Below are 56,723 nucleotides of genomic sequence, written 5' to 3'. Positions count from 1 at the left end.
GGCGCGACGGTTACCCTCAAGTAATCCCGCTGCTCTCAGCTCCGAAGGCCCCCGGCACTGCGCCGGGGGCCTTCGTCATTTCTGCGCGCAATGCCCCTCCGAGAGCGACCATGCTGCGCAATTTGCCGGTTGTCTGAACATTTCTTATGTTTAAGTGAAGGATCCTCCGTGAGAAAATTCTCATGGAGCGTTTACCTGCGCGTCACACAACTGTCGCCCCCATCAACATTCCGTCTCTTAGCCTCACAGGGTTGCTCTCAGCCCTGAACTAGGAGACTCATGTCTATTTCCCAGCCACGCAGGAGAGCGCTCGCCGTCATCGCGGGCGCATCTCTCCTCATCGGCATCGCAGCGCCCGGCACGGCGCTCGCGGCCTCGGCGGCAGAACCCGCCCCGGCCGACGTCATCATCAATGAGGCCTACCTCAAGGGAGGCAGCGCCGGCGCCCCCTTCACCAACAAGTTCATCGAGCTCTACAACGCCGGGGGGACCGCGCAGGACCTGACCGGTTGGTCGCTCCAGTACCGGTCCGCGTCCGGCACCGGCGCGGCGACGACGGTCACCCTCTCGGGCACGATCAACCCGGGTTCGTACTTCCTCGTGCAGGCCGCCTCGAACGGCGCCAACGGCGTCGCGCTGCCCACGCCCGATCAGGTGACGAGCTTCAACCCCGGTGGACAGAACGGCGTGCTCTGGCTCTCCGACCAGTCCTCCCCCCTCACCCTCACCCCGGGCTCGGTGGTCGGCACCCCGGGCGTCGTGGACCTCCTCGGCTACGGCAGCGGCAACACGTTCGAGACCAAGGCCGCCCCCGACGCCGGCGGCAACACCACGCCCAACGCCTTGACGCGCACGGGCTTCGTCGACACCGACGACAACTCCACGGACTTCACGGTCACCACGACCGTCACCCCCCAGAACTCCGGCTCGGGAAGCACACCGAACCCGACCGACTCTCCCAGCGCCTCGCCCTCGCCGACCGCATCGAGCGCGCCGACGCCCACCACGTCGCCCACCACGGCGCCGGGTGAGATCACGCCGATCTCCGCGATCCAGGGCACCGGCGACACCTCACCGCTCTCCGGTCAGACCGTCACCACCCGCGGAGTCGTGACCGCGGCCTACCCGACCGGCGGCTTCAACGGGTTCTACATCCAGACCCCCGGCACCGGCGGCGCCATCGACTTGGGCACCCACACCGCATCCGATGCGGTCTTCGTCTTCGGCTCGGCCGCGACCGCGAAGGTCTCCGTAGGCCAGTACGTCGAGGTCACCGGAAGCGTGACCGAGTACCAGGGGCTCACCGAGATCAACGGCACCGCCAATGGCACGACGGTCTTGTCCGAGACGGCGCCGGCGCCCGTCGCGGCTGCGACTGTCGCCTTCCCCGCGACCGACCAGCAGCGCGAGTCGCTCGAGGGCATGCTGATCCTTCCCCAGGGCGACTACACCGTCACCAACACCTACTCGACGAACCAGTACGCCGAGATCGGTCTGGCAACCGGCACCACCCCGCTGATCACGCCGACGGAGATCGCCCGACCCGGCACCGCCGCGTACGCGCAGGCCGTGGCGGACAACGCCGCCCGCGGTGTGACGCTCGACGACGGGGCATCCATCAACTTCCTCAGCTCCGCGAACAAGAGCATCGCGCTCCCGTACCTGAGCGATCGCGACATCACCGTCGGCGCTCCGGTCACGTTTGCGAAGCCTGTCGTGCTCGACTATCGCAACAGCACCTGGAAGTTCCAGCCCACCGCGCAGCTCCTGGCGGGGGGAGACACCTCGTTCGTGGCCATCGCGGACGGGCGCCCCACGAGCGCACCGAACGTCGGCGGCGACATCCAGCTCGCCAGCTTCAACGTGCTCAACTACTTCACCACCACGGGCGCCGACTATGTCGCCGCCGGCAACACCTGCTCGTTCTACACCGATCGCGCGGGCAACAACGTGACGGTGAACACCTGCTCGGGATCGGGCCCGCGCGGCGCCGCCGACGCAGCGAACCTGAAGCGTCAGCAGGACAAGATCGTCGCGGCGATCAACGGGCTGGGTGCCGACGTGGTCTCGCTCGAGGAGATCGAGAACTCGTCCAAGTTCGGTAAGGACCGGGATTCCGCGCTCTCGACGCTCGTGAACGCGTTGAACAGCGCCCTCGGATCCGAGCAGTGGTCGTTCGTGCCGTCGCCGGCAGCCGATGCGCTCCTGCCGCTCGACCAGCAGGATGTCATCCGCACGGCGTTCATCTACAAGGCATCGCTGGTCAAGCCGGTCGGCGCCTCCGTCGTGCTCAACGACAGCGCCTTCTCGAACGCGCGCCAACCGCTCGCCCAGGCCTTCACGGCGGCCGACGGCACCTCTGCGCAGTTCATCGCCATCGTGAACCACTTCAAGTCGAAGGGGTCGGGAACGGGCGCGGACGCGGACCAGGGCGACGGCCAGGGTGCGAGCAACGCATCGCGTGTGGCTCAGGCGCACGCGCTCGTGGCGTTCGCCGATGGGCTGAAGACGTCCGTCGGCACCGACAAGGTCTTCCTGCTGGGCGATTTCAACTCCTACAGCCAGGAAGACCCGATCAAGGTCATCACCGACGCGGGTTACATCCAGCAGGGCGCCGAGGAGTACACCTACTCGTTCAGCGGCCAGTCGGGTTCGCTCGACCACATCTTCGCGTCGCCGTCGGCTCAGGCCGCGGTCACGGGTGCGCACGTGTGGAACATCAACGCAGGTGAGTCCGTGGCGCTGGAGTACAGCCGCTACAACTACAACGCGACCGACTTCTACCGTGCCGACGCATTCCGATCGAGCGACCACGACCCGCTCGTGGTGGGTGTGACGCTGTCGCACAAGATCGAGCTCAACCTCCTCAACATCAACGACTTCCACGGGCGCATCGACGGCAACACCGTCGCGTTCGCGGGAACCGTCGAGGAGCAGCGCGCCGCCTACGGCGAAGGCAACACCCTCCTGCTGTCGGCCGGTGACAACATCGGTGCCTCGCTGTTCGCCTCCGCGGTCGCCGAGGACAAGCCGACCCTCGACGTGCTCAACGCGCTCGACCTGGCGGCGTCGGCTGTGGGCAACCACGAGTTCGACCGCGGCTACGCCGACCTCTCCGGTCGCGTGCAGGATGCGGCGGACTTCCCGTATCTCGGCGCCAACGTCTACAAGGCGGGCACCAGCGAGCCGGCGCTTCCCGAGTACACCATCGTCGACGCGGGTGGCCTGAAGGTCGCGGTCATCGGCGTCATCACGCAGGAGACCCCGAGCCTGGTCGCTCCCGGCGGCATCACCGGACTCACCTTCGGTGACCCGGTCGCGGCCGTGAACCGCGTCGCGGCGGAACTCGCCGGCACGGTCGACGTGATCGTCGCCGAGTACCACGAGGGAGCGGGGGCGGGAACCCCGGAGAAGGCGACGCTTGACCAGGAGGTCGCGGCCGGCGGTGCGTTCGCGGACATCGTGACGAAGACCTCGTCCAGCGTCGACGTCATCTTCACCGGCCACACCCACAAGCAGTACGTGTGGGATGCCCCGGTCCCGGGTGTCGAAGGCAAGACCCGCCCCATCGTTCAGACCGGCAACTACGGCGAGAACCTCGGACAGGTCGTGCTCTCGATCGACGGCGCGTCCCATGACGTGCTCGGCTACACGGCACGCAACATCGCCCGCTCGACCACCCCGGCGGCCACGCTGATCTCGACCTACCCCCGGGTGGCCGAGGTCAACGCGATCACGAACGCTGCACTCGCGAGCGCGGCGGCCATCGGCAACCAGCCGAAGGGATCGGTCACGGCGGACATCACGACGTCGTACACCGGTGGCAGCTACGTCGACGGGAAGTACGCAGGCGCCACCGCCCGCGACAACCGTGCCGGCCAGTCCACGATCGGAAACCTCGTGGCCGACTCTCTCGTCGCCTCGCTCGGCTCGGCCGATCGCGGCGGCGCCGAGATCGGTGTGGTCAACCCCGGCGGTCTGCGCGCCGAGCTCTTCTACGCTCCGGATGGCACGATCACCTACGCCGAGGCGAATGCGGTGCTCCCCTTCGTGAACAACCTCTGGACGACGAGCCTCACCGGCGCGCAGTTCAAGGCCGTGCTCGAGGAGCAGTGGCAGACCAACGCCGACGGCACGATCCCGTCGCGTTCCTACCTCCAGCTCGGGCTGTCGAAGAACGTCTCGTACACGTTCGACGCGACCGCGGCGCGGGGCAGCCACATCACGGGAATCTGGATCGACGGCAAGCCGATCGACCTCGCGGCCTCGTACCGCATCGGTTCGTTCAACTTCCTGCTGCAGGGCGGCGACAACTTCCGCACCTTCGCTCAGGGCACGAACACGCGCGACTCGGGTCTGATCGACCGTGACGCGTGGATCAGCTACCTCGAGACGCATCAGCCGGTCTCGCCGGACTTCGCCAGCCGTTCGGCGCAGGTTCTCGGTGCGCCGACCACTGCGGTCTCGGCAGGCGACCAGGTGTCGTTCACGGTGTCCGCGATCGACATGACGTCGCTCGGCTCGCCGCTGAACACCACGCTGGAGTACGCGGTCGCCGGCAGCGCGGCGACGTTCACGCCGGTCGCGTTCGTCAACGGGACCGCCACGGTGTCGTTCACGGTTCCGCTCGATGCTCCGGCGTCGACGTCCGTGGTGCTCACCTCACCGGCATCGGGAACCAAGGTCACCGTGCCGCTCACGGTGTCGAACGGCACGGGCCTGCCCGGCACGGGACCCGGAACGGAGGTCCCCGGCACCACTCCGCCGTCGATCATCCCGCTCCCCGTCCCGGATGCCGCGCTGACCGCCGCGCTCGAGGGCAAGATCTCCGCGAGCGACACCACTCCCTCCGTCGGGGATGCGGTGAAGATCTACGTCGGCGTCGAGCACGCCGGCGAGTGGGTCACGGTGTGGGTGCACTCCACCCCGGTGCGCATCGGCACGTGGTTCCTCGTCGATGCGAGCGGTTACGTCACCGTCACCATCCCCGCGGGGGTCTCCGGCGCCCACAGTCTGGTCGTCCAGGACGCTGACGGGAACGTCATCGGCTGGCAGGCCGTGACGATCGCCGACCCGTCGCTCGCGGCTCTGCCGCGCACCGGCGGTCAGGATCTGCAGTGGCTGCTGTGGGCAGGCGTCTTGCTCCTCGGGGCCGGTGCCGCCGCACGGATGACGGTGCGCAACCGTCGCAGCTGAGGCATCCGCCATCGCGCTGCCCGTCCCCGGTTCGCCGGGGGCGGGCAGCGTCGTCTGCGCTCAGGCGCCGGAGGTCGCGGGCGCCGTCGTCGAGGATCGCACCACGAGCCGCGTCGGCAGTTGCAGCCGGTCGGGCACGTCCGTGTCGCCGTCGATGAGCGAGAGCAGGGTGCGCGCGGCGAGCTCGCCGAGCTCCTCGGGGTGCTGCACGATCGTGGTGAGTCCGAACATCTCGGCGTAGTCGTGGCCGTCGACGCCGACGACGCTCAGCTGGCCCGGCACGGGCACGCCCAGTCGGCGCGCCGCGATGATCGCACCGATCGCGATCTCGTCGCACGCCGCGACGATCGCCGTGGGGCGCGACTCCATGTCGGCCAGCAGCGGCACGGCGGCCGCGTAGCCGTCCGTCACGGTGAGGGTCGAGGGCGTCGAGCGCATGGATGCCTCGAGCCCGGCCTGTCTCATCGCCTGCTCGTAGCCGATGCACCGGTCCGCGACATCGCGTGCGCGGGGGGAGTCGTAGGGCGTCACCCCGAGGAAGGCGATCTCGCGGTGGCCGAGCGTGATCAGGTGCTGCGTGATCATCCGCCCGATCGCGATGTTGTCGATGCCGATCGTCGGAATTCCGTTGAGCCCGTTGCCCACGCACAGGGTCGGCTTGCCGATGCCGATCAGCTTCTCGATGTCGTCGTCGTCGGGTTCGAGTGCCACCGCGAGCACGCCGTCGAATCGCTTCCGGGCCAGGAAGAAGCGGTACATGCTCTCGCGATCCTGAGACGCGGGCTCAGCGACGTAGAGCGTCAGGTCGTATCCGGCCGGGATGAGCGCGCGGGTGATGCCCTCGATCATCGAGCCGAAATACCACCGGTTGACCCTCGGCACGATGACGGCGATCGTGCGCGTGCGACCCGTTGCGAGGCCGGCGGCGTTGGCGGATGCCACGTAGCCCAGAGTGGTGGCGGCATCCGTCACCTTCTTGCGCGTCTCCTCGGAGACATAGCCGCCCCCGCTGAGCGCGCGGCTCGCAGTGGACTTGGAGACCCCGGCCAGGCGGGCGACGTCGGCGATGCCGCTCACTCTCGATCCCTTCATCGTCGACGGGTTCGTGCGACCGGTGGTCGCGGGACTTTCCGTCGCAGTCTAGATGATCACAGAAACTTTAGGGAACCGGTTCCACATGGGACGGCGATTCACAAAGGGGAAATCGGCGCGATATGAGCACCAGAACCTGGAATCACCGCACGAATAGTGGGGTTTATGGATTCGTGACCGGCGCTGGTTGTGGATCGCGTGAACTTCGAATACGGTGCTGTGGAACCGGTTCCGGGGGAATCGGTATGTGAGACGGAAGAATTCCGTGCACTCAAGGAGGAGGAATCACATGGCAACACTGCAGCGGCGCCACGTCCTAGCGCCGGTCGCACTGATCGGAGCCCTCGGGCTCGGTCTGGTCGGGTGCGCCGAGGGCAGCCCCAGCAGCAGCTCCAGCGATCTGTCGGGTCAGACCGTCAAGATCTCGGGCGGGATCACCGGGTCGGAGGCCGACCTGCTGAACCAGTCCTTCACGCAGTTCACCGCCGACACCGGCATCAAGGTCGAGTACACCGGCGACAAGAGCTTCGAGGGAAACATCGTCACCAAGGTGACCGGTGGCTCGGCGCCCGACATCGCCATTGTGCCCCAGCCGGGTCTGCTGAAGACCCTGGTCGGCACGGGCGACGTCAAGAAGGCGTCGGACACCGTCTCGGCCAACGTCGACAAGTACTGGTCGAAGGACTGGAAGACGTATGGCACGGTCGACGGCACGTTCTACGCCGCGCCCATGCTCGCCAACGTCAAGGGCTACGTCTGGTACTCGCCGGCGAAGTTCAAGGAGTGGGGCGTCTCCGTCCCCAAGACCTGGGACGACCTGCTCACCCTGACCAAGACCATCCAGCAGAAGACCGGCCAGGCTCCCTGGTGCGCCGGCTTCGCCTCGGGTGACGCGTCGGGCTGGCCCGGCACCGACTGGATCGAGGACCTCGTCCTGCGTCAGTCCGGCCCCGACGTCTACGACCAGTGGGTCGCCGGCACGGTGAAGTTCACGGATGCCCCGATCAAGAGCGCGTTCGACGCGGTGGGTCAGATCCTCCTGAACCCCCAGTACGTCAACGCCGGCTTCGGAGATGTGAAGAGCATCAACTCGACCGCGTTCGCCGACGTCGCCGCCAAGGTCGCCGACGGCAGCTGCGCGATGACGCACCAGGCGTCGTTCCTCTCGTCGAACTTCCTCGACGTGAAGACCGCCTCGGGTCAGACCCCGAAGGTCGCCCCCGACGGTGACGTCTACGCGTTCATCCTCCCCGGCATCACGGAGGGTGCGCAGTCGGTCGAGGCCGGCGGCGAGTTCGTCGCGTCGTTCAGCGACTCGGCGGCCGTGCAGAAGGTTCTCGAGTACATGTCGAGCCCCGACTTCGCGAACGCCCGCGTCAAGCTCGGCGGCGTGATCTCGGCCAACAAGGGCGCCGACCCGAGCCTCGCCTCGAGCGCGTTCCTCACCGACGCCATGAAGACGCTGCAGGACCAGAACACGGTCGTGCGTTTCGACGCGTCGGACCTGATGCCCGCCACGGTGGGTTCGGGCTCCTTCTGGAAGGGCATGGTCAGCTGGATCGACGGCAAGCCGACCGACCAGGTGCTCAGCGACATCCAGGCCGGCTACAACAACTGATCGCCTGACGGCGGCAGGCCGCCCGTGAGGGGGTCGCTCTTCGGAGCGGTCCCCTCACGGCGCGGTTTCCGCCCTGAATCGAGGGAGAGACGATGTCGTCGCATCCGATGACCGCGAACACGCAGACGCCCCGCGCGGGCAGTACGCGTCGCGTCGCCACCATCATCGCGATCATCGCCGCCGTGGCGGTGGTCGCGTTTTTCGTCCTGCTGGTGACAGGACCCCACGTCGAGAACGCCCGACCGACGACGCTCGGCTTCTCGCTCAACAGCTTCTTCCAGTGGATCGGCAACCTGAATCCGCTGCTGCAGATCCCGATCATGCTCGCCGTCGCGCTCGCGGTGGTCGGCGTCATCCTGCTGCTCATCGAGTACGCCCCCCGTGCGGGGCGCGGATACTTCTGGCTGCGACTGGCCGCGTGCTTCGTTCTGCCGGTGATCGCCTTCATGCTGCTGCGTCCGTACCAGAACGCCGTGCTCTGGGTCGTGGGTATCGCCCTCGGCCTCGGCGCCCTCCTGTTCTTCGCGGACTACCGGGCTCGCGAAGGCGCGGGCTACCTGTTCCAGCTGATCATCTTCCTCACGCCGGCAGCGCTTCTGCTTCTGCTCGGCCTGATCTACCCGGCGATCAGCACGATCTACCAGTCGTTCTTCGACAAGACGGGCAAGTCGTTCGTCGGGCTCGACAACTACATCTGGACCTTCACGAACCCGGAAGGCTTCTGGTCGGTCATCAACACCCTCATCTGGGCTCTCGTCACACCGGTCGTCTCGACGGCGCTCGGCCTCGCGTACGCCGCCTTCATCGACCGTGCACGCGGCGAGAAGATCCTCAAGGTGCTCGTGTTCATGCCGATGGCGATCTCGTTCGTGGGTGCCGGCATCATCTGGAAGTTCATCTACGACTATCGGCAGGGCGACCAGATCGGCCTGCTGAACGCGATCATCACCGGGCTCGGGGGTCAGCCGGTGCCCTGGCTCGACACGGCGCCACTGGTCAACACGATCTGCCTGCTCATCGTGTTCATCTGGACGCAGACCGGGTTCGCCATGGTCGTGCTCTCCGCCGCGATCAAGGCCGTGCCGACCGAGCAGCTCGAGGCTGCGCAGCTCGACGGCACGAACGCGTGGCAGCGGTTCATCAACGTGACGGTGCCCGGAATCCGCTCGTCGCTGGTCGTCGTGCTCACGACCCTGACGATCGCCGCACTGAAGGTGTACGACATCGTGGCGGTGATGACCGGCGGTCGATCGGACTCGACGGTGCTCGGTTTCGAGATGGTGAACCAGCAGCAGCGGTTCCAGAGCTACGGGCACTCGTCGGCGCTCGCCGTCGTGCTGTTCCTCATCGTGCTGCCGCTGATCATCTACAACGCGCGACAGCTGCGCAAGCAGAAGGAGGTGCGCTGATGGCCGTCATCGACGCCCAGCCCGCATTCGACGCCCGTGCGGCCCGCCGCACGGCGCGAGAGACCCGCCGCAACGAGAACCTGGCGCAGAAGAAGCTGACCTCGAAGCGAGCCACTCTCATCGCGATCCTCATCGCGATCCTGTGGACGATCCCGACGTTCGGCCTGTTCGTCACCTCGTTCCGCCCCGGGGCCGACAGCCAGTCGACAGGGTGGTGGACGGTCTTCGTCAACCCGAGCTTCACCCTCGACAACTACTTCGAGGCGCTCACCTCGGGCGGTACGGCGCTGACCCTCGGGCAGTCGTTCATCAACTCGCTCGCGATCACGATCCCCGCCACGGTCATTCCGATCGCAGTCGCCTCGCTCGCCGCGTACGCGTTCGCCTGGATCGACTTCAAGGGCCGCAACATCCTGTTCGTGTTCGTCTTCGCGCTGCAGATCGTGCCGATCCAGATGGCGCTCGTGCCGCTGCTGAGCCTGTTCTCACGGGGTCTCGAGATCGGGGGAGTGGCGGTGTTCCCCGGTTTCGAGCTGAGGGATGTCGACCACAGCTTCGCGACGGTGTGGATCGCGCACGCGATCTTCGGCCTGCCGCTGGCGATCTTCCTGCTGCACAACTTCATCGCGGAGATCCCGGCGGAGCTCATCGAGGCGGCGCGCGTCGATGGCGCCGGGCACGGCCAGATCTTCTTCCGGATGATCCTGCCCCTCGCGATGCCGGCGATCGCCTCGTTCGCGATCTTCCAGTTCCTCTGGGTCTGGAACGACCTGCTCGTCGCGACGATCTTCGCTCCATCGAGTTCGCTGCCATTGACACAGACATTGAACTCGCTATCCGGCTCGTGGGGCTCGAAGTGGTTCCTGCAGTCCGCCGGTGCGTTCATCTCGATCATCGTTCCGCTGATCGTGTTCTTCGCGCTGCAGCGCTTCTTCGTGCGCGGCCTTCTCGCCGGATCCACGAAGGGCTGACTCGACCGCACGGAACGACGGGCCGGTGGAGGGGTTCCCTCCACCGGCCCGTCGTTCGCGCGTCGACGGTCGCCGACTGTGGATAACCCCTGGTCATGCCGGTGTACTCGTCTACCTTGGGGCGCATGTCGCAGGCTCCCCGTCGCACCGCTATCGCGTTGATCGCCGCGCTCACCGCGGTCGTGATGAGCGGATGCGGCGCCCCCGCGCCCACCCCGACGCCGACGGCGTTGAGTGAGGCGGAGGCCTATGCCGCGGCGGAGGCGACGTATCGGGCGTATGTCGACGCGTTGAACCGTGTGGACCTCTCCGATCCCACGACATTCGAGCCCGTGTTCGCGTTGACGACCGGTGAAGCGCTTGCCGCGGACCGAAAGACCTTTTCCGACATGCACGCCCGCGCCTACTCGGTATCCGGTAACACTCGCGTTCAGTCGATAGTCGACCGTCGGTTTGATAGTTCGACCGGAGTTGTCGAGCTTGCCGTGTGTCAGGACGTCTCACAAGTGCACGTCGTGGACGAGTCGGGGAACAGTGTCGTAAGTCCGGACCGCCCGGACATCCAGCAGATGCGCTTAAGAGCTGCGCCCCTCTCCTCCGGAGCTACTCGAGCTCTGATCACTTCCTTCGGACCCGACGAATCAGGCGTGAAGTGCTAGCTCTGACACTCGCGATCTCAGTCGTCGTTGCTGCCGGTCTCACAGCTTCTGGCGTTCAAGGGCAGAACTGCGGAGCGGGCGCCTGGACAGGGCCGTGTGTCGCGAACTCCGGCACCAAGGTCGACCTCGTCGAGCAGCGCGCGCCGTCGGGCGATGCGGGGTCGACGTGGGTGCCTCGCCACTCGCAGTCTGATGATCGGTCGGGCCTGGGCCCGGTGAACTACACGAACGCGACGCCGGTGCAGAGGGTGGGCGACCTCTCGAACCAGGTGGACTGCGGGCTGGCGATGTGTCTGGACCCTGCTCAGCCGGTCGATCCGGGCGTGCCGGCGGTGACCGCCGCGGATATCGCGTCGTTCCGGCCCGACCCGAGCGAGCTGGCGAGTGAGCCGACCGGGGTGGGGATCGTCGGGCTCCCCGCGAACATTCTGACCGGCACGCGTGCCCATGTCGTCGCGGGCACCCTTTTCGACGTGCCGGCGCAGGTGCGTTTCACACCGGCCCGGCACCTGTTCACGTACGGCGACGGTTCTTCCCGCACCACCGTGTCGGCCGGCTCGACGTGGGCGGCCCTCGGCGTTCCGCAGTTCACGCCGACGGCCACGAGCCACGTCTACGGCGCCCGCGGCGAGTACACGATCACCCTCGAGACGTCTTACGCGGCCGAGGCAACCTTCGACGGCGTCACCTGGATCCCGGTCGACGGTCTCGTGACTCCGGAGGCAACGACCGCGCCGATCCAGGTGCTCGAGGCGCGCACCGCGCTGGTCGGCCAGACCTGCGTCGAGAATCCCCGCGCAGCCGGCTGCTGACTCGAAGCTCACCTCCTTCTCCACCGGCCCGTCGTTCTTCCGTGATCCGGCGTGGATTGTGGATAACCCCTGGTCGCGGGGGTGAACTCGTCTACTTTGGGCCGCATGTCGAAGGCTTCTCGTCGCATCGTTCTCGCGCTGGTCGCCGTCGTGACGGCGACCGTGATGAGTGGATGCGGCGCCCCCGCGCCGTCCCCCACCCCGACGCCGACGGCGTTGAGCGAGGCGGAGGCGTACGCCGCCGCGGAGGCGACGTACCGGGCGTATGTGGACGCGTTGAACCGGGTGGATCTCGCTGACCCTGCGACGTTCGAGCCCGTGTTCGCACTGACGACCGGGGAGCTCAACGAGATAGACCGACGCGACTTCAGCCAGCTCCACGCGGACGGGATCACTTTCATTGGTGCGAACGTCGTTCGCAGCGTGACGCCGGTCGACCACTCGAACGGTCGTGTTGATCTCGGAGTCTGTTACGACGTATCAGCCACTGACCTTGTGACGTCAACCGGCGATTCGATCGTTGATGCGGATCGGATCGGGGTTCAAGCGCTCCAAGTCTCGCTCCAGCCGTCATCGTCATCGTCAACGTTTTACGTGAGCCGCGTCGGTGCGTGGACGAGCGAACAGTCGTGCTGAGACTCGCCGCAGTCATGGTGGCAGCAGCGATCCTCAGCGGGGCTGCTGCAGACGGCGACAGTGCTGGGGTGGGCTCGTTCGGTGCCAACCGGTCCACGGTCAAGAACTCGGGCACGCAGGTGGATCTCGTGGAGCAGCGTGGCGAGTCGGGCGATGCTGGCTCGACGTGGGTTCCGAGTCGTGCGCAGTCGGATGATCGATCGGCGCTGGGTCCGGTGAACTACGCGAATGAGACTCCGATTCGCCGGGTCGGTGATCTGTCGAATCAGGTGGACTGCGGTCTGGCGATGTGTCTCGACCCCGTAGCGCCCGCGGACCCGGGCTTGCCGACTGTGACGGCGGCGGATATCGCGTCGTTCCGGCCCGACCCGAGCGAGCTGGCGAGTGAGCCGACCGGGGTGGGGATCGTCGGGCTCCCCGCGAACATTCTGACCGGCACGCGTCCCCATGTCGTCGCGGGCACACTTTTCGACGTGCCGGCGCAGGTGCGTTTCACACCGGCCCGGCACCTGTTCACGTACGGCGACGGTTCTTCCCGCACCACCGTGTCGGCCGGCTCGACGTGGGCGGCCCTCGGCGTTCCGCAGTTCACGCCGACGGCCACGAGTCACGTCTACGGCGCCCGCGGCGAGTACACGATCACCCTCGAGACGTCTTACGCGGCCGAGGCATCCTTCGACGGCGTCACCTGGATCCCGGTCGACGGTCTCGTGACTCCGGAGGCAACGACCGCGCCGATCCAGGTGCTCGAGGCGCGCACCGCGCTGGTCGGCCAGACCTGCGTCGAGAATCCCCGCGCAGCCGGCTGCTGACCGGTCACGACCGACCCAGAACCGCGCAAGGTCGCCCGAAAAGGGGCGTCGCGCGCGCGTGAGCGCTTCGTGCGTCGTGTCAGCCGAACATCCGCCCTGACGCCCGAAACCGGGCACGTACCGTCATCGCAGACGCACCGGGGAGATCCTCCGGGCGACGCGAATCGAACGGAACCCGCACGTGAACGAGCTGCAGAACCTCATCCCCCTCGCTGTCGGCATGATGATCTCGCCGCTGCCTATCGTGGCGATCGTCGCCATCGTGCTGGCGCCCCGCGGCCGGGCCGCCGCGCCGATCTACACGACGACGTTCACGATCGTCTCGCTCGTGTTCCTCGCTCTCGGCGCCGTCTTCTCCGCGAACAGCTCCTCGTCCTCCACGTCGGGAAGCAGCTCGACCGTCTCGTTCGTCTTCGCGATCATCATCACCATCGGCTTCGCGCTCTTCGCGGTGCTCAGCTGGATCGGGCGCCCGAAGCCCGGCCAGACCGCGAAGGCGCCCTCATGGCTGGCCGCCATCGACAACGTCACTCCCCTCAGCGCCGCGGGACTCGGGTTCGTGATGGCCATCACCAACACCAAGAACATCCCGCTCGCGCTCAAGGGCGGCGCGCTCATCGGCGATGCGCACAGCTCGCTGCCGATCACGATCCTGCTGTGCGTCGTCGTCGCGATCATCGGCTCGCTCGCGCTGATCGTCCCCGCCCTGATCGCCCTCAGCACCTCCGACCGCGTCATCGGCGCCCTGCAGCGCGTCAAGGCGGAGATGATCGCGCACAACGCCGTCATGATGACCGTTCTGTTCGCGATCCTGGCCGCGAACGAAGCAGCCCAGGTCGTCCACCACCTCGTCTCCTGACACCGACCCGCGACATCCGTTCGTCGACCATCGAAAGGCACATCATGTCCGAAGCCTGCTGCGCAGCCCCGCCGACCACCCGCGCCCACCTCGCTCCCGCCATCGCGACCGCTGGTCAGACCCTCACCCCCGCCGGCTACGGCGACGCCCGCCGCGCCGGCTCCGTCGCCGACCTGCTCATCGTCGGCGAGATCGCCACGGGTGACCCCGCAGCCCCCCGCGCCGAGGCCATCGCCGTCTCGGGCGGGCGCATCATCGGCATCGGCAGCCGCTCCGAGGTCGACGGCCTCACCGGCCCCGATACCCGCACGATCGCCCCCGAGGGAGTCGTCATCCCCGGCCTGATCGAGCCCCACGCGCACATCTGGGCCTCGCTCATGACGCTCGACTGGACCGACGTCTCGCACGTCGCGTGCCCCGAGTTCGACGACGTCGTCGCGACGCTGAAGGATGCCGCGGCCCGCACCGCGCCCGGCGAGTACCTGCTCGCGAAGCTCTTCGACCCGAGCCTCTACCCCGGAGAGCCGGTGCTGACCAGGGACATCCTCGACCGCGTGGCATCCGACCGGCCCGTCGTGGTGCTCAACGCGTCGATGCACTTCGCGTACGCCAACAGCGCTGCGTTCGCCGCGGCCGGAATCACCGATCAGACCCCGGAGCCCGTCGGCGGCACGCTGCAGCGCATCGACGGGCGCCTCACCGGCGTCGTCGGCGAGTCTCCGGCGGTCGCGCTGCTGCTCGGCAACCTGCCGCGCCCGGATGCGGCGGGCATCGAACGCGGCATCCGCCAGATCCTCACCGAGTTCGCCTCCCAGGGCGTGACCTCGATGCGCGAGGCCATGACCGGCACGATCGCCGGTGTCAGCGAGATCGCGCTGCTGCATCAGATCAACGGCGCGGGTCGACTGCCGACCCGCGTCTCGACCGCGCAGTTCTCCATCCTGGCCGGATACGACACCCCCGCAGCCGTCGCGGCCGCGTGGCGCGAGGCCGGAGTGACACCGTTCAGCGGCGACGACATGGTGCGCGCCGACGCCTGGAAGCTCGTCGCGGACGGGTCGAACCAGGGCCGTTCCGGCTACTTCCTGCAGCCGTACCTCGGCGAGAACAACGGTGGCCACGCCAACTGGACCCCCGAAAGCCTTCGCGATGTCATGAGGGCGGGTCTCGACGACGGGTGGCAGCTGATGATCCACACCAACGGGGACGCCGCCGTGGAGTTCGCGCTCACCGCCGCCGAGCAGCTGTTCCCCGGCACCGACCGCACGCTCCGCCACCGGTTCGAGCACGCGTCGGTGACGACGAACGACCAGCTCGCCCGCATGGCCGCGGCCGGCATCTCGCCGAGCTTCCTGATGGACCACGTCTACTACTGGGGAGCCGCGTTCCGCGACACGATCCTCGGCCCCGAGCGCGCCGAGCGTCTGGATCGGCTCGCCTCCGCCTATCGCTTCGGACTGCGTCCGAGCCTGCACTCCGACTACAACGTGACCCGGGTCCAGCCGCTGCATGCCGCGCGCACCGCGGTGCTGCGCCAGCTCGAGGCGGACGGCACGGTGCTCGCGCCGCAGGAATGCGCGACGCCCGAGCAGGCGCTCGCCGCAATCACGACCCACGCGGCCTGGCAGATCCATGCCGACGACCGCGGCTCGCTCGCCGTCGGCAACCGCGCCGACTTCGCCGTGGTCGACCGCAATCCGTGGACCAGCGACCCGGGCGGCTGGGCCGATATCGCCGTGCACGAGACCTACCTCGACGGCACGCCCGCCTTCCCGTCCTGACCCCGCACCTCCCCTCCACAGAAAGAGCCCGCCCATGACCACCTCGACCGTACCCACGGCCGCCCGCACCGCCTCGCGCCTCGCGATCCCCTTCCTCGGCGTCCTCGCCGCCGTACAGGGATCCGCCCCGAACATCGCCAGCACCGCGCTCGTCGGAGCGAGCCGTGGGCTCGACATGGTCGGCGGCGATCAGGCCCTCGCCGCCTCTGTGCAGACCCTGGCGATCGCGGCATCCGTGATCACCACCGGACTGCTCGCCGACCGCATCGGCCGTCGCCGCATGCTCGTCATCGCGCTCGTGACCGGCATCATCGGCCAGCTCGTCGTCGCCGCGGCGCCGACGGCCCTCGTTTACATCCTCGGCCAGGCCATCACCGGCATCGGACTGGGCGCGGTCTATGCCGCCGCGTTCGCATTCATCCAGGTGCTCGCCGCGCCCGGAAAACTTCCTGCCGCCGTCGCGACGTTCGCGGCGGTCTCGGGCGCCTCGGCCGTGCTGTTCACCTTCAGCGGCGGCATCCTCGCCGGCATCGACTGGCGCCTCGCGTTCGTGCTCGTGCCGGTGCTCTCGGCGCTGAGCATCATCGCCGCGTTCGCGCTGCTGCCGAACACGCCCCCGTCGGTCACCGAGTCGCGCGACGTATGGGGTCAGGTGCTGATCGTGGCAGGCATGGTCGTCTTCCTCTACGGCGTCTCGCAGCTCGCGACCTCGCTGACCAGTCCGCTCACCTGGGCGATCATGGCGCTCGGCGTGCTGCTGCTGCTGTCGTTCGTCTTCCAGCAGTCGCGGGTGCGCAACCCGTTCTTCCCGGTCTCGCTCTTCCGTCGGCCCCTGTTCCTCGCCGCCCTGTGCGCGGGCTTCATCTTCAACTTCGGCGTCGCCGCATCGTTCCTGCAGCTGACGAACTTCTGGCAGTACGTGCTCGGAATGGCCCCCAGCGAGGTGGCGATCTGGCAGCTGCCGATCACGCTCACCTCGATCGTGGGTGCGATCGTGCTGGGCCGCCTGATGACCCGCGGGATGAGCAGCCAGCTGTCGATCCTCCTCGGCGGCATCTTCGCGGCCGCCGGATTCATCGCCGCCGCGCTCGTGCGCGACGCGACGAGCCCGCTCGCCTTCGTGCCCGCCGGCATCCTCATCGCGCTGGGAGCCACCGCGGCGGCGCTGCCTTACGGAACGCTGATCCTCGGCGAGGCGCCGGCGGAGTTCTACGGACCGGTCACGAGCTCGCGCACCGCCTTCGGGCAGCTGTTCTACTCGCTCGGCACGGCGATCTCGACGGTCGCCGTCACGCAGCTCACGATCGGCGGCATCGTCTCGCGGCTGGGGGCGAGCGGTCAGTCCAGCTCGCAGATCACCGACGCGCTGACGGCTGTCGGCACCTACGCCAAGGGTGGGGCGAAGCCGGATGCCGCGGTGTTCCAGGCCGCGGTGAGCGCCTATCAGGACGGCTTCGGCATCCTGATGCTCGGCATCGCCGTGCTAGCGCTGATCGTCGGCATCACGGGATACGCGCTCGTCGTGCGCGGACAGCGGGCGAAGGACCTCGCCGCCTGAGGCAGATACGCAGTGAACGGGGGCGATCCGAGCGGATCGCCCCCGTTCTGCCGTTGCGGGACGCGCGGGAGTTGCTATCCTTGAACTCTCAGCCGAATCGATTCGATCATGGTTTCCCCACCTGACGAACGCGACGCGTGACGTCCCGGCCGAGCAGGCCCTCGCCGTCGGCCCCGGCCTTCCGCCCGCGAACACGAAGATCCCCACGTGCTCAACACCGCCCCGAACCCCGTCGTCCCCACCACCGGGTCCACGCCCCGCGTACCCTCGTCCACCGGCGCCATCCGAACGCTCGGCGCCAACCCCGCGACCGCGCCGATCATGCTGCATCCCGGCGATGCCATCCCGGTGCGTCGACGCGCGCTCTACGTCATCATCCTCGGCGCTCTCACCGCGCTCGGCCCGTTCACGATCGACCTCTACCTGCCGGCGTTCCCGGTGCTCGAGGCCGACTTCCAGACGACGGCGGCAGCCATCCAGCTCACGCTCACCGGCACCATGCTGGGCTTCGGGCTGGGCCAGCTTCTGGTCGGCCCGCTGAGCGACAGGTTCGGCCGCCGCATCCCCCTGATCGTGGTGACGGCCCTGCACGTGCTCGCGAGCATCGCCGCGGCGATCGCCCCCGATCTGGTCCTGCTCGGCATCTCGCGGGTGTTCATGGGCATGGGCGCTGCCGCCGGTGGCGTCGTCGCGATGGCGGTCGTCCGTGACCTTTTCGGCGGCAAGCGGCTCGTCATGATGTTGAGCCGACTTGCGCTGGTGTCGGGCACCGCGCCCGTGCTCGCCCCGCTCGTGGGATCGGCGCTGTTGACCGTGATGCCGTGGCGCGGCATCTTCGTCGTGCTGGCCGCCTACGGGCTCGTGATGCTCGTGTGCACGGTGCTGATCATCCCCGAGACGCTCCCGGCCGCGCGCCGCAACGTGCCCGGTGGGCGGGCCGTCATCGCCCGCTACCGTCGCGTGCTCGGAGACCGCGTCGTCATCGGTGTGCTCATCATCGGGGCGATGGCGTTCTCGGGTCTGTTCTCCTACCTGTCGTCGTCGCCGTTCCTGTTCCAGCAGGGGTTCGGTCTGAACGCCCAGGAGTACGGACTCGTCTTCGCGTCGAACTCGATCGGTGTGGTCGTCGGGGTGCAGGTGTCGTCGCGTCTGGCGGCTCGATTCGGTCCGCAGTGGGTGCTCGCGTTCTCCACCGCGGCTCTGGTGCTGTCGGGCATCGCGATCATCGTCGCCGACCAGCTGCAGCTGGGTCTGTGGGGCGTGCTGATCCCGTTGTTCTTCTTCATGACGTCTGCCGGATTCACCTTCCCGAGCACGCAGGTGCTCGCGCTCGATCGCCACGGTGCCGCCGCCGGCACGGCGGCATCGCTGTTGGGCGCCGCGAACTTCGGCGTCGCCGGTCTCATCTCGCCGCTCGCGGGACTCGTCGAGCATGGTGCGCCGATCACGGCGACGACGATGGCCGGCGTGATGGTCGTGTGCGGCGTCATCGGTGTGGCGGCGCTCTGGTTCGTCGTGCGCCCGCGTACGGTCGGTCAGCTCACGCCCTGACCGCGTCGCGCAAGCCCCCACCTCCGGTGGCACGGCCGGCGTAGCGTCGGCGTATGACGACTTCCCGATCGTCCGCCGCCCCCGACGACGGTGCTCCTCGCGTGCCCGATCCCCGTGCAGTCCCGACCGGGCGTGAACCGCTGCTGCGGGCCGAGTCCCGTCCGGACGGCACGGCGCCGCGCGCGCTCGTGCTGGGGGCATCCGGGTACATCGGCGGGCGCCTCGTGCCGCGGCTGCTCGCGGCCGGCTATCGGGTGCGGGTGCTCGCGCGCGACCCCGCCCGCATCGCGGCACTCCCGTGGGGAGGCCAGGTCGAGGTCGTTCCGGGCTCCGCCGAAGACGCGGATGCCGCGGCCGCCGCGACCGGCGATGTCGACGTGCTCTTCTACCTCATCCACTCCATGAGCGCCGGGACCCACTTCGAGGACCTCGACCGGCGGGCCGCCGCGACGATCGCCGCGGCGGGGGCGGCGGCATCCGTGGGTCGCATCGTCTATCTCGGGGGACTGCACCCCTACGGCCGGCTGTCGCGGCACCTGCGCTCACGCACCGAGGTCGGGGAGATCCTCGCGGACAGTGGGGTGCCGACGTTCACGCTGCAGGCGGGCGTCGTGATCGGGTCGGGCTCGGCGTCGTTCGAGATGGTGCGCCACCTCACCGACGTGCTGCCGTACATGCCCGCGCCGCGGTGGGTGCGCAATCAGATCCAGCCGATCGCGGTGCGCGACGTGCTGCACTACCTCATGGGTGCCGCGCGGGCGGATGCCGCGGCCGCCGGCGCGTACGACATCGGCGGACCCGACGTGCTGCGCTATGGCCAGATGATGAACGGGTACGCGGTGGAGGCGGGGCTTCCGCAGCGGGCGATCGCCGCGCTTCCCGTGCTGACCCCCGGCCTCGCCTCGCACTGGGTGAATCTCGTCACCCCGATCCCGCGGTCGATCGCGCGGCCACTCGTGGAGTCGCTGCAGCACGACTGCGTCATGAAGGACCACCGGGTCGATGCGGTGATCCCTCGTCCCGACGGCGGACTGACGCCGTACCGCCGGGCCGTGCGGCTCGCCCTCGGACGGGTCGCCGCCGACGACGTCGAGACGAGCTGGCAGGACGCCGAGGTGCTGGGTGCGCCGAGCGATCCGCTGCCGAGCGACCCGGAATGGGCCGGTCGCACCGTCTACACCGATCGTCGCGAGGCCCGGACACGGGCGCGACCGGAGGCGCTGTGGTCGGTGATCGAGGGCATCGGCGGCGCGAACGGCTGGTATTCGTCGCCGCTGCTGTGGGCGGCGCGCGGCTGGATGGACAAGCTCGCCGGCGGTGTCGGCCTCGCGCGGGGCCGCCGCAGCACCTCCCGGGTCGTCGAGGGCGACGTCGTCGACTTCTGGCGCGTCGAGAAGGTCGAGCCCGGGCGGATGCTGCGCCTGCGCGCCGAGATGCGGGTGCCGGGGCTCGCCTGGCTCGAGCTCGGCTGCGCTCCCGATGGCGACGGCGCGCGGTACACGCAGCGGGCGGTGTTCTTCCCGCAGGGCCTGTCGGGCCGCCTCTACTGGCTGTCGGTGCTGCCGTTCCACGGCGCCATCTTCCGGGGCATGGCGAATCGCATCACTGCCGCCGCCGAGGCCGAGACCACTCGATGATGCGGCGGTACCCTGGGTCCATGAGCTTCCGGGCGGCCGTGCTGACGGTGTCGGACCGTTCCGCCTCAGGTGAGCGACCCGACACCTCCGGTCCCATCGCGGTGCAGGCGCTCCGAGGCACCGGGTGGGCGTGCGAAGAGGCGATGATCGTCGCCGACGGCAAGGACTCCGTCGCTCGCGCGCTCGTCACCCTGGTCGGCAGCGGCGTGCGGCTCATCATCACCAACGGCGGCACGGGCATCGGTCCGCGCGACCAGACCCCCGAGGGGACGCGGTTCATCCTCGAGACCGAGATTCCCGGCATCGCCGAGGAGATCCGCAGGCGGTCGGCGATCGACAAGCCGTCGGCTGCGCTGTCGCGGGGTGTCGCGGGACTGGCGGGCGGTGCGCTCATCGTGAACCTGCCGGGGTCTCCGAACGCCGTCTCGGCCGGTGTCGCCTTCGTGCTCGAGATCGCCCGTCATGTGATCGACCAGGTCGATGGGCGCGACCATTGAGCGCCGCATCGGCGTCCGCGCCCGCGTGCGTGCTCGCGCGCATCAGCGCCGCGTCCCTCGACCTGTCCCAGCACATCGACGCCGTCGACGACCCGGCGTGTGGCGCCGTGACGACCTTCATCGGTCGGGTGCGCGACCATGATCCGGATGCCGCGGCATCCGTCGTCGCCCTGGAGTACACCGCCCACCCCGACGCCGAGACGGTACTCGCCGCGATCGCCGAGCGGGCGGCGGCGGGAACCGTCGCGCGGGTCGCGGTCAGCCACCGGATCGGTCGGCTCGCGGTCGGCGAGGATGCCGTCATCATCGCGGTCTCGGCGCCGCACCGGGCGGCGGCGTTCGACGTCTGCCGCGAGGTGATCGAGCAGATCAAGCTCGAGCTGCCGGTATGGAAGAAGCAGCTCACCAGCGACGGGGAGTCGCTGTGGAAGGGGCTCGGGGGCTGACGCCGGCCCGCGGCGCAGCCTCCCGCTCAGCCGCCCGCGAACGGCGGCAGCACGTCGATGGTCTCGGAGCCCGTCAACAGGTGCTCGTCATCGACGCGTGCGCCGTCGACGAGCAGCGCGCACCGCGGGAGGACGCCGTCGAAGCCCGGGTGGGCGGCCAGCAGCTGCGCGCGCAGCTCACCGACGGTCGCGGCGCCGCGCTGCTCGGCCGGAGTCCCGGCGATCTCTTCGGCGGCGGCGAAGTAGCGCACGGTGACGCTCACGCGCGGGGGCTCCCCGCGGCATCCGCGTCCAGCTCACCGGGACGCACCCACGCGCCCGACCGGCCGCCCTCCTTCGCGACGATGCGCACGTTCTCGATCGACGTCGCCCTGTCGAGCCCCTTCACCATGTCGACGATCGCGAGGGCGGCGACCGAGACGGCGGTGAGGGCCTCCATCTCGACGCCGGTGCGATCAGCGGTGCGCACCGTGGCGACGATCTCGACCCCGCCGTCGACGATGTCGAGGTCGACGACCGCGCCGTGCACACCGATGACGTGGGCGAGGGGGAGCAGCTCCGGGGTGCGCTTCGCGCCCTGGATGCCCGCGATGCGGGCGACGGCGAGCACGTCGCCCTTGGGTACGGCGCCGTCGCGCAGGGCGGCGACCACCTCGGGGGCGCAGCGCACGAAGCCGCGGGCGGTCGCCGCGCGCACGGTGGGCGACTTGGCGGTCACGTCGACCATGCGCGCGTGGCCGGCGTCGTCGAGGTGCGTGAAGCTCATGTCACCAGCATGGCACCGCCACGTGGGCGGCCGGCGTCGGCGAGGTCGAGCGCTCAGCCGAGCAGCATGACATCGAGCAGGTCGCCGGCGGAGACCTCGTCCATGTCGGCCGGCACGATCGCGTACGCCTCGGCGCGTGCGAGGCCTCCCGCCAGGTGCGATCCCGACCCGCCCGCCGTCGCCGGAGCGACGGTCCACGCGGCCGGGTCGCTGCGGTCGATCACGGCCGGCAGGTACTGGCGGCGTCCCGGTGGGGTTCGCCACCCGGACGCCGCCGCGAGCCTCAGCAGCGGCCGTGCGAGGTCTCGCGCCCCGGCCATCGCCCGGATCGCGGGCCGAACGAACACCTCGAACGAGAGAGCGGATGACACGGGGTTGCCCGGCAGCCCGAACAGCAGCGGTCCCGCGGCCAGACGCCCGAAGGCCTGCGGCTTCCCCGGCTGCATGCGCACCCGCACGAACTCGATGCCGCTGTCGGGCGCCGCGAGCGCCGTCTTCACGACTTCGAACGCCCCCGCGCTGATGCCGCCGCTCGTGACGATCAGGTCGGCGCGCGCCGACACCGCGCCGGCTATCGCCGCGAGGAAGGCGGCGTCGTCATCGGGAACGACGGCGCGGAAGGCGACCTCGGCGCCGGCCTCGAGCGCGAGTGCGGCGAGCTGCACCCCGTTCGAGTCGGGGAGCCGTCCCGGCCCCGGCGTCTGACCCGCCATGACCAGTTCGTCGCCGGTCGAGACGATCGCCACCCGCGGGCGTCGCGCGACCACGAGGTCCGTTACTCCCGCCGCGGTCGCGGCGCCCAGCTGCAGGGGGCCGAGCACGGCTCCCGAGGGAACGACCTCGTCACCCACCCGCACGTCGACACCGCGGCGCCGCACGAATGCGCCCTGTCGCGCCGGGGCCGTCACGGTGATCTCCCCGAACGAGTCGGCGAGCCCGCCTACGGTGTCCTCGAACGGCACGATCGCATCGGCCGCCGTCGGCACCGGCGCGCCGGTCATGATGCGCACGGCCTCGCCGGCACCGAACGACGGATCGAGCGCCGAACCGGCGGGCAGGTCGGCGATGACGCGCAGCGTGACCGGAGGGGACGCGACATCGTCGGCTCGCACGGCGAACCCGTCCATCGCCGAGTTGTCGAACGCGGGGATGTCGAGTCGCGCGACGACCGCCGCGCGCAGCACCCGGCCCTGCGCGTCGGCGGGAGTGACACGCTCGTCTCCGGTGGGGGTCACGGCCGCGAGGATCGCCGCGAGATGCTCCTCGACCTCACGCATGCCGCTCATGCGCTCACCCGTGCGGGTCGCAGCGGCACCTCGCGCTGGGTGCCGCGCAGCGCGTCGACGAGCAGCACCCGGCCGAGGAGCGGCTCGCCGACGCCGGTGACGAGCTTCACGGTCTCGGTGGCCAGCACGGCGCCGATCTGCAGGCAGAGCGGGCCGAAGACGCCCACTTCCGCGCACGACGGGAGTGTGCCGACGGATGCCGCGGGGTACAGGTCGTCGAGCACGATCGGCGTGCCTGCGCTCGGCCTCGACCAGAACACGGTGGCCTGGCCGGCGAATTCCTGCACGGTGCCCCACACGAGGGGGAGGCCCGCGGACTCGGATGCCGCGGCCACCGCGCGTCGCGTGTCGAACGTGTCGCTGCCGTCGACGATCACGTGCGCGCCGGCGAGCAGATCGGCGGCGTTGCGCGTGTCGAGACGTGCGCGCCGGGCGATCACCCGGGTCGCGGACAGGTCGGCGGCGGCACGCACCGCGCTGTCGACCTTGGGCGCACCGACATCTCCGCGACGGTGCAGCACCTGGCGCTGCAGGTTGGAGAGGTCGACGTCGTCGTCATCGATGACGGTGAGCGTGCCGACGCCGGCCGCGGCCAGCGCGAGGATCACCGCCGACCCCAGCCCGCCGGCACCCACCACGGCGACGTGCGCGGCCGCGAGCCGGCGCTGGGCGGCATCCCCGAAGTCGAACATGACCCGGTGGCGGGCTGTGCGCACCCGTTCGTCGGCGGGAAGGTCCTCGACGGGGTCGACGAGGGGCGCGAAGGGCATGTCCACAGGCTAGCCCCGCGGAGACAGAGGAGATCTGGAATCCGCAGGTGCGATCACCTCGTCCGGATCGCGCCGCAGATGCGGATACGATCGCTCTCGTGCCCTCCTACAAGATCGCCCAGGCCGCGCGCCTGCTCGGCGTGAGCGACGACACGGTTCGCCGCTGGATCGACCACGGGCTTCTCGCAGCCACCGACGCCACGCCCATCGAGATCGACGGCGCCGCGCTCGCGGAGTTCGTCGTCGAGCGCCGGCGACAGCCCGCCGATCCTGCGGAGGGGCTCTCGAGCGCCCGCAACCGCTTCTCGGGGCTCGTCACGCGCGTCGAGATCGACGGCATCATGGCGCAGGTCGACATTCAGGCGGGACCGCACCGCGTGGTCTCCCTCATGTCAGCCGAAGCCGCACGCGACCTCGCACTCGAACCGGGCTCGCTCGCCGTCGCGATCGTGAAAGCCACGACCGTCATCGTCGAGACCCCGAAGCCCTGAGACCCCACTCGCACCCGAGGAGCAGCTGCCCATGAACGCCCGTCGCCTCATCCTTGCCGCGGTCGCCGCGGCATCCGTCCTGCTCGGCGCCACGGCGTGCGCGAGCGACGCATCGAGCTCGGCGACCCCGTCGGCGAGCTCGTCGGTCGCCGCCGCCCCCAGCGGTGACCTCACGATCTACGCGGCCGCATCACTGCGCAACGCCTTCCAGGCTGTCGCGACGGCGTTCGAGGCCGAGTATCCGCAGGTCACGGTCAAGCCGATCGTCTACGACGGCTCGTCGACGCTCGCCACCCAGATCGTCGAGGGCGCGCCCGTCGACGTGTTCGCGTCGGCGGACACCAAGAACATGACGAAGGTCACGGACGCGAAACTCGCCTCCTCCCCGCAGAACTTCGCGACCAACACGCTCGTGATCGCGGTTCCCTCGGCGAATCCCGCGCGCATCGCGACCCTCGCCGACCTCGCGCGCCCGGGGGTGCCGGTCGTGCTGTGCGCGCCGGCCGTGCCGTGCGGCTCGGCGTCCCAGACCCTGCTGAAGAACCAGGGCGTCTCCGTGACCCCTGTCAGCCAGGAGCAGAACGTCACCGCCGTGCTCACGAAGGTGTCATCCGGTGCGGCCGACGCCGGCCTCGTCTACGCGACCGACGTGCGCGGGGCGAGCGGTGTGACCGCCATCGTCCCCGCCGGAGCCGACCAGGTCGTCAACGAGTACCCGATCGCCGCCCTCGCCGGCGCCCCGAATCCGACCGCGGCGGCCGCCTTCACGGCGTTCGTGACGAGCGCGGCGGGTGAGCAGATCCTGCAGAGCTACGGCTTCGGAGCCCCGTGATCCGACGCCGCGCCGGCGCGCACGGCACCCGCACACTTCCGCGGGTGCTCGTGGTGCCGGCCGTGCTCGGGCTGGCGCTTCTCGTCGTGCCGCTCGCCGCGCTGGTCGCTCGGGTGGACTGGGCGACGCTCCCGGCGGACATCACGTCGCCCGACGCGCTGTCGGCGCTGGGGCTCTCGCTGTCGACAGCGGTCGTCGCGACCCTCGGATGCCTCGTGCTCGGTGCTCCGCTCGCACTGCTCATCGCCCGGTCGGGCCCGCGCCTCGCCGCGGTGCTGCGTGCGGCCGTGACCGTGCCGCTCGTGCTGCCGCCGATGGTGGGCGGCGTGGCGCTGCTGTATCTGTTCGGACGGAACGGATGGGGCGGCATCCTGCTCGCGGGCATCGGCGTGCGACTTCCGTTCACGACGACCGCTGTCGTGATCGCGCAGGTGTTCGTCGCGCTGCCGTTCCTCGTGCTGTCCCTCGAGGGTGCGCTGCGCGCCCGAGGATCGGGGTATGAGGTCGCGGCCGCATCGCTCGGCGCCGGACCTTGGACCGTGCTGCGGCGTGTCACCCTTCCGCTCGCCGCCCCGGGGCTGGTCGCCGGCACGGTCCTGTGCTTCGCGCGGGCGATGGGCGAGTTCGGTGCGACGGCGCTGTTCGCGGGCAACGCACCGGGAGTGACGCAGACCATGCCGCTCGCGATCTACACCGCGTTCAACGGGGCCGGCGTCGACACCTCCACGGCCGTCGCGCTATCGCTGCTGCTGCTCGTCACCTCGATCGCGGTGCTCGTCGCCGTGCGGGCGTGGCGGTTCGGGAGCGTGCGATGACCTCCTCGCTCGACGCCCGGGTCGTCGTGCGCCGCGACGGCTTCGCCCTCGACGCGGCCCTCGCCGTCGCACCCGGCGAGACGATCGCGGTCATGGGGCCGAGCGGTGCGGGCAAGTCGACCCTGCTGGGCGCCCTCGCCGGTCTCGTGCCGCTGGACGACGGCCGCATCGCGGTGGGCGGGCGCGAGCTGTCAACGCCCGCGCGCACGGTGCCCCCGGCGCGGCGTCGCATGGTGCTTCTCTCGCAGGACCCCCACCTGTTCCCGCACCTCAGCGCCCTCGACAACGTCGCATTCGGGCCACGGGCGCGCGGGGTGCCCCGGTCGGTCGCGCGTGCACGCGCGCAGGACTGGCTCGACCGGCTCGGTGTGGGGGCCGCGGCATCCCGTCGTCCCGACGCCTTGTCCGGCGGTCAGCGGCAGCGGGTCGCCCTCGCCCGCGCGATCGTCACGGAGCCCGACGTGCTGCTGCTCGACGAGCCGTCCACCTCGCTCGACCCGCTCACCGCGCAGGATGTACGCGCCGCCATCGCGTCGCTGCCGGCGACCACCACGGTGCTCGCCACGCACCATGTCGCCGACGCGGTCGCGCTCGCGGCGCGGCTGTGCGTGCTCGAGGCAGGCCATATCGTTCAGCTCGCCGCCACAGCCGACGTGCTCGCGGCCCCCGCGACCGCGTTCAGTGCCGCCCTCGCCGGCGAGGCCGGCTGGCTGCGTGACAACGGGGCGCCCGGTCCGCGCTGATCAGCGCAGCGACAGGATCCACGCGGTCGACCACGACCCGAGCGCCACGCCCGCGATCAGTGCGACACCGGCGATCGCGACCGTGGCTTTCGCGGTGACGCTGCGCTGCAGATCGTTCGCGATCGGCGCCGCGCCCCTGGGGATCGGCCCGCTCGGATGCTCGAGCGTCGGCATCCGCTGCTCCGCAAGCTCGTCGCGGCGGCTGATCCAGTCGTCGCGGTGATCGCCGTCACCGAGCGCGCGCACGAGCGCGTCGACGGTGCGCACCGACGGCAGATGCCGACCCGCGAGGGCCTCCGAGAGCACGCTCTTGGACACCCCCGACGTGTGCTGCAGACGCGTCAGGGTCGGGTTGTCGGCATGCAGCCGCAGCCTTCTCAGGTCGGCAGCGAAAGCACTGACATCATCTTCGACACGATTCATCCCCTCCATGGCACCAGCCCTCCGACAGCTGCTCGCGCATGACGCCGATACTTCTTCCCCAGTACCGACAGTCCGTGTATATCACCCCATCCCGCTGCGCGGCAGGGGTTGCGTCCGGGCGCATCACGTGGCAACTCCGGGTGCGGAGACGAGTTCGGGGCGGCCGATAGTCTGCGCGGATGCCCCACACGCTCCGCGCCCTCCGTGCCGACGACCGCCCGCGGATCGCGGACGTATGCCTGCGTACCGCCGATCTCGGCGGCGACGCGACCGGCCTGCTGTCGGATGACGCGCTGTGGGCCGACGTCTTCGCGCTGCCGTACACGGTGCGACATCCCGAGTTTGCCTTCGTCATCGCGGACGCGGACGATGCCGTGGTCGGGTACTGCGTCGCCGCTCCCGACACCGATGCGTTCGAGGAGTGGTTCCGCACCGACTGGTGGCCGGTGCGTCGTCGTGAGCCGGATGCCCCGGGCCTGTCGCACCGCGAGGCGGAACTGCGGCGTTACGCCGACGGCCGGCGCGCGGGCGCCGAGCCGTTCGCCGACACGTATCCGGCGCACCTGCACATCGACCTGCTCCCCGAGGCCAAGGGTGCCGGCTGGGGGCGCCGTCTCATCGACGCGCAGCGGGCGGCGCTCGCTGATGCCGGCGTGCCAGGACTCCACCTCGTGGCCGCGGCGGACAACGCCGTTGCCCTCGGCTTCTACGATCGGCTGGGGTTCACCCGCCTGCCGTCGCAACCGGGCACGCAGGCGTTCGGTGTCGTGCTCGGCTGAGCGGCCTCCGCGGCCGGTCAGATGCAGATCGGCGTGCCGAGCTCGACCGGGGTGCCCGCCACCGTCACCGCACCCGTCGCGCACAGTCGCTCGTCGGCCGATACCCGCACGAGCAGCGGAGTGGTCGCGACGGTTCCACCCTGAACCGTGATGCTCTGCCGGTGCGGTCCGCCGGGTGCGCTCTGCGGATAGATCGCGACGGAGAGGGTCGCGCCCCGATCGGTGCCATCGTCTCGACTCACCCGCGCCCAGGCGGCAGAGCAGGCGTCGGACCACAGGATCTCGATCTCCACGCGCCCGCTGTCCCGCACGTCGCCGGTGACGACGCGGGCATCGTTGGCGCAGGAGGTCGATGCCGGGTCGCTGCCGTCCCGCACCGCGACGGAAGGCGGCGGCGCTGTGCCTCGAGCCACGTGGGTGACGGTGAGAGCGATGGCCGCCGTCACAACGGTCCCGAGCACGAACGCGGCCGCTGCCCACACGAGCGCGACACGTCGCGCCACGGTGACGGGCGCGGGCCGGATGGTTCTGGCCGCAGGCGGCGGAGCATCGCGCTGTGCGAGTCGGTCGCGCCGTGTCGCCCACGCGCGGGCATCGCCGCCGCACGCGACCGCGATCCGATCGACCGTGCGCGCCGACGGCAGCTTCCTGCCGTTGAAGGCCTCGGAGAGCACGGTGCGGGAGACTCCCGTCTCGCGATGCAGGCGTTCCAGCGTCGGGCTGTCCGCCTCGAGCCGCAGCTGCCGCAGGCCCGCCGCGAACTCCTCGAGCGAATCGTGTTCCCCCTGCGCACCCGCTGTCACGATGTCCCCCCGGATCGCTTCGTGATGAGCTTCGTTTATAGCAGTCCCGGCCGAGCGACTCTGTGACGTCCGTTGAGCCGCGGCATCCTCACTCGAAGCGGATGACGCGTCGGCGTTCGATGAGGGGCGGGGCCTCGGCGAGAGAAGATTGCTCGCTCTTGACGACGCCGTCCTCGATCCACCCGTGCCGTTCGTAGAAGCGGGCCGCGCGTTCGTTGCGGTCGAGCACCCACAGGGATGCCTCGGCGAACCCCGACGAACGCAGTGATGCCGTGCCCGCGGCGAGGAGCTCATGCCCGACGCCGGCCGACCAGAGCGAGGGGTGCACGTAGATCGCGTGCAGCTCGCCGGTGCCGGGTCGGTCGTCGTCGCGGCAGGCGCCGACGGCCGCCCATCCGACGATCACTCCGTTCTGCTCTGCGACGAACTGAGCGGCGCCGGCAGCTGCGGTGTTCTCGAGCCAGAGCTCGGCGCGCCGGTGCCCCTCGCGTTCGGGGTCGAGCGCCGCGAGGATCCGGTCGTCGATGAGTCCGTCATAGGCGACGCGCCAGGTGTCCACGCGCACGCGGGCGATGCCCCAGGCGTCCTCGCGGCGGGCTTCGCGCACGCTGACGGGGTCGCTCATGCGGTCATCCTGCCCGCGACGATGCGCACCTCGCGATCGATGAGGTGAGCGGGCACGGCGACGTGCGAGACGAGCACGACGGCGTGGTCGTCGCCGACAGCGGTGAGCAGGTCGTCGAGGAGCGCGTCGGATGCCGCGGGGTCGACCCCCGCGGTGGGCTCGTCGAGCACCAGCACCGCGAAGTCGGCGAGGAGGGCGCGTGCCAGCGCGAGACGTTGCGCCTGCCCGCCCGAGGCGAGCGCACCGCGTTCGCCCAGTCGTGAATCGAGGCCGCCGCGGTCGCGTGCCCAGTCCTCGAGGCCGACCCGACCGAGCGCCGCCCACAGATGCGCGTCGGAGGCGCCGTCGTCGGCGAACAGCAGGTTCTGCCGGATCGACTCGTCGAACAGGTACGGGTTCTGCTCGACGAGGCCGATCGTGCGTCGCAGGTCATCGCCGGCGAGCGTGGACGCTTCGCGTCCGCCGATGGTGAACGAGCCGCTGTAGTCGAGGAAGCGCACCAGCACGTGGGCGAGCGTCGTCTTTCCCGCACCGCTCGGGCCGGTCACGAGAACCCGCTCGCCGGGCGCGACATCGAGGCTGACGTCGACGAGTCGGCCCGCGTCGTCGGCCTCATCGCGGGCACCCGCGCGCTGCGGCCAGGCCGCGCTCATGCCGCGCAGCGAGAGTCCCGTGCCGAGCGGCGGCGCCTCGCCGGTCAGGGCGGGCTCGTCGCGCACGAGCTCGGCCGGGATCTCTGCCGGCACGGTGTCGGCGATGCGCTGGGCCGCGCCGCGCACCTGCCGCCAGGACGCGAGGGCGAGCGGCACGGGGCCGAACACCTCGAAGATCGCCATGGGCATGAGCACGATGAGCGCGAGCCAGGGCCCGTCGATGCTTCCGCCCGCGAATGCGGGCTGCGCCGACAGCAGCACCAGCAGCGAGGCGAGGCCCGCCACCAGCGACACCGCTCCGCTCGTCGCGCCCTGTGCCGTCGCGCGGCGCACTGTCGCGCGACGCAGCGCCTCATCGGCGATCCGCACCCGAGCGGATGCCGCGGCCTGGGCGCCGTACGCCTGGAGGACGTCGAGCGCCCCGAGCTCGTCCACGAGCGCGTCGGAGAGTCGTGAGCGCAGCGGGGCGAGTGAGCGCTCGGCGCGAGCGCCGAGCGCGGCCCCCACCCAGACCGCGAGAGCGAACGCGAGCACGAGGCATCCGAGCAGCACGGCCGCGGCGGGAAGGGAGACGAACGCCACGAACACGACACTCGCGAGGCTCGTGGTCGCGGCCACGGCGAGGGGCAGCACGACGCGCAGCGGCAGGTTCTGCAGCTCCTCGACATCGTCGACGAGGTTCGACAGCAGGGCGCCGCGGCGGGCGCCGCCGAGGCCGTCGGGGGCCAGGGGCACCAGGCGTCGCACCAGCCCGGCACGCACCCGCGCGAGCTGCCCGAGGGCCGCGTCGTGACTCGTGAGGCGCTCGCCGTAGCGGAACACGCCGCGCCCGATCGCGAACGCGCGCACTGCGACGACGACCGCCGAGATGAAGATGACGCTCGGCTGCTCCGCGGCGCGGGTGATGAGCCATCCGCTCGCTGCCAGCAGCGCGATCGAGCTGATGGCGGTGCCGAACCCCGTGAGCACGGCGGGGGAGAAGCGGCGGGCGGACGGTTGCGCGTCGCGCAGGATGCGCGCGGTCTCGGCGGTGCGCGAGTCGCTGACGGTGCTCACTGTGGCACCTCCGCAGGCAGCACGAGAACGGATGCCACGGCCACCCGGCGGTCTGCGATCGTCCGCGCGCTCGGGCGGTGGGAGACCAGCAGCACGCCGGCGCCGGCATCGGCGGCAGCCCGCACCGACGCCCACACGTGAGCTTCCGTGTCCGTGTCGAGGGCGCTCGTGGGCTCGTCGAGCACGAGCACCCGGGCGTCGGTCGCGCGCAGCCGATACAGGGCGCGCGCCAGCGCGACGCGCTGAGCCTGTCCGCCCGAGAGCCCCGCCCCGCCAGCGCCCAGCACGATGCCCGCGTCGACATCGCCCGCCGCGGCATCGGTGAGGCATCGGGCGACGAGCACGGCATCGGGGGTGTCGGCGCCGAGCGCCACATTCTCCGCCACGGTTCCCGAGAGCAGCCCGGCGCGCTGGGACATCCACGCGATGGCCTCGCGCGCGCCGCCGCTGATCTCGCCCTCCGCGTGGGCGAAGCCGAGCAGTGCCGCGATGACGCTCGACTTCCCCGCCCCGCTGGCCCCCTCGAGCAGCACGACCTCGCCCGCGCGCACGTCGAGGTCGATCGGACCGATCATCCGCTCGCCGCGCGGAACCCGCAGCCCGCGCGCCGTCAGAAGCGCACCCCCCTCCGCCGTGGGGGCGGTGACGGTGCGCGTCCGATCGCCCTGAGCGCGCGCGGCGTCGAGCACCGCGAAGATGCCGGATGTCGCGGCCATCCCCTCGGCGGACGCGTGGAACTGTGCACCCACCTGCCGCAGCGGCAGATACGCCTCGGGGGCCAGGAGCAGGGCGAACAGGCCCACGAGCAGCACCATCTCACCGTCGAGGAGCCGGAAGCCGATCGTCACCGCGACGATGGCGACCGAGATGGATGCGAGGAACTCGAGCGCGAAACCCGAGAGGAACGACACCCGCAGGACCGACATCGTCTCGCGCTTGTAGCGCCCGGTCACCTCGTCGATACTGTCGGCGGCACGGTGCTGACGGCCGAAGATCTTGAGCGTGCCGAGTCCCTGCACGGTGTCGGCGAACCGGGTCGCGAGGGTGGTGAGCGTGTCGAACTGCCGGCGCTGCACTGCGCCGGTCGCGAGACCGATGAGCACCATGAAGATCGGGATGAGCGGCATCGTGAGCACGACGATCACCGCCGACAGCGGGTCGGCCAGCAGGATCGCGCCGATGACGATCGGCATGGTGATCGCCGTCGCCACCAGTTGCGGGAGGTAGCGCCCGAAGTAGGCGTCGAGCGCCTCGAGTCCGTGCCCGGCGGTCACCGCCAACGCGGTGGTGCTGCGCTGCGACAGCCACGCGGGACCGAGCTTCTCGACGGCGGCGATGAGGGCGGCGCGCAGCTGGAGCGACGCGCGCGCGGCCCCTGCCGCCGACACCCGCTCCGACGCCGCGATCAACACCCCGCGCACCAGCACGAGCGCTGCACCCGCCGCGACGAGCGGCAGCAGCTCGCCGATCGGCGCACCGCCGATCGCGCCGGTGAGCGCGCGGGAGACCACCCATGCGAACCCCACGATCACACCGCTCTGCGCCAGCACGATCGCCGCTTGCACCGCGAGGAACCCGCGGGTCGCGCGCGCGTACCGCAGCAGACGCGGATCCAGGGGTCCCCGCCGCACGGGGGGATCGGCCGGTCCGTCGGGGGTCACGTCTTCGATCCTGCCTCATGCGCCCGGACGGCACCTGCGAGCGCCGCCGGGCAAAACCACCTCGCCCACGACGACGGATGCCGCGGCCCGGGGAGGGGCCGCGGCATCCGCGTGGGTGAGGACTCGGTCAGTGTGCCGACGCCGCCGCCTTCTCGATGAAGCTGCGGGTGACGCGCTTGCGGAAGACCCAGTACGTCCAGCCCTGGTAGAGCAGCACGAGCGGCAGGAAGATGAACGCCGCCCAGGTCATGATCGTCAACGTGTACGGCGTGCTCGACGCGTTCTCGATCGTGAGGGTGCCCGCCGGGTCGGTGGTGGAGGGCATCACGTTCGGGAAGAGCGAGAACCACAGGGTCAGCACCGCGAACGCGACGGTCAATACGCCGAACGTGAAGGCCCAGCCCTGCTTGTCGCGAAGGTTCGCCAGGATCGACGCGATGAGGGCGACCGCGGCGATCGCGGCGGCGGCGATCGCGAACCCGAGCGCCGGGGCACCCTTCGAGGCGGCCATGACGATCGTCCAGATGAGGAACGCCGCCGCGACCACGACCGTGACCACACCCGCCTTGGTGGCGAGGCGCTTCGCGTCGGTGTGCACCTGACCGTCGGTCTTCAGGGCAACGAAGTAGAGACCGTGGGTGAAGAAGACGAGCACGAGGGTGACCCCGCCGAGCAGCCCGTAGGGGTTGAGCAGCGTCAGAAGGGACCCGGTGAAGTTGTGGTCGGCATCCAGCGGCACCCCCTGCACGATGTTGGCGACCGCGACACCCCACAGGAGCGCGGGGAGCACGGAGCCGATCACGATGAGGGTGTCGAAGCGCCGCTTCCACTTCTCGGATGCCCCGCGGTGCCGGTACTCGAACGAGACGCCGCGCAGGATCAGCGAGAGCAGGATCAGCAGCAGCGCGAGGTAGAAGCCGCTGAACAGGGTGGCGTACCACTCCGGGAAGGCGGCGAACAGGCACGCGCCCGCCACGATCAGCCAAGTCTCGTTGAGGTCCCAGACGGGGCCGATCGTGTTGATCACCTGGCGACGGGAGATGTCGTCCTTGCCGAGGAAGGGCAGGGACATGCCCACGCCGAAGTCGAAGCCGTCGAGCACGAAGTAGCCGACGAAGAGCACTCCGACGATCCAGAACCAGAGGTATGAGAGGTCCATGATGATGTTCCTTTCCGCTCAGTAGACCGTCGTGGGGATGTGGATGTCGTCGGCGTCGGCCTCGCGCTTCTCGCCGCCCTCGAACTCACCGGACTTGCCCCCGAGGATCGGGAACGGGCCGGCCTTCGCGGTCTTGACGATGAGGCGGAACTCGACGACCGCGAGCGCGGCATAGATCGCGGTGAAGGCGATCAGCGAGATCAGTACCGTCCAGCCCGGCACATTGGGCGAGACGCCGTTCGCGGTTCTCATCAGGCCGAACACGATCCAGGGCTGCCGTCCCATCTCGGTGAAGATCCAGCCGACGAGGATGCCGAACAGCGGCAGCGGCGCGCTCCAGATCGCGACCTTCCACGCCCACGTCGGGACGGGCCGCTTCGCGTTCTTGCGGGTGAGCCAGAGGCCGACAGCCGAGATCACGGCCGCGAGTCCGCCGAAGCCGATCATCCAGCGGAACGACCAGTAGGTGATCCAGATGGTGGGCGTGTAGTCGCCGGGACCCCACTGCGTCGTGTACTGGGCCTGCAGGTCGTTGATGCCCTGCACGCACGCTGTGAAGTCGTGCTCGGAGAGGAACGCGAGCAGGTACGGCACGCGCAGCGACCAGATCTCCTGGGTGCCGTCTGGTGTGCCGAGCGAGAAGATCGAGAACGAGGCATTCGCCCCGCAGGCCGTGTTGTACAGCGCCTCGGCGGAGGCCATCTTCATGGGCTGGGTCGCCACCATCTGGAGGCCCAGCAGATCGCCCGCGATGAACACGCCGACGAACGAGGCGATCATGAACCAGAGCCCGAACCGCAGTGCCGGACGCATGATGTCGATGTGCTGCTTGCGCGACAGGTGCCACGCGGCGACGGCGATCACGACGCCGGCCGCGAACATGAACGACGCGAACATCGTGTGCGGGAACGTCGCGAGAGCCACTCTGTTGGTGACCACTGCGAAGATGTCGGTCATCTCGGCGCGCTTGCCGTCGGCGGACATCGTGTAGCCGACCGGGTTCTGCATCCACGCGTTGGCCGCGAGGATGATGTACGCCGAGATGCTGGCGCCCGCCCACGCGATCCAGATCGTCGCGAGGTGCAGCTTCTTCGGCAGGCGGTCCCAGCCGAAGATCCAGAGCCCGAGGAACGTCGCCTCGAGGAAGAACGCGAGCAGACCCTCGAACGCGAGCGGGGCGCCGAAGACGTCGCCCACGAAGCGCGAGTAGTCCGACCAGTTCATGCCGAACTGGAACTCCTGCACGATGCCGGTGACGACGCCCATCGCGAAGTTGATGAGGAACAGGCTTCCGAACAGTCGGGTCAGCTGCAGCCACCGCACGTTGCCGGTGCGCACCCAGGTCGTCTGGAAGATGGCGACGACCAGGCCCATGCCCAGCGTCAGCGGAACGAAGAGGAAGTGGTAAAGCGTCGTGAGCCCGAATTGCCAGCGGGCCAGTGCGAGCGGATCGAGAAGATCCATGGAAAGTCGCCTCCTACAGAGGGTGCACAGCGCGTCGGCGTGGCCGGCGGAGCCGTGTCTCGGCTCACTAAGGAGTCTCCCAGCTTGCTGCCGTGAGGCCCCTGGAGCTTCGCCGTGAATAATTGATCCTTTGGCCCGCGCTCGGGGCCGATCGCGTCCCGGGTGGATGCCGCGGCATTAGCCTCGAGACATGACCGCGCCGCTCGTCGACACCCACGGCCGGGTGCACAGCGACCTGCGGATCTCCCTGACCGACCGCTGCTCGCTGCGCTGCACCTACTGCATGCCGGAGCAGGGCAACGAGTGGCTCGCGCGCGAGAGCATCCTCACCGTCGATGAGATCGTGCAGATCGCCGCGGTGGCCGTCGCCGCCGGCGTGAACACCTTGCGCCTGACGGGCGGGGAGCCGCTGCTGCGCCGCGACCTCGCGGAGATCGTCTCCCGCCTGTCGGTGCTCGAAGGGCCCGGGGGACCGGTCGAGGTCGCGATGACGACGAACGGCATCGGGCTCGACCGGCGTCTCCCCGAGCTCATCGACGCCGGGCTCGCCCGCGTCAACATCTCGCTCGACACCCTCCGCCGCGATCGCTTCGCCGCCCTCACTCGTCGAGACCGCCTCGACGAGGTGCTCGCGGGCGTGCGGGGGGCGGCGGCATCCGCTCTCGCCCCGCTGAAGCTGAACGCCGTCGCCATGCGGGGCGTCAACGACGACGAGCTGGTCGAGCTGGTGGAGTTCGCGCTCTCGATCCGGGCTGAGCTGCGTTTCATCGAGCAGATGCCTCTGGATGTCTCGCACACGTGGGACCGCACGCAGCTGGTCACCCGCGAGGAGATCCTCGACGCGCTCGGTGAGCGCTGGCGGCTCGTGCCGGCGGGCGAGCGCGAGCACGCCCCCGCTGAGCGCTTCCTGCTCGATGGCGGTCCGGCATCGGTCGGGGTCATCGCCTCCGTGACTGCGCCGTTCTGCGCGGGGTGCGACCGACTGCGACTGACCGCCGACGGTCAGCTGCGCAACTGCCTGTTCTCGCGGTCAGAGTACGACCTGGTGCCCGTGCTGCGCGGCGGCGCGGTCGGAGACATCGACGAGGTGCTGCGCGCGTGCGTCGCGGGAAAGCGGCGTTCGCACGGCATCGACGAACCCGGGTTCGTGCAGCCGCGCCGCGGCATGAACGCGATCGGCGGCTGAGCCCGGCCGGTCGGGTCAGCGGGTCAGGTGCACGACGCAGTCGTGCGGGTTGCACGACGGGGCCATGCCCTCGACCCGCAGCGGTCCCCGTGCCTGCGCGAGGACGCCGTCCATGAGGTTGAGGTGCACGGCGCACAGCACGGAGCGGTTTCCGCTCTCCGTGCCCGCGTGCGGGCACGGGCTCAGGTCGACGGTGAGCTGGTGCTGGTCGACGACCGGGTCGAAGCCGGCGTCGCCGAGGTCCTCCACGAGCGCGTCGAGCTGGTGCACGGCGTCGTTCTCGAGGGCGTGATCGTCGGTCCAGGGCATGACGCGCCGCATCAGGTCGCCGCGCTCGGCAGCGTCGCGCGCCTTGCGGGCGGCGATCGGGCTCCAGTCCTGCACGCCATCGGCGGCCGAGTAGAGCACGCGCGGGCGGCCGCGCGTCGTGCGCTTCTCGACCTCGGGCACGACGTACCCGCCGTCGATCAGCCGCTGCACGTGCTCGCGCACCGTGTTCGGATGCAGGCCCGTGATCTCGCACAGGTCGCTGATGGTGCGCTGGGGGCTCTCCTGCAGCAGGTGCAGGATGCGCACGCGCGAAAAGCTGGAGATAGCCGAGTATCCGGGGCGGGGCATGGCACGTATTATCCGCCTCCCGTCGGTGATTTGACCAGACAGAATGGGCGTGTGACCCCCGCGCGCATCGGAATCGTGTTCAATCCCAGCAAGATCGAGCGCGAGCAGCTCGAGAAGTCGCTCGCCGCGGTCGGCGTGACGGATGCGTCGTGGTTCGAGACGACTCCGGATGACCCGGGTCAGGGGCCCGCCCGCGCGGCGCTCGCCGACGGCTGCACGCTGGTGATCGCCGCCGGCGGCGACGGCACCGTTCGAGCTGTCGCGGAGGTGCTCGCGGGTACGGACACCGAGCTCGCCATCGTGCCGCAGGGGACCGGGAACCTGCTGGCGCGCAACCTCGGGGTGCCGCTCGGCAGCGTGAAGGCCGCGCTCACCCGGGCCGTCGAGGCATCCGCCCGGCAGATCGACCTCGGCTGGGTCGACATCGACCGTGACGGAGCGATCGAGACCCACGGGTTCGTCGTGATGGTCGGCTTCGGACTCGATGCCCACATGCTCGCCGAGACCAGCGACGACCTGAAGAAGCGCGCCGGATGGCTCGCCTACGTGGAGGCGATGGGCCGTGCGATCTCGGCGACGGAGCTCGTCGGGGTGACGGCGGTCGTCGATGGTGGGGAGGCGGTCGAGGCATCCGCCCACACCGTGCTGATCGGCAACTGCGGCACCATCCAGGGCGGCATCACCCTGTTGCCCGACGCGGCACCCGATGACGGCACGCTCGACCTCCTCGCCGTCAGCGCGACCGGCATGCTCGAGTGGGCGGCGAACCTGAAGGCCGTGGTGTGGGACAACGGTCTGCGTCGCGTGTTCGGGGGTGCCGACGACGCCGTGAGCACGGAGACGATGCGTCACGTGCAGGCGACCCGCATCGAGATCACCCTCGCCGAGCCGCGCGCATTCGAGATCGACGGTGAGGAGATCGGGGAGGTCACCCGCTTCACCGCCCGCATCGATCCGGGCGTGCTCCGCGTGCGCTGAGAGCGCCCCTGCTCACTCCAGTCCGGCGACCCATTCGGCCGCGGTGACGACGGTGCCCTGGCGCGGGAAGACGCGGGTGAGCAGCAGCTCGGACAGCTCGGAGTCGCCGTCGCCGCTCGCGTCGGAGAGCACCGTGAGGCCGTAGTCGAGGTCGAACGCCTGGCGGAAGGTCGAGAGCACGACCCCGCTGGTCGAGATGCCCGCCAGCACGAGATGGGTGATGCCCTGGCCGCGAAGCAGCACGTCGAGGTCGCTGCCGGTGAAGGCGCTGTAGCGGCGCTTGGTGACGATGGGCTCGCTCGGCAGTGGTGCGAGCTCGGCGATGATCTGCGTCGCGGGGCTCTGCTCGGTGAGCGCGTCGCCGGCGGCGGCGGCGAGGGCGGTGAAGGCGACGTTGCTCTGCGGCACCTCGGGGAAGCCGGGCCGGAATGCGACGCGCACGAAGAACACCGGGATGCCGTGGCTGCGGGCCGCGTCGAGGGCGGTGCGTGCGGCGGCGAAGATCTCGGGGCTCCCGCCGCGGGCGACGATCGCGGGCTGGAAGTCCATGAGCAGGAGGGCGGGGCGTGAGGTCGTCATGACGACACGATAAGCAGGCGGAACTGGGCAGGTCAAACTGAACAGGCTAGACTGTCGAATATGACTGCGCACTCCGCCTCCGCCGTGACCGCCGCCCAGGACATCCGGGTCGCGTTCGGTCGACTGCGGCGACGCATGCAGGAGGTCGCCACCGACGACGACCTCACGCCGAGCCAGGCATCCGTCATCGTGAGGCTCAGCAAGGGGGAGGCCGCCACCGCCGCCGGTCTCGCGCAGCTCGAGGGCATCCGTCCGCAGTCGATGGCCGCGACGCTCCTGGCGCTCGAGCAGCGCGGACTCATCTTGCGCACGCCGGACCCGACGGACGGCAGGCGACAGGTCGTCACCCTGACCGCCGCCGGCGCCCAGGTCGAGGAGGGCAACCGCGCCGCCCGCGGGGAGTGGATCGTCGGACGACTCGACGAGGTCTGCACCGAGCAGGAACGCCAGCTGCTGATCCGCGCCGCGGCCGTGCTCGACCGGGTCGCCGACCGGTGACCGGCGCCGTCGCCGTACCCGCCGGGCGGCGTCGCCCGCCGGCCGACCGCTTCGACCGTCGGCTGCTGCCGTCGATGATGCTCGGTGCGATCCTCAACCCCATCAACTCGTCGATCATCGCCGTCGCGCTCGTGCCCATCGCGCTGGCCTTCGGCGCCCCCGCGGCCCAGACAGCCTGGCTCGTCTCGGCGCTCTACGTCGCCACGGCGATCGGTCAGCCGGTCGTCGGTCGCCTCGTCGACAGGTTCGGCCCCCGGCCGGTCTACCTCGTGGGCGTCTCGCTCACCGGCATCGCCGGGATCATCGGCATGCTTGCGCCCGCCCTCTGGGTGCTCGTCGTGGCGCGGGTCATCCTCGGATTCGGCACCTGCGCCGGATACCCGTCGGCGATGTCGCTGATCCGACGCGAGAGCGACCGCGCCGGCATAGCCTCTCCCGCCGGTGTGCTGACGGTGCTCTCCGTCTCGACGCAGACGGTCGCCGTCATCGGGCCCACCCTCGGCGGGCTGCTGATCGGCCTCGGCGGGTGGCGGGCGACGTTCGCGGTCAACATCCCCCTCTCCCTCGCGTGCCTCGTGCTCGGAGCCGTCACGCTGCCCCGCGAGCCGCGCAGAGCGGATGCCGCGTCGCAGCGCCGCCCGTTCGACCTGCTCGGCATCGCACTGTTCACGGCCACCCTCGTGACGCTGCTGTTCTTCCTCATGGCGCCGGCGGTCTCGACGCTGTGGCTGCTCGGGGTCGCGGTGGCCGCGGCATGCCTGTTCGCCTGGCGCGAGCTGCGCGCACACGAACCGTTCATCGACGTGCGGGTGTTCGCCGGGAACGTGCCGCTCATCGTGACGTTCGGGCGCGCGGTGCTCGCCGCGGTCGTGTCGTACGCGTTCCTCTACGGGTACACCCAGTGGCTCGAGGACGACCGCGGGCTCGACCCGACCGCGACGGGTCTGCTGCTGCTGCCGACGTTCGTGGTCGGCATCGCGGTGGCTTCGCTCACCGGGCGGCGCGCCGAGGTGCGCGCGAAGCTGATCGTGGGCGCCGCGGCGCAGCTCGTCGCGTGCGGCATGCTGCTGTTCGCGACGAGCGCGAGCCCGCTCTGGTATCTCGCTGCGATCGGCGTCATCATCGGCATCCCGCAGGGCCTGGTGAACCTCGCCGTGCAGAACGCCCTGTTCCACCAGGCCGACCCCGTCCGCATCGGAGCATCGTCGGGGCTGCTGCGCACGTTCATGTATCTCGGGGCGATCCTCGCGGCTGCGGCATCCGGGCTCTTCTTCCCGGTGCGTGCGGATGACGCGGGGCTGCGCGGGCTCGCGACGGTCATGGTCGTCGCCGCGCTCGTGCTCCTTGCGAGCGCCGTCGCGGACCGCTCGCTGGGGAGCGTGGACCGCCTCGCCCGCGGCGCAGCGTGACGCTCGGCGAGCACACGGCTCGCGCATAGGGTGCGGGCAGAACTTGCGCAGACGCTAACGACAGAGTGGGTTTTCGTGCGTGCCGTTGCCCCCCCTGACCGCGTTCCGCGGGTGCGGCTGCGGCGGCTGCTGAGCGAGCCGTGGCCCGTGTGGACTGCCGTGCTGGTGATGACGGCGGCGTCGGTGGTGTTGATGGTGTGGAACCTCGGCCGCGGCGACAACTTCGCGTTCTATGAGTCGGCGGCGAAGTCGATGTCGGAGTCGTGGCGGGCGTTCGTGTTCGGTGCGTTCGATCCGGGTGCGACCGTGACGTTGGACAAGTTGTCGGGGTTCTTGGTGCCGCAGGCGGCGTCGGCGGCGTTGTTCGGGTTCTCGACGTCGGCGTTGGCGTTGCCGCAGGTGGTCGAGGGTGTCGTGACGATCTGGTGCTGTGCGCTGGTGGGGTTGCGGTGGGGTGGTCGTCCGGCGGCGTTGGTGGCGGCGGGGGCGGCGGCGTCGATGCCGATCTTCGTGTCGATGTTCGGGCATCCGATGGAGGACGGCCTGGTGACGATGGCACTGGCGGTGGCGCTGGTGTGGTGGCAGCGGGCGGTGCTGACGGGCTCGTGGTGGGCGTTGGCGTGGTCGGGCATCGCCGTCGGCGTGGGCTTCCAAGCCAAGATGATGCAGGCGTGGTTCGTGCTGCCGGGCTTGGTGATCGCGCTGCTCGTGCTCGGGGGGATGTCCCGTGTCCGCCGCCTCGCGCGCGCGGGCACCTTCGCCGCGGTCGCGGTCGCGGCGTCGGTGGGGTGGATGGCGATCGTGCAGGTGGTGCCGTCGGGTGTCCGTCCGTTCGTCGACGGCTCGACGAACGACAACCTGTTTGCGATGGTGTTCGGCTACAACGGCATCGACCGGGTGTTCCCGGGACTTGTGCCCGGGGCGGTCGGGCCGGGAGAGCAGTCGGGGGGTGCGACGGCCGCGATCTCCTCGATGCTCGGGAGCACCGGTGGCTTCGCCCTCCATCCCAAGCTGTTCGCCCCCGAGAACCTCACTCAGATCGGGTGGCTCTACCCGGCGGCGGCGGCAGGCATCGTGCTCGCCTTCGCCCGGTGGTGGCCGCGTCGTGACCATCGGTCCGCGGCCGAGAGGGCAGCTTTCGCCACGACGGTTGCGGTCACGCTCTGGCTTGCCGTCGCGGCGGCGGTGCTGACGGCGAGCGTCATGCCGCACACGGCGTACCTCGCCGCGCTCGGGGTGCAGTTGGCCCTCCTTGCCGCGATCGCGTTCTCCCGCGCGTGGACGCTGCAGCGCTCAGGTCGCCGCAGGGACCGTCTCGTGCTTCCCGCGTTGCTCGCCGGCCAGACCGTCTGGGCGGTCGCGCTGGCGTCGTGGGGAGCGATGCCCGCGGTGCTCGCCGTGCCGATGGGGGCGGTGAGCATCTGCGGCGCCGCGGTCGTCCTCACCCGCGAGGTGCGGTCGGGGACGCGGCTCTCGCCGCGCGCCGCCTCCACCGCCGTCGCCGTGGTCGCCGGTCTGGCGCTGCTGGCAGGTCCGGCGCTGTGGAGCGTGCAGGCCCTGGATGCCAGTCGTGACGGCTCGGGAATCGACGCGTACCTCGGCTGGAGACCCCCCGCCGCGGTGGCCGGCGTCGCCTCACCGCGCCCCGCGCGGACGGCCGATGTCTACGGGTTCCCTGTGGCGGCGGCACCCGACACATCGGTTGTCGACCCCGGTGCGACCGAGTCCTTCCATGTCTCGACGCCGAACCTCTGGGGTGGTCCTCCCACGGCATCCACGCCGGTCGACGACCTGCTGCGGGTGATCGCTGCCGATGCGAGTGGTGCACCCGCTCCCGCCGCCGGCACGGGGGCTCCGATCGTGACGGATTCCTGGGCGATCTCGGCGGACATCATCGACACCACGGGGCAGGCGGTGCTCACCGACGGCGGATACTCCGGCGCGGTGCCGGTCTTCACGACCGCGCAGCTGAAGGATCTCGTCGACAACGGCTCGGTGCGCTGGTTCGTCGTGAAGGCCGGTGCCGGCGCGAAGGACCCGGTCGCCCAGTTCGTCGCGCAGCAGCGCTGCACCGTGGTGCGCACGTGGGGCACCGATGCGTCCGTCTCGGCGGGAGCCCTCGGGCTTCTCGCCGACACCCGGTCGTCGGTCGCCAAGAATCTGTCTCCGGTGCTGAACGGGCTGACAGCAGAAGCGGATGCCGCGTCCGCCGCGTCGTCCGCGTCCGCGACGTCGCGCCCCGACCGTTCGTTCACGCTGTGGCAGTGCCGACCATGACCGATTCAGCTGTGACGGTATCGCCCACCACCGGATCGCTGAGGGTGACCCACGGCGGAACGGTGCGAGTGTGGGGCCTCCGCTCCGTCCGCGGACTCCCGGCCCGCTGACTCTCCACATCCCACAGGGGCCGATCGACGGGATCACCGTCGACATCGGGGGCGAAGAACACCCGGCTCGCTGGAGCGTCGCGGTACGCCCGCCCGGTCGGGCTCGTCCACTCGAGCACGCCGTCGCCCCGCTGCACCACAGTCCAGGGCGAGTGATGCTTCAGCGTGTGGTGTCGTCGGCACAGGTGCGCCAGATTGTCGGCGCGCGTCTCCCCGCCGAACTGGTGATCGAGCGTGTGATCGATGTCGCAGGCTGAGACCGGGATGCGGCATCCGGGGAACCTGCAGTGCCGGTCTCTCACGGCGAGATGTCGACGCATCTGGTCGCTCGGCCGGTAGCGATCGACGCCGAGCACCGTGCCCGTGAGCGGGTGGGTCAGGATGCGGTCCCACCCGGGTGCTTCTGCGGCCAGCGCCCGTGCCGTGGGTGCATCGATCGGCACGAGGCCGGCGCCCACCGCACACTCGAACGGGTCATCGACCTCGCCGCCCATCAGCGTGAGCACGGGCACCGTGACCTGCACGTGCGCGCGGATGGTCGCGGCATCCGTCACTCGATCGATGTGAGCCGCGGGGTCGGCGGTCAGCAGCAGGTCGGCGAGGATGTCTGCGCGGAGCTGATCGACCGCGCGTGGTGCGGGCAGGGTCGCCGCATCTTCAGCACGCGCGGCGGCCTCGGTCTCGCTCTGTGCGTGCGCGAGCCGGGTGAGGCGATCATGTACGCCGAACGCGAGCATCGACGGCAGCACGGCGACGAGCTCGGCCATTCCGTCATCGAGCGGCGTGACCCGCACCGAGCGGTCGGCGCGTGCGCGCGCGTGGCGTGCGCACACGGTCTCGTCGCAGAACCGCTCGGCACGTCGTCGGGCCACCGGGGCGAGGCGTGAGGCCGACGTGCTCTCGGCGTAGTCGAGCACCGCGTTCTCGAACTCGTGGCGCAGCTCGGGGTGGGTGATCGGCAGGCCCGCGTCGACGATCACGCGCACGTGGGCCAGCGCGATGCGACCCTGTGCGAGCGCATCGAGTGTGGCCGGGTAGTCGCCCGCGATCGTGCGGGCCTCGCCCAGCCGCCGTTGCACGGTGCGGTCTGAGACACGCCACGCCGCGCCGATCTCCGCGGCCACCGCACGATGCGGAAGGTCGGCATCGGAGGGGGCCGCGGCATCTGTCCACTCGGCCGCGATGGCCTCGGCCTCGGCGAGCTGGCGAACCTCGAGCGCCTGCAGACGGGCGATCTCGCGCCGCGTGCGCTCGAGTCGGGGGAGCAGCGCGGCGAGCCGCGCGGTGGCCCGCTGCTCGGCGTCACGCTGCTGATCGGTCATGTCTCGAGTGTTGCACGGGGTTCCGACATTGCTTCGACTAGCGGCTGCTCCACAGTGTATGATCGACGTATATATAAACGATGCAACAGAATGCAACCTTGCATCCATCCGGTCCCGAGCTCGCTCCCGCCCGCGGGGATAGCGTGGAGAAGACGGAGGATCCCGTCAGCCACTGGGGGGCGGCCGCAAGGCATGATCATCGACCGCTCCACTATGCAAAGGAGCTGAGCGACCATGAAGGCTGCGCGCTACTACGACCGCGGCGACATCCGCATCGAGGACATCCCCGAGCCGGTCGTCGAACCCGGAACCGTCGGCATCGACGTCGCGTTCTGCGGCATCTGCGGAACCGACCTGCACGAGTACCTCGACGGGCCGATCTTCGTCCCCCCTCACGGTCACCCGCACCCGATCTCCCACGAGTCGGCTCCTGTGACGCTCGGTCACGAGATGTCCGGCGTCGTCTACGCGGTCGGCGAGGGTGTCGATGATCTCGCTGTCGGCGATCACGTCGTCGTCGAGCCCTACATCATCGGCGACGAGGTCGACACGAGCTCAGCCAACAACGCGTACCACCTCTCGCACGACATGAACTTCATCGGCCTCGCCGGCCGCGGCGGCGGACTCGCCGAGAAGATCGTCGTGAAGCGCCGCTGGGTGCACCCCATCGGCGACACCATCCCGCTCGACGAGGCCGCGCTCATCGAGCCCCTCTCGGTGGGATACCACGCCTACCAGCGCTCGGGCGCGAAGGCGGGCGACTTCGCCCTGATCACCGGCGCCGGCCCCATCGGCCTGCTGACCGCCGCGGTGCTTCGCGCGCAGGGCATCACGGTCGCGATCTCCGAGCCGAGCTCGCTGCGCCGCCAGAAGGCGCTCGACACGGGCGTCGCCGCGCACGTGTTCGACCCGCGCGAGGTCGACGTCGTCGCCGAGGTGAAGGCCCTCACGAACGGTGTCGGAGCGGATGTCGCATTCGAGGCGACATCCGTGCAGCCCGCCCTCGACACGCTCTTCGACGCGATCAAGCCGACCGGCGTCATCGTCGTCGTGTCGATCTGGGGGCACCCGGGCACGCTCGACATGCAGAAGCTCGTGCTCAAGGAGGTGGACCTGCGCGGCACGATCGCCTACGTGAACAGCCACCCCGAGACCATCGCGCTGGTGCAGCAGGGCAAGGTCGACCTGAAGCCGTTCATCACCGGCAAGATCGGCCTCGACGACCTGATCGACCAGGGGTTCGACACCCTCATCAACCGCAACGAGACCGCGGTGAAGATCCTGGTCGACCCGCGCGCCTGATCGCGTGATGCCGACTCGGCCCGCGGCGAGTGATCGTCGTGGGCCGTGTCAGTGTCGGCGGGCGGTGCGCGCGACGAACAGGAAGGTCGCGAGCGAGCCGAGGGTCGTCAGGGCGGCGACCCAGGGGCCGGGGTTCGTGAGCACCGCGTCGATGAACGCGGCGAGGGTGAGGGCGAGGCCCTGACCGAACTGCGCGAGTGCGTCCATGCTTCATGGTCCCACCTCCGGCGCGCCCAGAGGCTGGATCGGGGAAGATGATCGAGTCGACCGTCGAGGAGTATCCATGTCGCCCCGTCCCGCCCCGCGCACCGTCACCGTCGCGCTCATCGTCGATCTCGTGCTGGTCGTGGTCTTCGCCGCGATCGGGCGCGCCAGTCACCACGAGGACGTCCTCGCGGGGCTCGTGACGACGTCGTGGCCTTTCCTGGTCGGCGCTCTCGCGGGCTGGCTCGTGACCCGCGGCTGGCGGGCGCCGCTCGCGCCGGTGCGTACCGGCATCGGCCTGTGGGTGACGACGGTCGTGATCGGGATGCTGCTGCGCGTCGTGTCCTCGCAGGGCGTCGAGCTCGCGTTCATCATCGTCGCGAGCATCGTGTTGTTCGTGTTCCTGGTGGGCTGGCGATTCGCCGTGCGCGCGATCCGCGGCGGGCGGCGCTCGACCCGCTGAGGTCCCTCGCCCCTCGACGCCGCGGCGTCGCGGGCGACCGATGCGTCGACTAACGTATCTGCGTATGAGTGCAGATAAGCAAGGATGCGGCTTCTCGACCGAGAGTCCGTACGTCGAGCTGGCGGTCGAGGTGTTCGGGATGCTCGCCGACGCGACGCGGGTGCGCATCGTGCTCGCCCTCACGGATGCGGGAGAGCTCTCGGTGAACCACCTCGCCGACATCCTCGACAAGCCGGCCGCCGCCGTGTCGCAGCACCTCGCGAAACTGCGGCTCGCGCGCATCGTCGCCACCCGTCACGAGGGTCAGCGCGTGTTCTACCGGCTGGAGAACGAACATGCGTCGCAGCTGGTGCGCGACGCGATCTTCCAGGCGGAGCACTCGCTCGGCGGCACCCCGCGTCACCACCACGCCGACAGGGTCAGCTCGTGACCGCGCCGCGGCGAGCCGCAGACGGTCGCAGCGCCGAGGATCCTCAGGGGCATCACCGCGGCCACGCCCACGACCACCCGCGCGACCACGACCACCCGCACGACCACGACCACCCGCATGACCATGACCACCCGCACGGTCACGGTCATGACCATCCGCATCATCATGACCACCCCCATGGTGGCATCCGCGGCTTCATCACCCACCTCTTCGTCCCGCACACCCACGATGCCGCGGACTCGATCGACGACGCGATGGAGGCGAGCAGCGCCGGAATCCGGGCCCTCAAGGTGAGCCTGTTCCTGTTGCTCGCCACGACCGTGCTGCAGGCGGCTGTCGTCTCGATCAGCGGGTCGGTGGCTCTGCTCGCCGACACCGTGCACAACTTCTCCGACGCGCTCACCGCCGTGCCGCTGTGGGTGGCGTTCGTGCTGGGGCGCCGGGCGGCGTCGCGCCGCTACACCTACGGGCTCGGGCGAGCCGAGGACCTCGCGGGACTGTTCATCGTGTTCGTCGTGCTCCTGTCCGCCGTCGTCGCGGCCTGGCAGTCGATCGATCGCATGATCCACCCCCAGCCGCTCGAGAACATCGGCTGGGTGATCGCCGCGGGGATCATCGGGTTCGCCGGCAACGAGGTCGTGGCCGTCTACCGCATCCGTGTCGGGAGGCGCATCGGCTCGGCGGCGCTCGTCGCCGACGGCGTGCACGCCCGCACCGACGGCTTCACCTCGCTCGCGGTCGTGATCGGCGGGCTCGGCGTGCTCGCTGGGTTCCCGCTCGCCGACCCGCTCGTGGGCCTCGCGATCTCCGCGGCGATCGTCGTGCTGCTCTGGGGAACCGTGCGCAGCGTCGGTCGCCGGCTGCTCGACGGCATCGAGCCCGAGCTCGTCGACTCGCTCCACCGTGCCGTCGGCGAGACACCCGGGGTTCGCGGCGTGGCACGCGTGCAGCTGCGTTGGGTCGGGCACCGGCTGCAGGGGGCTGTGCGACTCGAGACGGATGCCGCCTCCCTCGCTGATGCGCAGGCGATCGCCGGGCACGCCCGAGAGCGGGCGCGCACGACACTCCGGAGCCTCGACGACCTCCAGGTCGAGATGGTCACGCCCGTCATGACGACAGCTGCCGGACACGTCCACGAGGAGTCGTCGTGACCGATCCGGGCGTCACCCCGCCCGGCGGGATGTCGGAGCGCAGCGATCGTCGCGGCATCCGTCTCGCGGTCACGCTCGAGTGGACGACGCTGCTGTGGAACGTGGTCGGCGTCGTCGTGCTGGCCGTTCTCGCGTGGTCGGCGAGCTCCGTCGCGCTCGCCGGCTTCGGGCTCGACAGCCTGATCGAGATCGGCGCGAGCGCCGTGGTGCTCTGGGAGCTGCGCGGCACGGGCGAGGTGCGGCGTCGTCGGGCGCTGCGACTCATCGGGCTGGCGTTCGTGCTCCTCGCGGGCTACCTCGCCGTGCAGTCGATCGTGGCGCTCGTGACAGTGCATCGACCGGCGCCGAGCCTCGGCGGGATCATCTGGACGGCCGTCACCGCCGCGGTGATGTTCGCTCTCGCCGCGGGGAAGAGCGCGGTCGGGCGCCGCATCGGCAACGAGGTCGTGGTCACCGAGGGCAGGGTCACCCTCATCGACGGGATCCTGGCGGCGAGCGTGCTCGCGGGGCTGCTGCTCGATGCGGTGCTCGGCTGGTGGTGGACGGATGCCTTCGTCGGTGTCGTCATCGTCTTCTACGCCGTCCGCGAGGCCGTGCACATCTTCCGCGAGAGCTGAGACGGCCGCGGCATCCGAGTGCCTGCTTCCGGATGTCGCACGCCGCCGCCATGCTGGACGCGTGGCGATCCGATCCTTCGAGCTGAGCACCCTCGTGCCGGGCGTGCCGGAGCGCGCGGTCGACTTCCTCGCGAAACTCGACGGGCACCGCGGCATGCACCCCTACCTCCACTCGGCCGACGTCGTCGCCCGCGGCGAGGACGGGCGGGGTGTCTGGGCCGACTGGGTGATCGTCGAGCGGCCGACGGTGTGGGGCATCCCCTATTCGATCCGGTTCCCGGCGCGCATGACGCGCGTCTCGCCGACGCTTCTCATCGGTGACGTGCGCGCGGCGCCGGGGTGCACGCTCACCACGACGACGTCCGCGACGCCGACCGAGGCGGGCACGCTCGTGAGCGAGGTCACCGAGGTGACCGCTCCGGCACCGCTCGTCGGCTACATGACCCGTCACGCTCGGCTCGCGCACACGCGCACCTACGGGCTGCTGGCGGGTGAGCTGAACAGGCTGGATGCCGCGGCCTCCGCGCCCGAGGAGGGAGCGGCGTGACCGACACGGTGCAGCTGTCGAACGACGAGGCGCGGCGCATCGCCGTGCGTGCGGCGCTGCTCGACGCGGAGCGTCCGGGCGACGTCGTCGAGGTCGCCGAGCAGCTGGCGATCATCAAGATCGACCCGACGAGCGTGATCTCCACGTGCGAGAACACCATGATGTGGTCGCGCATCGGCTGGTCGTACGAGTCGGGTCAGCTGCAGAAGGCTGTCGAGATCGACCGGCTGCTGTTCGAGTACGACGGCACGTTCCGCCCGGTGAGCCTGCTGCCGCTCATGCTGCCGCGCATGCGGGCGATGCCGCTGCGGGACCGCACCAAGGAGTGGTTGGCCGCCAACCCGATGTTCAAGCACGAGGTGCTCGCGCGGCTGCGAGGCGAGGGGCCGCTGAAGGCGAGCGAGATCCCCGACACCGCGCAGGTCGCCTGCCACAGCGACAGCGGGTGGTACGGGCCGAACCAGGTGCCGCACATGCTCGAGTTCCTGATGCGCACGGGCGAGGTCGCCGTCGTACGGCGCGAGGGACGCACGAAGGTGTGGGATCTCGCCGAGCGGGTGTTCCCGTCTGACCTGCCGCAGTACGGCGAAGAGGAGGCGGCGCGCCTTTACGAAGGGCGACGCCTGCAGGCCGCGGGGCTCGCCAAGCAGAAGTCGCCCTGGAGCGGAGCCGGTACCGCGGGGCTCGCGGCGACGGTCGAGGGCTCGTCGTGGAGATGGCGGGTCGACCCGACCGCGCTCGCCGCCCTCGACGAGGACGCCGGCGGACGGGTGGCGATTCTGAACCCGTACGACACGACGCTGTTCGACCGGCCCCGGCTGCGGGAGCTCTTCGACTTCGACTTCGTGCTCGAGCAGTTCAAGCCGAAGGACCAGCGCGTCTACGGCTTCTTCGCGCATCCGATCCTCGTGGGCGACCGGTTCATCGGCTTGCTCGACGCGCAGATCGATCGCAGCGAGAACGTGCTGCGGGTGAATGCGCTGCACGAGCTGGTGCCGTTCGACGAGGACGAGACCGAGATGGTGAGGGCCGAGCTGTTCGATCTCGGCGAGTGGCTCGGGATGCCGGTGGTCGGCCTGCGCTGAGCGCTCGGGCTGTTGTCAAGCACCGCGGCCGGCGCCGGGGTGTGTGCCAGCATGGGGGCCCGGAGGTGATCCCCGTGGATGACGACACGGCAACCGCACCGCTGGTCCCGGATCTCGGAGTCGCCCTCAGCGGGCGATATGTGCTCGAGGACGTGATCGGCAGTGGCGGCTACGCGAGGGTGTGGCGCGCCAACGACGCACAGCTCGGGCGCACCGTAGCCGTGAAGATGTTCACCCTGGACGGCACTGATCGCTCCGAGCGAAGCCGCGTGGCGAGCGAGACGCGGCTCCTGGCTTCACTCGCGCACCCCAACCTGGTCACTCTGTACGACGCTCAGATCGACGCCGAACCTCCCTACTTAGTGATGGAGTTCATCGACGGCCCAAACCTGCGTGACACCCTCGTTCGCACGGGAGCCTTCTCGCCGGCCCGCACGGCGGACGTGGCCGCACAGCTCGCAGGTGCGCTCGCCGTCATTCACCGGCGAGGCATCGTCCACCGCGACATCAAACCGGCCAACGTCTTGCTGAGGCCCGCTCACACCCCGGGGCATCCGCCGCTCGCAACTCTCGCCGATTTCGGCATCGCCTCTCTCATCGACACCACACGCGTCACCGCGACCGGAACCCTCGTCGGAACGGCGGCCTACCTCAGTCCAGAGCAGGTGAAGGGCGCCAAGCCTGCGACGCCGGCGGATGTCTACTCTCTCGGTCTGCTCCTGCTCGAGGTACTGACCGGCGCGCCAGCGTTCGCCGGGGCGACACCGCACGAAGCGCTCGCCATCCGACTGACGCGCTCCCCGGAGATCCCGGCGGGCATCGCCGACGGCTGGCGCACATTGCTCGACGCGATGCTGCAGATCGAGCCCGAGGCGCGGCCCACGGCGGCCCACGTGGCCGACGCTGCGCTCGCCTTGATGCGTGGCGACGATCTCTCTGGTGCCACCGAGGTGTGGTCCGCGGTGAGCGGGCCGGTCACAGTGCGACCCGATGGCGAGCCTGCGTCTGCGGCAACTGACGACGCACCGCAGAACCTCACCGCGCTGCCTACGGGTGCGCCGACACGTCCCGACCTGCCGCCCGAGCCGTCGGCGGAGGCCACGGCGCCAGGTCAACGGCGCCGAGCCGAGGCGCCTCGCCGGCGAACCTCCCGCTGGGTCGTACCCGCGGTCGTTGCACTGATCGTGGTGATCGGGGTCGTGGTTGTCGCGATCGGTTTCGCCTCTGCGGGCCCGCACCCGACGGTTCAGCCGACCATGCCCGCGGTGCCCGGCGACCTCGGCTCTCACCTGCAGCAACTGTGGACGCAGGTCGGCGGATGAGGCGGACCACCCGTGCCGTGATCATGACGATCGCAGCGCTCGCCCTCGCCGGGTGCGCGAGTCCCTCGCCGTCCCCGGCTGCCGCGCTGCAGGCGCTCGTCGCGGATGCCGCCGAGCAGGCGCAGAGCGGCGACTACGCGGGCGCAACCGCGACGATCGATGACCTCGAGAACCAGGTTGCCGCGGACCGATCGAGCGGCAGGCTGTCGACCGACCGCGCCGATGCGATCGACGCGACGATCGCGCTGGTGCGCGCCGACATCGCGGCGTTGACGGCTCCCGCGAGTCCGACTCCCCGTCCCACCTCCACGACCGTGTCGACCGGCGGCTCCGGCAATCACGGTGACAACGGCAGCAGTGGGAACAACGGGAACGGCAAGGGGAAGGGCAAGGGCGGCGGCTGACCTCAGTCGTCGCGGGGGTCGCCCGGTTCGCCGCCGAAGGCGTCCTCGATGTCGATGGGCGGGGCGGTGACGACGGGCTCCACGTCGAGGGTCAGATCGAGGATGCCGCGCAGCAGCCCGCCCATCGTGGTCGAGCGCAGCAGCGTGTAGCGGTCGAACTCGCCGAGCGGTGCGATCGCGGCCAGCTGCCAGGCGGACTCGACCGGGTCGTCGGACAGCTCGGTGTCGGCGTCCCACTGCAGATCGCGGAACTCCGCCGCGCGGGTGAGCACGCGCCGCACGGTGCGCTCGGCCTCGGCGCGCAGCGGCGCGAGCGCCTCGTCCCACGTGAGCCGGGGAAGGGGTGACGCATCCGCTTGCGGGTACGGGTCGTCGTCGAGCCAGCGGTCGACGACGACGCGCTCGCCGCCGACGGCGATGACGTGCAGGGCATCGGTGCCGCTTGGGTCGACCTTCACGATGCGTGCCATCGTGGCGATGCCCTCGCGCTCCTCGCCGCCGCCGGCCTCCCGACCGCGCGCGATCAGCACGACGCCGAACTGCGGCTCCTCGTCGTCGAGGAGGCGACCGAGCATCGTGAGGTAGCGGGGCTCGAAGATGCGCAGCAGTAGCGGCGTGTGCGGGAACAGCACGGTCCCGAGGGGGAACATCGCCGCGGCATCCATGGCCTCAGTCAACCAGCGGAACGGATGCCGCGGGCCGCCGCGGGCGGATTCGCAGACAGCCGATCATCCCCTTCCTCTTCGACACATCTCGATATATCGTTAACCATCGTTCGATAGTCGAGTGGGCCTGGAGGGCATCATGAGCGGTGGATTCGGTGGCGGCTTCGGCGGGTTCGGCGGCGGACCCCGGGGGTTCGGCGGACGCGGCCCGGGCGGCAACGTGTGGGAGCAGTTCGAGCAGTTGCGCGGTGCCTTCGACAAGCGTGTCGGCATGCGCATGGGTCGCGGCGATGTGCGCGCCGCGGTGCTGGCGCTCCTCGCCGAGCAGCCCATGCACGGCTACCAGATCATCAGCGAGATCGCCGAGCGGTCCGGCGGGGCATGGAAGCCGAGCGCCGGCTCGGTCTACCCGACGCTGCAGCTCCTCGCCGACGAGGGCCTCATCAGCGCCGAGGAGTCGAACGGTCGCAAGACCTATTCCCTCACCGACGCGGGCCGCGAGGCTGCCGAGGAGGCGTCCGAGAAGTCCGCTCCCTGGGAGGCGCCGAGCATCAAGGACGCGTCGGGCTTCGGTGTGCTGCCCAAGGCCGCGGTCGAGCTCGCCCAGGCGGCGGCGCAGGTCGCCCGCAGCGGCACAAAGGAGCAGGCGGAGGAGGCTGCCGCGGTGCTCGATGAGGCGCGGCGTAAGCTCTACTCGATCCTCGCCCAGGCCTGACCGGCGTGCCGCCGGCCCGTCGGCGTCAAGGAGAATCAATGCCTGACGTCGCAGACACGCGCGCCCGTTACCGCCGCATCCTCTGGTTCGCGGCGCGCCAGCTCGCACGCACGTGGTGGTTCGAGCTCTTCCTCCCGCGCGTCGGTCTCGAGCGTCTCGCCGCGCGCGGACGAGCAGAGCGGATGCGCCGCTTCGCGCGTCGCTTCCACGACCTCGCCGTCGACCTCGGCGGGCTCATGATCAAGGTCGGACAGTTCATGTCGTCACGCCTCGACGTGCTGCCGCCCGAGATCACGAAGGAGCTCGAGGGACTGCAGGACGAGGTGCCGGCGGTGCCGTTCGTCGACATCCGTGCCCTCGCCGAGGCGGAGCTCGGGGTGCCGCTCGACGCCGCGTTCGCGTGGGTCGACGAGGTGCCGGTGGCCGCGGCATCCCTGGGACAGGCGCACCGTGCCCGTCTCGCGGGCGCCGTCGCCGACGACATCGGTCTCACCGACGTCGTCGTGAAGGTGCAGCGCCCCGGTATCGACCGCATCGTCGACGTCGATCTCGCCGCGCTCCGGCGGGTGGGCCGCTGGCTCAGCCATGTGCGCATCGTCTCGGATCGCGTCGACATGCCCCACCTCGTCGAGGAGTTCGCGGCGACGAGCCTCGAGGAGATCGACTACCTGCACGAGGCGGCCAGCGCCGAACGCTTCGCCGAGAACTTCGCCGACGACCCCCGGGTCGCGACCCCCGAGGTCGTCTGGGAGCGCACCACGCGGCGCGTGCTGACCCTCGCCGACGTCACCGCGATCAAGATCACCGACGTGGACGCTCTGCGCGCCGCCGGCATCGACCCGGCGGAGGTCGCGCCCGTGTTCGCCGAGGTGATGTTCGAGCAGCTGTTCACCCACGGCTTCTTCCACGCCGACCCGCACCCGGGCAACATCTTCGTGACGCCGGTGCGAGCGGCGGATGCCGCGGCTCCGGGTGAGCCCGCAGCATCCGGCACCGCGGCGCCCGCGCCCGCGTGGAAGCTCACGTTCATCGACTTCGGGATGATGGGCGAGGTTCCCAGCGGCATCCGCTCGGGTCTGCGGAAGCTCCTCATCGCCGTCGCATCGCGCGACGGGAAGGGTCTCGTCGCCGCGATCCAGGACGTCGGCGTGCTGCTGCCATCGGCCGACACCGGCGAGCTCGAGCGCGCCCTGACGCAGCTGTTCTCGCGATTCGGCGGCATGGGGTTCGCTCAGCTGCGCGAGGTCGATCCGCGCGAGTTCCGTGATTTCGCGACCGAGTTCGGCGATGTCGTGCGGTCGCTGCCGTTCCAGCTGCCCGAGAACTTCCTGCTCATCATCCGCGCGATGTCCCTCACCTCCGGGGTGTGCAGCTCCCTCGTCGCCGACTTCAACCTGTGGAACTCCGTCGAGCCGTATGCGTCGAAACTGCTGCGCGACGAGCGCGGCAACCTCGTGCAGGATGTCGCCACCCAGGCGCTCTCGTGGGTCACGACGGCCGTGCGGCTGCCGCAGCGCGTCGACGGCCTTGTGACGCGGTTCGAGCAGGGCAAGGTCGCGCTCGACACCTCTCGGATCGAGCGTCGCGTGAGCAGGCTCGAGCGCATGGGGCGCCGTCTCATCGCGGCGGTCGTGTTCGCCGCGCTGCTGATCACCGGCGCTGTGCTGCATCTGCAGGATCCGGTGTTCGGCACGGTCGTCATGATCGTGTCGGTCGTGCCGTTCCTCGGCGCCCTGATCGGCGGGAGGCGCTAGGCGTCAGTCCCCGGCTCGCGCCCGGCCGGCTTCGGGAACGCCGCGCGCATGTAGTCGGTCTGCAGGTAGTCGGAGACGCCGATGAGGATCAGCGCGAACACGATCTGCTCGGTGATCACCCACAGCGGATAGAGCCCGGGGATCGCCGCGAGCACCAGCGCGATGACGGGAAAGATGCGGCTGAACAGCTGCAGGCGGCGGTAGGCCCAGTACCAGCCGGCGCGAGCGCGCCAGAGGAAGTAGAAGAGCGTCGTGGAGATGCCGAGCACGACGAGGCAGCGCATCCACACGGCGATCGTCACCTCGGCGCCGACGGCGAGCAGGACGACCCCCGTGACGACGGTCGCGATGCCGAGAAGGAAGCACACGACAAGCAGCCAGGCGATCACGGTGAAGGCGCGCCGCACCTGGGGGTCGGTCGACGGCTCGACGCGATGATCGGCGGCACGGCCGCCCGCGATCCGGTCGAGTCGGCGCAGCATCGGTTCGAGTGACATGGTGCTAGCTTAAGCCATACTGAAGGTTGATGGGTGCCGAGGCTCCGGCCTGGGTGTGGAGCCGTTGTCCAGGCCGACCCCCTACCGTGGAGGCCAGCAAGGGGAGTACTCCCGTCTGCGGCGACGCCGTCATTACGGTCACGCGATCGTGACCCGGTGCGCCGGCCCACCCCGGGTGGAGGAGACCTTGGCGTCCGTTGCACGCCGTCCCCGGAGCATCCCTTGCCACTCATCGACCGCACCGCCCGCAGGGCGATCGATGTCGTGCGCTCGCGCCTTCGACGAATGGATGCCGCGGCCGCACCCATCGCCACGAAAGGTTCGAGATGAGCTCCTTCTCCCGTCTGTTCGACCTCGCCAAGAACGCCCTGAACTCCGACGCGGTGCGCGAGGTGCGCCGCTCGGTCGGAGGGCAGGGCGCGGCATCCGCTCGTGATCCGCTCACCCCGCCGCCGGTCCCCGGGCGCGACGCGACGGCTGCATCGTCCGCCGATCGTCAGGCGATCGCGCGCTACGACTACCTGATGCAGACCGCCGACCCGCAGCACATCGAGCAGATCCACCGCGACGCGTTCGCCCGGCTCACACCCGACCAGCGCGGAGTGATCGAGCGACGCATGCGCACCGAGCTGCCCGTGCGCGAGCAGCCGCGCTCCTCATCGCCCGGCGACCTCGCGCGGGCGGCCGGCCGGGCGGAGGCGCAGCGCCCCGGCCGCATGCGGGGCATCCT

The 56,723-nt window shown here is 70.2% G+C and carries 56 protein-coding genes and 1 pseudogene (1 of these 57 running past the window's edge); 38 read left to right on the top strand and 19 right to left on the bottom strand.

Annotated features, from left to right (window positions below; all coding sequences use genetic code 11):
* Positions 1-24, top strand: partial view of a 50S ribosomal protein L7/L12 gene (gene rplL / locus RR49_RS06845; protein WP_045247318.1) — the end only. The gene continues 369 nt to the left of window position 1, outside the view; 24 of the gene's 393 nt are visible here — the last part of the coding sequence; its start codon lies off the left edge, out of view; it ends in the stop codon at positions 22-24.
* Positions 25-279: 255 nt separating this feature from the next.
* Positions 280-5,196 (top strand): ExeM/NucH family extracellular endonuclease, encoded by a 4,917-nt coding sequence (locus tag RR49_RS06840; RefSeq protein WP_048809135.1) that lies wholly within the window; start codon positions 280-282, stop codon positions 5,194-5,196.
* Between the two features lie 60 nt (positions 5,197-5,256).
* Here the strand turns inward: RR49_RS06840 and RR49_RS06835 are convergent, their stop codons facing one another.
* The gene (locus RR49_RS06835) at positions 5,257-6,273 is read right to left on the bottom strand and encodes a LacI family DNA-binding transcriptional regulator (RefSeq protein WP_045247317.1); all 1,017 of its coding nucleotides are present in this window, start codon (positions 6,271-6,273) and stop codon (positions 5,257-5,259) included.
* Positions 6,274-6,577: 304 nt separating this feature from the next.
* Between RR49_RS06835 and RR49_RS06830 the strand changes: the two genes are divergently transcribed.
* The 14 genes from RR49_RS06830 (at position 6,578) to RR49_RS06765 (ending at position 21,534) form a co-directional block, all read left to right on the top strand.
* Positions 6,578-7,906, top strand: a complete 1,329-nt coding sequence (locus tag RR49_RS06830) for an ABC transporter substrate-binding protein (protein ID WP_045247316.1) — start codon at positions 6,578-6,580, stop codon at positions 7,904-7,906.
* A 92-nt stretch (positions 7,907-7,998) separates the two neighbouring features.
* Complete coding sequence (locus RR49_RS06825) at positions 7,999-9,315, top strand: carbohydrate ABC transporter permease (RefSeq protein ID WP_045247315.1); 1,317 nt, start codon at positions 7,999-8,001, stop codon at positions 9,313-9,315.
* On the top strand, positions 9,315-10,286 hold the full coding sequence (locus RR49_RS06820; protein ID WP_045247314.1) for a carbohydrate ABC transporter permease: 972 nt from the start codon (positions 9,315-9,317) through the stop codon (positions 10,284-10,286). Before RR49_RS06825 ends, RR49_RS06820 begins: the two co-directional genes overlap by 1 nt.
* Before the next feature lie 125 nt (positions 10,287-10,411).
* Positions 10,412-10,945 carry a hypothetical protein gene (locus RR49_RS06815; protein WP_048809133.1) on the top strand — a complete coding sequence of 178 codons (534 nt, stop codon included), beginning with the start codon at positions 10,412-10,414 and terminating at the stop codon, positions 10,943-10,945.
* A gap of 215 nt (positions 10,946-11,160) precedes the next feature.
* Positions 11,161-11,757: a hypothetical protein gene (locus tag RR49_RS06810; protein ID WP_052672019.1), complete on the top strand. Its 597-nt coding sequence runs from the start codon at positions 11,161-11,163 to the stop codon at positions 11,755-11,757.
* Positions 11,758-11,862: 105 nt separating this feature from the next.
* Positions 11,863-12,393 (top strand): hypothetical protein, encoded by a 531-nt coding sequence (locus tag RR49_RS06805; protein WP_045247352.1) that lies wholly within the window; start codon positions 11,863-11,865, stop codon positions 12,391-12,393.
* Entirely contained in the window at positions 12,369-13,205 is an 837-nt protein-coding gene (locus RR49_RS06800) for a hypothetical protein (protein ID WP_211255147.1), read from the top strand. Before RR49_RS06805 ends, RR49_RS06800 begins: the two co-directional genes overlap by 25 nt.
* Before the next feature lie 181 nt (positions 13,206-13,386).
* Positions 13,387-14,064 carry a GAP family protein gene (locus RR49_RS06795; protein ID WP_045247312.1) on the top strand — a complete coding sequence of 226 codons (678 nt, stop codon included), beginning with the start codon at positions 13,387-13,389 and terminating at the stop codon, positions 14,062-14,064.
* A 44-nt stretch (positions 14,065-14,108) separates the two neighbouring features.
* A complete protein-coding gene (locus tag RR49_RS06790; RefSeq protein WP_045247311.1) occupies positions 14,109-15,845 on the top strand; it encodes an amidohydrolase in 1,737 nt (578 codons plus the stop codon).
* Between the two features lie 34 nt (positions 15,846-15,879).
* Positions 15,880-17,403 carry an MFS transporter gene (locus tag RR49_RS06785; RefSeq protein ID WP_045247310.1) on the top strand — a complete coding sequence of 508 codons (1,524 nt, stop codon included), beginning with the start codon at positions 15,880-15,882 and terminating at the stop codon, positions 17,401-17,403.
* Between the two features lie 207 nt (positions 17,404-17,610).
* Positions 17,611-18,954, top strand: coding sequence for a multidrug effflux MFS transporter (locus RR49_RS06780; protein WP_048809130.1), 1,344 nt, complete (start codon positions 17,611-17,613; stop codon positions 18,952-18,954).
* A 53-nt stretch (positions 18,955-19,007) separates the two neighbouring features.
* A complete protein-coding gene (locus tag RR49_RS06775) occupies positions 19,008-20,591 on the top strand; it encodes an SDR family oxidoreductase (RefSeq protein WP_084603832.1) in 1,584 nt (527 codons plus the stop codon).
* Positions 20,592-20,611: 20 nt separating this feature from the next.
* Positions 20,612-21,088: a MogA/MoaB family molybdenum cofactor biosynthesis protein gene (locus RR49_RS06770; protein ID WP_045247309.1), complete on the top strand. Its 477-nt coding sequence runs from the start codon at positions 20,612-20,614 to the stop codon at positions 21,086-21,088.
* Positions 21,085-21,534 (top strand): molybdenum cofactor biosynthesis protein MoaE, encoded by a 450-nt coding sequence (locus RR49_RS06765; protein WP_235557443.1) that lies wholly within the window; start codon positions 21,085-21,087, stop codon positions 21,532-21,534. The genes RR49_RS06770 and RR49_RS06765 overlap by 4 nt, the downstream gene beginning before the upstream one ends.
* Before the next feature lie 26 nt (positions 21,535-21,560).
* Here the strand turns inward: RR49_RS06765 and RR49_RS06760 are convergent, their stop codons facing one another.
* From RR49_RS06760 to RR49_RS06745, 4 genes are read right to left on the bottom strand one after another with little or no spacing between them, the layout of a single operon-like run.
* A complete protein-coding gene (locus RR49_RS06760; protein ID WP_045247308.1) occupies positions 21,561-21,797 on the bottom strand; it encodes a MoaD/ThiS family protein in 237 nt (78 codons plus the stop codon).
* Entirely contained in the window at positions 21,794-22,300 is a 507-nt protein-coding gene (gene moaC / locus RR49_RS06755; RefSeq protein ID WP_045247307.1) for a cyclic pyranopterin monophosphate synthase MoaC, read from the bottom strand. The genes RR49_RS06760 and moaC overlap by 4 nt, the downstream gene beginning before the upstream one ends.
* A 53-nt stretch (positions 22,301-22,353) precedes the next feature.
* On the bottom strand, positions 22,354-23,586 hold the full coding sequence (locus RR49_RS06750) for a molybdopterin molybdotransferase MoeA (protein WP_045247306.1): 1,233 nt from the start codon (positions 23,584-23,586) through the stop codon (positions 22,354-22,356).
* A complete protein-coding gene (locus tag RR49_RS06745) occupies positions 23,583-24,356 on the bottom strand; it encodes a HesA/MoeB/ThiF family protein (RefSeq protein WP_045247348.1) in 774 nt (257 codons plus the stop codon). The genes RR49_RS06750 and RR49_RS06745 overlap by 4 nt, the downstream gene beginning before the upstream one ends.
* 98 nt (positions 24,357-24,454) lie before the next feature.
* Between RR49_RS06745 and RR49_RS06740 the strand changes: the two genes are divergently transcribed.
* The 4 genes from RR49_RS06740 to RR49_RS06725 are packed head-to-tail and all read left to right on the top strand — an operon-like array spanning position 24,455 to position 27,237.
* Positions 24,455-24,847, top strand: coding sequence for a TOBE domain-containing protein (locus tag RR49_RS06740; RefSeq protein WP_045247305.1), 393 nt, complete (start codon positions 24,455-24,457; stop codon positions 24,845-24,847).
* A gap of 31 nt (positions 24,848-24,878) precedes the next feature.
* Positions 24,879-25,679 (top strand): molybdate ABC transporter substrate-binding protein, encoded by an 801-nt coding sequence (modA, locus tag RR49_RS06735; protein WP_045247304.1) that lies wholly within the window; start codon positions 24,879-24,881, stop codon positions 25,677-25,679.
* Positions 25,676-26,494 carry an ABC transporter permease gene (locus tag RR49_RS06730; RefSeq protein WP_048809128.1) on the top strand — a complete coding sequence of 273 codons (819 nt, stop codon included), beginning with the start codon at positions 25,676-25,678 and terminating at the stop codon, positions 26,492-26,494. The genes modA and RR49_RS06730 overlap by 4 nt, the downstream gene beginning before the upstream one ends.
* Positions 26,491-27,237: an ABC transporter ATP-binding protein gene (locus RR49_RS06725; RefSeq protein WP_048809127.1), complete on the top strand. Its 747-nt coding sequence runs from the start codon at positions 26,491-26,493 to the stop codon at positions 27,235-27,237. The genes RR49_RS06730 and RR49_RS06725 overlap by 4 nt, the downstream gene beginning before the upstream one ends.
* On the opposite strand, the gene RR49_RS06720 is transcribed toward RR49_RS06725, so the two are convergent.
* On the bottom strand, positions 27,238-27,660 hold the full coding sequence (locus RR49_RS06720) for a helix-turn-helix domain-containing protein (RefSeq protein WP_137877593.1): 423 nt from the start codon (positions 27,658-27,660) through the stop codon (positions 27,238-27,240). It lies immediately after the preceding gene.
* Positions 27,661-27,839: 179 nt separating this feature from the next.
* On the opposite strand from RR49_RS06720, the gene RR49_RS06715 reads away from it, so the two are divergent.
* Complete coding sequence (locus RR49_RS06715; protein WP_045247302.1) at positions 27,840-28,439, top strand: GNAT family N-acetyltransferase; 600 nt, start codon at positions 27,840-27,842, stop codon at positions 28,437-28,439.
* A 17-nt stretch (positions 28,440-28,456) separates the two neighbouring features.
* On the opposite strand, the gene RR49_RS06710 is transcribed toward RR49_RS06715, so the two are convergent.
* From RR49_RS06710 to RR49_RS06685, 6 genes are all read right to left on the bottom strand, one after another.
* Positions 28,457-29,242: a helix-turn-helix domain-containing protein gene (locus RR49_RS06710; RefSeq protein WP_045247301.1), complete on the bottom strand. Its 786-nt coding sequence runs from the start codon at positions 29,240-29,242 to the stop codon at positions 28,457-28,459.
* Between the two features lie 88 nt (positions 29,243-29,330).
* Positions 29,331-29,867, bottom strand: a complete 537-nt coding sequence (locus tag RR49_RS06705) for a GNAT family N-acetyltransferase (RefSeq protein WP_045247300.1) — start codon at positions 29,865-29,867, stop codon at positions 29,331-29,333.
* Positions 29,864-31,576 (bottom strand): thiol reductant ABC exporter subunit CydC, encoded by a 1,713-nt coding sequence (cydC, locus tag RR49_RS06700; protein ID WP_045247299.1) that lies wholly within the window; start codon positions 31,574-31,576, stop codon positions 29,864-29,866. Before cydC ends, RR49_RS06705 begins: the two co-directional genes overlap by 4 nt.
* Positions 31,573-33,237 (bottom strand): thiol reductant ABC exporter subunit CydD, encoded by a 1,665-nt coding sequence (gene cydD / locus RR49_RS06695; protein ID WP_048809126.1) that lies wholly within the window; start codon positions 33,235-33,237, stop codon positions 31,573-31,575. Before cydD ends, cydC begins: the two co-directional genes overlap by 4 nt.
* Positions 33,238-33,364: 127 nt before the next feature.
* Positions 33,365-34,396 (bottom strand): cytochrome d ubiquinol oxidase subunit II, encoded by a 1,032-nt coding sequence (cydB, locus tag RR49_RS06690; protein WP_045247298.1) that lies wholly within the window; start codon positions 34,394-34,396, stop codon positions 33,365-33,367.
* Between the two features lie 18 nt (positions 34,397-34,414).
* Entirely contained in the window at positions 34,415-35,860 is a 1,446-nt protein-coding gene (locus RR49_RS06685; protein ID WP_045247297.1) for a cytochrome ubiquinol oxidase subunit I, read from the bottom strand.
* A 190-nt stretch (positions 35,861-36,050) separates the two neighbouring features.
* On the opposite strand from RR49_RS06685, the gene moaA reads away from it, so the two are divergent.
* Positions 36,051-37,046 carry a GTP 3',8-cyclase MoaA gene (gene moaA / locus RR49_RS06680; RefSeq protein ID WP_045247296.1) on the top strand — a complete coding sequence of 332 codons (996 nt, stop codon included), beginning with the start codon at positions 36,051-36,053 and terminating at the stop codon, positions 37,044-37,046.
* 15 nt (positions 37,047-37,061) lie between these two features.
* Here moaA and RR49_RS06675 read toward each other — a convergent pair whose 3' ends face one another.
* Positions 37,062-37,664 carry a helix-turn-helix transcriptional regulator gene (locus RR49_RS06675; RefSeq protein ID WP_045247295.1) on the bottom strand — a complete coding sequence of 201 codons (603 nt, stop codon included), beginning with the start codon at positions 37,662-37,664 and terminating at the stop codon, positions 37,062-37,064.
* Positions 37,665-37,715: 51 nt separating this feature from the next.
* Between RR49_RS06675 and RR49_RS06670 the strand changes: the two genes are divergently transcribed.
* Positions 37,716-38,642, top strand: coding sequence for a diacylglycerol/lipid kinase family protein (locus tag RR49_RS06670; protein WP_045247294.1), 927 nt, complete (start codon positions 37,716-37,718; stop codon positions 38,640-38,642).
* 12 nt (positions 38,643-38,654) lie between these two features.
* On the opposite strand, the gene RR49_RS06665 is transcribed toward RR49_RS06670, so the two are convergent.
* A complete protein-coding gene (locus RR49_RS06665) occupies positions 38,655-39,221 on the bottom strand; it encodes a cysteine hydrolase family protein (RefSeq protein ID WP_045247293.1) in 567 nt (188 codons plus the stop codon).
* A gap of 60 nt (positions 39,222-39,281) precedes the next feature.
* Here RR49_RS06665 and RR49_RS06660 point away from each other — a divergent pair, with 60 nt between their 5' ends.
* From RR49_RS06660 to RR49_RS06650, 3 genes are all read left to right on the top strand, one after another.
* On the top strand, positions 39,282-39,719 hold the full coding sequence (locus RR49_RS06660; protein WP_045247292.1) for a MarR family winged helix-turn-helix transcriptional regulator: 438 nt from the start codon (positions 39,282-39,284) through the stop codon (positions 39,717-39,719).
* On the top strand, positions 39,716-41,128 hold the full coding sequence (locus RR49_RS06655; RefSeq protein ID WP_045247291.1) for an MFS transporter: 1,413 nt from the start codon (positions 39,716-39,718) through the stop codon (positions 41,126-41,128). The genes RR49_RS06660 and RR49_RS06655 overlap by 4 nt, the downstream gene beginning before the upstream one ends.
* 75 nt (positions 41,129-41,203) lie before the next feature.
* Positions 41,204-43,405 (top strand): ArnT family glycosyltransferase, encoded by a 2,202-nt coding sequence (locus tag RR49_RS06650; protein WP_048809125.1) that lies wholly within the window; start codon positions 41,204-41,206, stop codon positions 43,403-43,405.
* Here the strand turns inward: RR49_RS06650 and RR49_RS06645 are convergent.
* The gene (locus RR49_RS06645; protein WP_048809124.1) at positions 43,380-44,837 is read right to left on the bottom strand and encodes an HNH endonuclease signature motif containing protein; all 1,458 of its coding nucleotides are present in this window, start codon (positions 44,835-44,837) and stop codon (positions 43,380-43,382) included. The genes RR49_RS06650 and RR49_RS06645 overlap by 26 nt on opposite strands.
* A gap of 234 nt (positions 44,838-45,071) precedes the next feature.
* Here RR49_RS06645 and RR49_RS06640 point away from each other — a divergent pair, with 234 nt between their 5' ends.
* Positions 45,072-46,139 carry a 2,3-butanediol dehydrogenase gene (locus RR49_RS06640; protein WP_045247290.1) on the top strand — a complete coding sequence of 356 codons (1,068 nt, stop codon included), beginning with the start codon at positions 45,072-45,074 and terminating at the stop codon, positions 46,137-46,139.
* 48 nt (positions 46,140-46,187) lie between these two features.
* Here RR49_RS06640 and RR49_RS15695 read toward each other — a convergent pair whose 3' ends face one another.
* A complete protein-coding gene (locus tag RR49_RS15695) occupies positions 46,188-46,346 on the bottom strand; it encodes a hypothetical protein (protein ID WP_048809123.1) in 159 nt (52 codons plus the stop codon).
* A gap of 76 nt (positions 46,347-46,422) precedes the next feature.
* On the opposite strand from RR49_RS15695, the gene RR49_RS06635 reads away from it, so the two are divergent.
* Positions 46,423-46,806 (top strand): DUF3054 domain-containing protein, encoded by a 384-nt coding sequence (locus RR49_RS06635; protein WP_045247289.1) that lies wholly within the window; start codon positions 46,423-46,425, stop codon positions 46,804-46,806.
* 64 nt (positions 46,807-46,870) lie between these two features.
* Positions 46,871-47,236, top strand: a complete 366-nt coding sequence (locus tag RR49_RS06630; protein WP_045247288.1) for an ArsR/SmtB family transcription factor — start codon at positions 46,871-46,873, stop codon at positions 47,234-47,236.
* On the opposite strand, the gene RR49_RS16105 is transcribed toward RR49_RS06630, so the two are convergent.
* On the bottom strand, positions 47,206-47,442 hold the full coding sequence (locus tag RR49_RS16105; RefSeq protein ID WP_245610961.1) for a hypothetical protein: 237 nt from the start codon (positions 47,440-47,442) through the stop codon (positions 47,206-47,208). The two genes, RR49_RS06630 and RR49_RS16105, sit on opposite strands and share 31 nt — an antisense overlap.
* Positions 47,443-47,490: 48 nt before the next feature.
* Between RR49_RS16105 and RR49_RS06620 the strand changes: the two genes are divergently transcribed.
* The 6 genes from RR49_RS06620 to RR49_RS06595 all read left to right on the top strand — a co-directional run bounded on the left by RR49_RS06620 (position 47,491) and on the right by RR49_RS06595 (position 52,362).
* Positions 47,491-48,387, top strand: coding sequence for a cation diffusion facilitator family transporter (locus RR49_RS06620; protein ID WP_045247286.1), 897 nt, complete (start codon positions 47,491-47,493; stop codon positions 48,385-48,387).
* Complete coding sequence (locus RR49_RS06615) at positions 48,384-49,004, top strand: cation efflux transmembrane domain-containing protein (protein WP_048809121.1); 621 nt, start codon at positions 48,384-48,386, stop codon at positions 49,002-49,004. The genes RR49_RS06620 and RR49_RS06615 overlap by 4 nt, the downstream gene beginning before the upstream one ends.
* A 61-nt stretch (positions 49,005-49,065) precedes the next feature.
* Positions 49,066-49,551 (top strand): hypothetical protein, encoded by a 486-nt coding sequence (locus RR49_RS06610; RefSeq protein WP_045247285.1) that lies wholly within the window; start codon positions 49,066-49,068, stop codon positions 49,549-49,551.
* Positions 49,548-50,636, top strand: a complete 1,089-nt coding sequence (locus RR49_RS06605) for a DNA glycosylase AlkZ-like family protein (protein WP_048809120.1) — start codon at positions 49,548-49,550, stop codon at positions 50,634-50,636. Before RR49_RS06610 ends, RR49_RS06605 begins: the two co-directional genes overlap by 4 nt.
* A gap of 74 nt (positions 50,637-50,710) precedes the next feature.
* Positions 50,711-51,958 (top strand): serine/threonine-protein kinase, encoded by a 1,248-nt coding sequence (locus RR49_RS06600; RefSeq protein ID WP_048809119.1) that lies wholly within the window; start codon positions 50,711-50,713, stop codon positions 51,956-51,958.
* Positions 51,955-52,362, top strand: a complete 408-nt coding sequence (locus tag RR49_RS06595; protein ID WP_048809118.1) for an outer membrane protein assembly factor BamD — start codon at positions 51,955-51,957, stop codon at positions 52,360-52,362. The genes RR49_RS06600 and RR49_RS06595 overlap by 4 nt, the downstream gene beginning before the upstream one ends.
* Before the next feature lie 2 nt (positions 52,363-52,364).
* Here the strand turns inward: RR49_RS06595 and RR49_RS06590 are convergent, their stop codons facing one another.
* A complete protein-coding gene (locus RR49_RS06590) occupies positions 52,365-53,027 on the bottom strand; it encodes an LON peptidase substrate-binding domain-containing protein (RefSeq protein WP_045247283.1) in 663 nt (220 codons plus the stop codon).
* A 139-nt stretch (positions 53,028-53,166) separates the two neighbouring features.
* On the opposite strand from RR49_RS06590, the gene RR49_RS06585 reads away from it, so the two are divergent.
* Together RR49_RS06585 and RR49_RS06580 are read left to right on the top strand one after the other, a co-directional pair.
* Entirely contained in the window at positions 53,167-53,742 is a 576-nt protein-coding gene (locus RR49_RS06585) for a PadR family transcriptional regulator (RefSeq protein ID WP_045247339.1), read from the top strand.
* 38 nt (positions 53,743-53,780) lie between these two features.
* Complete coding sequence (locus RR49_RS06580; RefSeq protein WP_045247282.1) at positions 53,781-55,496, top strand: ABC1 kinase family protein; 1,716 nt, start codon at positions 53,781-53,783, stop codon at positions 55,494-55,496.
* On the opposite strand, the gene RR49_RS06575 is transcribed toward RR49_RS06580, so the two are convergent.
* The gene (locus RR49_RS06575) at positions 55,493-55,993 is read right to left on the bottom strand and encodes a hypothetical protein (protein ID WP_045247281.1); all 501 of its coding nucleotides are present in this window, start codon (positions 55,991-55,993) and stop codon (positions 55,493-55,495) included. The two genes, RR49_RS06580 and RR49_RS06575, sit on opposite strands and share 4 nt — an antisense overlap.
* Before the next feature lie 326 nt (positions 55,994-56,319).
* On the opposite strand from RR49_RS06575, the pseudogene RR49_RS06570 reads away from it, so the two are divergent.
* Positions 56,320-56,723, top strand: a pseudogene (locus RR49_RS06570) (cation-transporting ATPase); the annotation flags it as partial.

This window comes from Microbacterium ginsengisoli (genome assembly GCF_000956535.1).
GTDB lineage: Bacteria > Actinomycetota > Actinomycetes > Actinomycetales > Microbacteriaceae > Microbacterium > Microbacterium ginsengisoli.
This window is presented reverse-complemented; position numbering and strand designations above follow the sequence as displayed.

Coding starts and splice junctions, on each gene's coding strand:
- RR49_RS06750 (WP_045247306.1), bottom strand. CDS start 23,586: ATGAGCGGCATGCGTGAGGTCGAGGAGCATCTCGCGGCGATCCTCGCG.
- RR49_RS06675 (WP_045247295.1), bottom strand. CDS start 37,664: ATGCCCCGCCCCGGATACTCGGCTATCTCCAGCTTTTCGCGCGTGCGC.
- RR49_RS06805 (WP_045247352.1), top strand. CDS start 11,863: ATGTCGAAGGCTTCTCGTCGCATCGTTCTCGCGCTGGTCGCCGTCGTG.
- RR49_RS06635 (WP_045247289.1), top strand. CDS start 46,423: ATGTCGCCCCGTCCCGCCCCGCGCACCGTCACCGTCGCGCTCATCGTC.
- RR49_RS06775 (WP_084603832.1), top strand. CDS start 19,008: ATGACGACTTCCCGATCGTCCGCCGCCCCCGACGACGGTGCTCCTCGC.
- modA (WP_045247304.1), top strand. CDS start 24,879: ATGAACGCCCGTCGCCTCATCCTTGCCGCGGTCGCCGCGGCATCCGTC.
- RR49_RS06830 (WP_045247316.1), top strand. CDS start 6,578: ATGGCAACACTGCAGCGGCGCCACGTCCTAGCGCCGGTCGCACTGATC.
- RR49_RS06575 (WP_045247281.1), bottom strand. CDS start 55,993: ATGTCACTCGAACCGATGCTGCGCCGACTCGACCGGATCGCGGGCGGC.
- RR49_RS06745 (WP_045247348.1), bottom strand. CDS start 24,356: ATGCCCTTCGCGCCCCTCGTCGACCCCGTCGAGGACCTTCCCGCCGAC.
- RR49_RS06790 (WP_045247311.1), top strand. CDS start 14,109: ATGTCCGAAGCCTGCTGCGCAGCCCCGCCGACCACCCGCGCCCACCTC.
- RR49_RS06640 (WP_045247290.1), top strand. CDS start 45,072: ATGAAGGCTGCGCGCTACTACGACCGCGGCGACATCCGCATCGAGGAC.
- RR49_RS06580 (WP_045247282.1), top strand. CDS start 53,781: ATGCCTGACGTCGCAGACACGCGCGCCCGTTACCGCCGCATCCTCTGG.
- RR49_RS06840 (WP_048809135.1), top strand. CDS start 280: ATGTCTATTTCCCAGCCACGCAGGAGAGCGCTCGCCGTCATCGCGGGC.
- RR49_RS06590 (WP_045247283.1), bottom strand. CDS start 53,027: ATGGATGCCGCGGCGATGTTCCCCCTCGGGACCGTGCTGTTCCCGCAC.
- RR49_RS06825 (WP_045247315.1), top strand. CDS start 7,999: ATGTCGTCGCATCCGATGACCGCGAACACGCAGACGCCCCGCGCGGGC.
- RR49_RS06705 (WP_045247300.1), bottom strand. CDS start 29,867: ATGAGCGACCCCGTCAGCGTGCGCGAAGCCCGCCGCGAGGACGCCTGG.
- RR49_RS06585 (WP_045247339.1), top strand. CDS start 53,167: ATGAGCGGTGGATTCGGTGGCGGCTTCGGCGGGTTCGGCGGCGGACCC.
- RR49_RS06725 (WP_048809127.1), top strand. CDS start 26,491: ATGACCTCCTCGCTCGACGCCCGGGTCGTCGTGCGCCGCGACGGCTTC.
- RR49_RS15695 (WP_048809123.1), bottom strand. CDS start 46,346: ATGGACGCACTCGCGCAGTTCGGTCAGGGCCTCGCCCTCACCCTCGCC.
- RR49_RS06630 (WP_045247288.1), top strand. CDS start 46,871: ATGAGTGCAGATAAGCAAGGATGCGGCTTCTCGACCGAGAGTCCGTAC.
- RR49_RS06785 (WP_045247310.1), top strand. CDS start 15,880: ATGACCACCTCGACCGTACCCACGGCCGCCCGCACCGCCTCGCGCCTC.
- RR49_RS06815 (WP_048809133.1), top strand. CDS start 10,412: ATGTCGCAGGCTCCCCGTCGCACCGCTATCGCGTTGATCGCCGCGCTC.
- cydB (WP_045247298.1), bottom strand. CDS start 34,396: ATGGACCTCTCATACCTCTGGTTCTGGATCGTCGGAGTGCTCTTCGTC.
- RR49_RS06820 (WP_045247314.1), top strand. CDS start 9,315: ATGGCCGTCATCGACGCCCAGCCCGCATTCGACGCCCGTGCGGCCCGC.
- moaC (WP_045247307.1), bottom strand. CDS start 22,300: ATGAGCTTCACGCACCTCGACGACGCCGGCCACGCGCGCATGGTCGAC.
- RR49_RS06665 (WP_045247293.1), bottom strand. CDS start 39,221: ATGACGACCTCACGCCCCGCCCTCCTGCTCATGGACTTCCAGCCCGCG.
- RR49_RS06620 (WP_045247286.1), top strand. CDS start 47,491: ATGGAGGCGAGCAGCGCCGGAATCCGGGCCCTCAAGGTGAGCCTGTTC.
- moaA (WP_045247296.1), top strand. CDS start 36,051: ATGACCGCGCCGCTCGTCGACACCCACGGCCGGGTGCACAGCGACCTG.
- RR49_RS06720 (WP_137877593.1), bottom strand. CDS start 27,660: ATGAATCGTGTCGAAGATGATGTCAGTGCTTTCGCTGCCGACCTGAGA.
- RR49_RS06715 (WP_045247302.1), top strand. CDS start 27,840: ATGCCCCACACGCTCCGCGCCCTCCGTGCCGACGACCGCCCGCGGATC.
- RR49_RS06595 (WP_048809118.1), top strand. CDS start 51,955: ATGAGGCGGACCACCCGTGCCGTGATCATGACGATCGCAGCGCTCGCC.
- RR49_RS06770 (WP_045247309.1), top strand. CDS start 20,612: ATGAGCTTCCGGGCGGCCGTGCTGACGGTGTCGGACCGTTCCGCCTCA.
- RR49_RS06660 (WP_045247292.1), top strand. CDS start 39,282: ATGACTGCGCACTCCGCCTCCGCCGTGACCGCCGCCCAGGACATCCGG.
- RR49_RS06685 (WP_045247297.1), bottom strand. CDS start 35,860: ATGGATCTTCTCGATCCGCTCGCACTGGCCCGCTGGCAATTCGGGCTC.
- RR49_RS06645 (WP_048809124.1), bottom strand. CDS start 44,837: ATGACCGATCAGCAGCGTGACGCCGAGCAGCGGGCCACCGCGCGGCTC.